At 69.4% G+C, this 55,345-nt stretch carries 58 protein-coding genes (2 of these 58 cut by a window edge); 34 read left to right on the top strand and 24 right to left on the bottom strand.

From position 1 onward, the window contains the following. The 3 genes in view from EV148_RS09305 to EV148_RS09295 are tightly spaced (at most 26 nt apart) and all read right to left on the bottom strand, a layout consistent with a single transcriptional unit that may run on beyond the window. Positions 1 to 423: the 5' portion of a hypothetical protein gene (locus EV148_RS09305; RefSeq protein ID WP_131997012.1), read on the bottom strand. The gene continues 63 nt to the left of window position 1, outside the view; only the first 423 of its 486 coding nucleotides appear in the window; it begins with the start codon at positions 421 to 423; the stop codon falls past the left edge of the window. After that, complete coding sequence (locus tag EV148_RS09300) at positions 420 to 986, bottom strand: HupE/UreJ family protein (RefSeq protein WP_199222750.1); 567 nt, start codon at positions 984 to 986, stop codon at positions 420 to 422. The genes EV148_RS09305 and EV148_RS09300 overlap by 4 nt, the downstream gene beginning before the upstream one ends. A gap of 26 nt (positions 987 to 1,012) precedes the next feature. Then, positions 1,013 to 2,173, bottom strand: a complete 1,161-nt coding sequence (locus EV148_RS09295; RefSeq protein WP_158287408.1) for a DUF4331 family protein — start codon at positions 2,171 to 2,173, stop codon at positions 1,013 to 1,015. A 218-nt stretch (positions 2,174 to 2,391) separates the two neighbouring features. On the opposite strand from EV148_RS09295, the gene EV148_RS09290 reads away from it, so the two are divergent. Then, complete coding sequence (locus EV148_RS09290; RefSeq protein WP_131997002.1) at positions 2,392 to 3,498, top strand: DUF1615 domain-containing protein; 1,107 nt, start codon at positions 2,392 to 2,394, stop codon at positions 3,496 to 3,498. Positions 3,499 to 3,504: 6 nt separating this feature from the next. Here the strand turns inward: EV148_RS09290 and pip are convergent, their stop codons facing one another. From pip to EV148_RS09265, 5 genes are all read right to left on the bottom strand, one after another. Continuing rightward, complete coding sequence (gene pip / locus EV148_RS09285; RefSeq protein ID WP_131996999.1) at positions 3,505 to 4,464, bottom strand: prolyl aminopeptidase; 960 nt, start codon at positions 4,462 to 4,464, stop codon at positions 3,505 to 3,507. A gap of 223 nt (positions 4,465 to 4,687) precedes the next feature. Continuing rightward, on the bottom strand, positions 4,688 to 5,128 hold the full coding sequence (locus EV148_RS09280) for a hypothetical protein (protein WP_131996996.1): 441 nt from the start codon (positions 5,126 to 5,128) through the stop codon (positions 4,688 to 4,690). 69 nt (positions 5,129 to 5,197) lie between these two features. Further along, on the bottom strand, positions 5,198 to 5,431 hold the full coding sequence (locus EV148_RS09275) for a zinc ribbon domain-containing protein (protein WP_131996993.1): 234 nt from the start codon (positions 5,429 to 5,431) through the stop codon (positions 5,198 to 5,200). 294 nt (positions 5,432 to 5,725) lie between these two features. Then, positions 5,726 to 6,478, bottom strand: a complete 753-nt coding sequence (locus EV148_RS09270; protein ID WP_131996990.1) for a sulfotransferase-like domain-containing protein — start codon at positions 6,476 to 6,478, stop codon at positions 5,726 to 5,728. Continuing rightward, entirely contained in the window at positions 6,475 to 7,401 is a 927-nt protein-coding gene (locus EV148_RS09265; protein WP_131996987.1) for an aminotransferase class IV, read from the bottom strand. The genes EV148_RS09270 and EV148_RS09265 overlap by 4 nt, the downstream gene beginning before the upstream one ends. Positions 7,402 to 7,480: 79 nt before the next feature. Between EV148_RS09265 and EV148_RS09260 the strand changes: the two genes are divergently transcribed. Continuing rightward, on the top strand, positions 7,481 to 7,948 hold the full coding sequence (locus EV148_RS09260; RefSeq protein WP_131996984.1) for an OsmC family protein: 468 nt from the start codon (positions 7,481 to 7,483) through the stop codon (positions 7,946 to 7,948). Between the two features lie 249 nt (positions 7,949 to 8,197). Here EV148_RS09260 and EV148_RS09255 read toward each other — a convergent pair whose 3' ends face one another. Next, on the bottom strand, positions 8,198 to 8,968 hold the full coding sequence (locus EV148_RS09255; RefSeq protein ID WP_158287407.1) for a TorF family putative porin: 771 nt from the start codon (positions 8,966 to 8,968) through the stop codon (positions 8,198 to 8,200). 261 nt (positions 8,969 to 9,229) lie between these two features. Here EV148_RS09255 and EV148_RS09250 point away from each other — a divergent pair, with 261 nt between their 5' ends. The 4 genes from EV148_RS09250 (at position 9,230) to EV148_RS09235 (ending at position 12,745) form a co-directional block, all read left to right on the top strand. Next, complete coding sequence (locus EV148_RS09250) at positions 9,230 to 10,804, top strand: right-handed parallel beta-helix repeat-containing protein (RefSeq protein ID WP_131996978.1); 1,575 nt, start codon at positions 9,230 to 9,232, stop codon at positions 10,802 to 10,804. A gap of 78 nt (positions 10,805 to 10,882) precedes the next feature. Next, positions 10,883 to 11,080 carry a hypothetical protein gene (locus EV148_RS09245; RefSeq protein WP_131996975.1) on the top strand — a complete coding sequence of 66 codons (198 nt, stop codon included), beginning with the start codon at positions 10,883 to 10,885 and terminating at the stop codon, positions 11,078 to 11,080. Between the two features lie 446 nt (positions 11,081 to 11,526). Further along, positions 11,527 to 11,874 carry a helix-turn-helix domain-containing protein gene (locus tag EV148_RS09240; protein ID WP_158287406.1) on the top strand — a complete coding sequence of 116 codons (348 nt, stop codon included), beginning with the start codon at positions 11,527 to 11,529 and terminating at the stop codon, positions 11,872 to 11,874. Positions 11,875 to 12,241: 367 nt separating this feature from the next. Then, on the top strand, positions 12,242 to 12,745 hold the full coding sequence (locus EV148_RS09235) for a hypothetical protein (RefSeq protein ID WP_131996969.1): 504 nt from the start codon (positions 12,242 to 12,244) through the stop codon (positions 12,743 to 12,745). Positions 12,746 to 12,752: 7 nt separating this feature from the next. Here the strand turns inward: EV148_RS09235 and EV148_RS09230 are convergent, their stop codons facing one another. Beyond that, positions 12,753 to 14,081, bottom strand: coding sequence for an amidohydrolase family protein (locus EV148_RS09230; protein WP_131996966.1), 1,329 nt, complete (start codon positions 14,079 to 14,081; stop codon positions 12,753 to 12,755). A 194-nt stretch (positions 14,082 to 14,275) separates the two neighbouring features. Here EV148_RS09230 and EV148_RS09225 point away from each other — a divergent pair, with 194 nt between their 5' ends. Further along, positions 14,276 to 14,719, top strand: a complete 444-nt coding sequence (locus tag EV148_RS09225) for a nuclear transport factor 2 family protein (RefSeq protein WP_131996963.1) — start codon at positions 14,276 to 14,278, stop codon at positions 14,717 to 14,719. A gap of 26 nt (positions 14,720 to 14,745) precedes the next feature. Here EV148_RS09225 and EV148_RS09220 read toward each other — a convergent pair whose 3' ends face one another. Beyond that, the gene (locus EV148_RS09220; RefSeq protein ID WP_131996960.1) at positions 14,746 to 15,099 is read right to left on the bottom strand and encodes a DUF1428 domain-containing protein; all 354 of its coding nucleotides are present in this window, start codon (positions 15,097 to 15,099) and stop codon (positions 14,746 to 14,748) included. Between the two features lie 214 nt (positions 15,100 to 15,313). Between EV148_RS09220 and EV148_RS09215 the strand changes: the two genes are divergently transcribed. Then, positions 15,314 to 15,703, top strand: a complete 390-nt coding sequence (locus EV148_RS09215; RefSeq protein ID WP_131996957.1) for an MAPEG family protein — start codon at positions 15,314 to 15,316, stop codon at positions 15,701 to 15,703. A gap of 9 nt (positions 15,704 to 15,712) precedes the next feature. On the opposite strand, the gene EV148_RS09210 is transcribed toward EV148_RS09215, so the two are convergent. After that, positions 15,713 to 16,651, bottom strand: coding sequence for a DMT family transporter (locus EV148_RS09210; protein ID WP_241988045.1), 939 nt, complete (start codon positions 16,649 to 16,651; stop codon positions 15,713 to 15,715). Positions 16,652 to 16,740: 89 nt separating this feature from the next. Between EV148_RS09210 and EV148_RS09205 the strand changes: the two genes are divergently transcribed. Both EV148_RS09205 and EV148_RS09200 read left to right on the top strand, forming a co-directional pair. Continuing rightward, the gene (locus EV148_RS09205) at positions 16,741 to 17,535 is read left to right on the top strand and encodes an aminotransferase class IV family protein (protein WP_131996952.1); all 795 of its coding nucleotides are present in this window, start codon (positions 16,741 to 16,743) and stop codon (positions 17,533 to 17,535) included. Between the two features lie 61 nt (positions 17,536 to 17,596). Beyond that, on the top strand, positions 17,597 to 18,604 hold the full coding sequence (locus EV148_RS09200) for a TolB family protein (RefSeq protein WP_131996949.1): 1,008 nt from the start codon (positions 17,597 to 17,599) through the stop codon (positions 18,602 to 18,604). Here EV148_RS09200 and EV148_RS09195 read toward each other — a convergent pair. Continuing rightward, positions 18,578 to 19,423 (bottom strand): DUF72 domain-containing protein, encoded by an 846-nt coding sequence (locus tag EV148_RS09195; protein WP_131996946.1) that lies wholly within the window; start codon positions 19,421 to 19,423, stop codon positions 18,578 to 18,580. The two genes, EV148_RS09200 and EV148_RS09195, sit on opposite strands and share 27 nt — an antisense overlap. 75 nt (positions 19,424 to 19,498) lie before the next feature. Between EV148_RS09195 and EV148_RS09190 the strand changes: the two genes are divergently transcribed. Both EV148_RS09190 and EV148_RS09185 read left to right on the top strand, forming a co-directional pair. After that, entirely contained in the window at positions 19,499 to 20,188 is a 690-nt protein-coding gene (locus tag EV148_RS09190) for a Pr6Pr family membrane protein (RefSeq protein WP_131996943.1), read from the top strand. Further along, positions 20,185 to 21,495, top strand: a complete 1,311-nt coding sequence (locus EV148_RS09185; RefSeq protein WP_131996940.1) for an NAD(P)/FAD-dependent oxidoreductase — start codon at positions 20,185 to 20,187, stop codon at positions 21,493 to 21,495. The genes EV148_RS09190 and EV148_RS09185 overlap by 4 nt, the downstream gene beginning before the upstream one ends. Positions 21,496 to 21,585: 90 nt before the next feature. Here EV148_RS09185 and EV148_RS09180 read toward each other — a convergent pair whose 3' ends face one another. Then, a complete protein-coding gene (locus EV148_RS09180; RefSeq protein WP_131996937.1) occupies positions 21,586 to 22,020 on the bottom strand; it encodes a VOC family protein in 435 nt (144 codons plus the stop codon). A 75-nt stretch (positions 22,021 to 22,095) separates the two neighbouring features. Next, positions 22,096 to 22,911, bottom strand: a complete 816-nt coding sequence (locus EV148_RS09175) for a helix-turn-helix domain-containing protein (RefSeq protein ID WP_199222757.1) — start codon at positions 22,909 to 22,911, stop codon at positions 22,096 to 22,098. 100 nt (positions 22,912 to 23,011) lie between these two features. On the opposite strand from EV148_RS09175, the gene EV148_RS18900 reads away from it, so the two are divergent. Continuing rightward, positions 23,012 to 23,293 (top strand): GNAT family N-acetyltransferase, encoded by a 282-nt coding sequence (locus EV148_RS18900; protein WP_241988044.1) that lies wholly within the window; start codon positions 23,012 to 23,014, stop codon positions 23,291 to 23,293. Here the strand turns inward: EV148_RS18900 and EV148_RS09165 are convergent. Together EV148_RS09165 and EV148_RS09160 are read right to left on the bottom strand one after the other, a co-directional pair. Beyond that, on the bottom strand, positions 23,280 to 26,054 hold the full coding sequence (locus EV148_RS09165) for a serine/threonine-protein kinase (RefSeq protein WP_131996928.1): 2,775 nt from the start codon (positions 26,052 to 26,054) through the stop codon (positions 23,280 to 23,282). The two genes, EV148_RS18900 and EV148_RS09165, sit on opposite strands and share 14 nt — an antisense overlap. Beyond that, positions 26,051 to 26,638, bottom strand: a complete 588-nt coding sequence (locus tag EV148_RS09160) for an ECF-type sigma factor (protein ID WP_131996925.1) — start codon at positions 26,636 to 26,638, stop codon at positions 26,051 to 26,053. The genes EV148_RS09165 and EV148_RS09160 overlap by 4 nt, the downstream gene beginning before the upstream one ends. A gap of 197 nt (positions 26,639 to 26,835) precedes the next feature. On the opposite strand from EV148_RS09160, the gene EV148_RS09155 reads away from it, so the two are divergent. Together EV148_RS09155 and EV148_RS09150 are read left to right on the top strand one after the other, a co-directional pair. Beyond that, positions 26,836 to 28,296: an NHL repeat-containing protein gene (locus EV148_RS09155; RefSeq protein WP_158287405.1), complete on the top strand. Its 1,461-nt coding sequence runs from the start codon at positions 26,836 to 26,838 to the stop codon at positions 28,294 to 28,296. A 316-nt stretch (positions 28,297 to 28,612) separates the two neighbouring features. Next, on the top strand, positions 28,613 to 29,326 hold the full coding sequence (locus EV148_RS09150) for a CsgG/HfaB family protein (protein WP_131996919.1): 714 nt from the start codon (positions 28,613 to 28,615) through the stop codon (positions 29,324 to 29,326). Positions 29,327 to 29,761: 435 nt separating this feature from the next. On the opposite strand, the gene rluB is transcribed toward EV148_RS09150, so the two are convergent. The 3 genes from rluB to EV148_RS09135 all read right to left on the bottom strand — a co-directional run bounded on the left by rluB (position 29,762) and on the right by EV148_RS09135 (position 33,085). Continuing rightward, positions 29,762 to 31,345: a 23S rRNA pseudouridine(2605) synthase RluB gene (gene rluB / locus EV148_RS09145; RefSeq protein ID WP_131996916.1), complete on the bottom strand. Its 1,584-nt coding sequence runs from the start codon at positions 31,343 to 31,345 to the stop codon at positions 29,762 to 29,764. Further along, the gene (gene scpB / locus EV148_RS09140) at positions 31,342 to 32,109 is read right to left on the bottom strand and encodes an SMC-Scp complex subunit ScpB (protein ID WP_131996913.1); all 768 of its coding nucleotides are present in this window, start codon (positions 32,107 to 32,109) and stop codon (positions 31,342 to 31,344) included. The genes rluB and scpB overlap by 4 nt, the downstream gene beginning before the upstream one ends. Positions 32,110 to 32,170: 61 nt before the next feature. Beyond that, positions 32,171 to 33,085 carry a segregation and condensation protein A gene (locus EV148_RS09135; RefSeq protein WP_131996910.1) on the bottom strand — a complete coding sequence of 305 codons (915 nt, stop codon included), beginning with the start codon at positions 33,083 to 33,085 and terminating at the stop codon, positions 32,171 to 32,173. Between the two features lie 352 nt (positions 33,086 to 33,437). Here EV148_RS09135 and EV148_RS09130 point away from each other — a divergent pair, with 352 nt between their 5' ends. From EV148_RS09130 to EV148_RS09105, 6 genes are all read left to right on the top strand, one after another. After that, the gene (locus EV148_RS09130) at positions 33,438 to 33,737 is read left to right on the top strand and encodes a YciI family protein (protein WP_131996907.1); all 300 of its coding nucleotides are present in this window, start codon (positions 33,438 to 33,440) and stop codon (positions 33,735 to 33,737) included. Next, on the top strand, positions 33,734 to 34,003 hold the full coding sequence (locus tag EV148_RS09125; RefSeq protein ID WP_131996904.1) for a BolA family protein: 270 nt from the start codon (positions 33,734 to 33,736) through the stop codon (positions 34,001 to 34,003). Before EV148_RS09130 ends, EV148_RS09125 begins: the two co-directional genes overlap by 4 nt. A gap of 59 nt (positions 34,004 to 34,062) precedes the next feature. Then, a complete protein-coding gene (smc, locus tag EV148_RS09120) occupies positions 34,063 to 37,563 on the top strand; it encodes a chromosome segregation protein SMC (RefSeq protein WP_131996901.1) in 3,501 nt (1,166 codons plus the stop codon). A 34-nt stretch (positions 37,564 to 37,597) separates the two neighbouring features. Continuing rightward, complete coding sequence (gene zipA / locus EV148_RS09115) at positions 37,598 to 38,350, top strand: cell division protein ZipA (protein ID WP_131996898.1); 753 nt, start codon at positions 37,598 to 37,600, stop codon at positions 38,348 to 38,350. 58 nt (positions 38,351 to 38,408) lie between these two features. Beyond that, complete coding sequence (locus tag EV148_RS09110) at positions 38,409 to 38,636, top strand: hypothetical protein (RefSeq protein WP_199222749.1); 228 nt, start codon at positions 38,409 to 38,411, stop codon at positions 38,634 to 38,636. A 149-nt stretch (positions 38,637 to 38,785) separates the two neighbouring features. Next, a complete protein-coding gene (locus EV148_RS09105; RefSeq protein ID WP_199222748.1) occupies positions 38,786 to 39,271 on the top strand; it encodes an ATPase in 486 nt (161 codons plus the stop codon). On the opposite strand, the gene EV148_RS09100 is transcribed toward EV148_RS09105, so the two are convergent. Beyond that, positions 39,259 to 39,891, bottom strand: a complete 633-nt coding sequence (locus tag EV148_RS09100; RefSeq protein WP_131996892.1) for a TetR/AcrR family transcriptional regulator — start codon at positions 39,889 to 39,891, stop codon at positions 39,259 to 39,261. The genes EV148_RS09105 and EV148_RS09100 overlap by 13 nt on opposite strands. A 117-nt stretch (positions 39,892 to 40,008) precedes the next feature. After that, positions 40,009 to 40,266, bottom strand: coding sequence for an acyl-CoA-binding protein (locus EV148_RS09095; RefSeq protein WP_131996889.1), 258 nt, complete (start codon positions 40,264 to 40,266; stop codon positions 40,009 to 40,011). 151 nt (positions 40,267 to 40,417) lie between these two features. Between EV148_RS09095 and EV148_RS09090 the strand changes: the two genes are divergently transcribed. Further along, a complete protein-coding gene (locus EV148_RS09090) occupies positions 40,418 to 42,406 on the top strand; it encodes an SDR family oxidoreductase (protein WP_131996886.1) in 1,989 nt (662 codons plus the stop codon). A gap of 188 nt (positions 42,407 to 42,594) precedes the next feature. Here the strand turns inward: EV148_RS09090 and EV148_RS09085 are convergent, their stop codons facing one another. Together EV148_RS09085 and EV148_RS09080 are read right to left on the bottom strand one after the other, a co-directional pair. Then, positions 42,595 to 43,068, bottom strand: coding sequence for a phasin family protein (locus EV148_RS09085; protein WP_131996883.1), 474 nt, complete (start codon positions 43,066 to 43,068; stop codon positions 42,595 to 42,597). 81 nt (positions 43,069 to 43,149) lie between these two features. Further along, complete coding sequence (locus EV148_RS09080) at positions 43,150 to 43,425, bottom strand: polyhydroxyalkanoic acid system family protein (RefSeq protein ID WP_131996880.1); 276 nt, start codon at positions 43,423 to 43,425, stop codon at positions 43,150 to 43,152. A 119-nt stretch (positions 43,426 to 43,544) separates the two neighbouring features. Between EV148_RS09080 and EV148_RS09075 the strand changes: the two genes are divergently transcribed. The 12 genes from EV148_RS09075 to EV148_RS09020 all read left to right on the top strand — a co-directional run. Next, on the top strand, positions 43,545 to 44,354 hold the full coding sequence (locus EV148_RS09075; protein WP_131996877.1) for an FHA domain-containing protein: 810 nt from the start codon (positions 43,545 to 43,547) through the stop codon (positions 44,352 to 44,354). 87 nt (positions 44,355 to 44,441) lie between these two features. Then, on the top strand, positions 44,442 to 45,524 hold the full coding sequence (gene serC, locus EV148_RS09070; RefSeq protein ID WP_131996874.1) for a 3-phosphoserine/phosphohydroxythreonine transaminase: 1,083 nt from the start codon (positions 44,442 to 44,444) through the stop codon (positions 45,522 to 45,524). A gap of 256 nt (positions 45,525 to 45,780) precedes the next feature. After that, entirely contained in the window at positions 45,781 to 46,947 is a 1,167-nt protein-coding gene (locus EV148_RS09065; RefSeq protein WP_131996871.1) for a phosphoglycerate dehydrogenase, read from the top strand. A 4-nt stretch (positions 46,948 to 46,951) separates the two neighbouring features. After that, positions 46,952 to 48,058 carry a prephenate dehydratase gene (gene pheA / locus EV148_RS09060; RefSeq protein WP_131996868.1) on the top strand — a complete coding sequence of 369 codons (1,107 nt, stop codon included), beginning with the start codon at positions 46,952 to 46,954 and terminating at the stop codon, positions 48,056 to 48,058. Continuing rightward, a complete protein-coding gene (hisC, locus tag EV148_RS09055) occupies positions 48,055 to 49,188 on the top strand; it encodes a histidinol-phosphate transaminase (protein ID WP_131996865.1) in 1,134 nt (377 codons plus the stop codon). Before pheA ends, hisC begins: the two co-directional genes overlap by 4 nt. Continuing rightward, entirely contained in the window at positions 49,185 to 50,489 is a 1,305-nt protein-coding gene (gene aroA / locus EV148_RS09050) for a 3-phosphoshikimate 1-carboxyvinyltransferase (protein ID WP_131996862.1), read from the top strand. Before hisC ends, aroA begins: the two co-directional genes overlap by 4 nt. A 93-nt stretch (positions 50,490 to 50,582) precedes the next feature. Beyond that, positions 50,583 to 51,269, top strand: a complete 687-nt coding sequence (cmk, locus tag EV148_RS09045; protein WP_131996859.1) for a (d)CMP kinase — start codon at positions 50,583 to 50,585, stop codon at positions 51,267 to 51,269. Positions 51,270 to 51,395: 126 nt separating this feature from the next. After that, positions 51,396 to 53,060: a 30S ribosomal protein S1 gene (gene rpsA / locus EV148_RS09040; RefSeq protein ID WP_131996856.1), complete on the top strand. Its 1,665-nt coding sequence runs from the start codon at positions 51,396 to 51,398 to the stop codon at positions 53,058 to 53,060. A gap of 106 nt (positions 53,061 to 53,166) precedes the next feature. Continuing rightward, complete coding sequence (locus EV148_RS09035) at positions 53,167 to 53,469, top strand: integration host factor subunit beta (protein WP_131996853.1); 303 nt, start codon at positions 53,167 to 53,169, stop codon at positions 53,467 to 53,469. Positions 53,470 to 53,536: 67 nt separating this feature from the next. After that, complete coding sequence (locus EV148_RS09030) at positions 53,537 to 53,806, top strand: lipopolysaccharide assembly protein LapA domain-containing protein (protein WP_131996850.1); 270 nt, start codon at positions 53,537 to 53,539, stop codon at positions 53,804 to 53,806. After that, positions 53,803 to 54,978, top strand: a complete 1,176-nt coding sequence (lapB, locus tag EV148_RS09025; RefSeq protein WP_131996847.1) for a lipopolysaccharide assembly protein LapB — start codon at positions 53,803 to 53,805, stop codon at positions 54,976 to 54,978. Before EV148_RS09030 ends, lapB begins: the two co-directional genes overlap by 4 nt. Before the next feature lie 17 nt (positions 54,979 to 54,995). Further along, positions 54,996 to 55,345: the beginning of an MraY family glycosyltransferase gene (locus EV148_RS09020; RefSeq protein ID WP_158287404.1), read on the top strand. Its footprint extends 727 nt past the window's final position; the window shows 350 of its 1,077 coding nt (coding positions 1-350); it begins with the start codon at positions 54,996 to 54,998; the stop codon falls past the right edge of the window.

Genomic DNA, 55,345 nt, shown 5'->3' with positions numbered 1-55,345 from the left:
CAGCACGACCGCGATGAGCCAGCTCGCGACGACCTGCACGGCGACGCGGGCACCATGACGCAGGCACCACGCGGCGAGCAGGAGCACCGCGAGTGCAGGGGGCAGCACGCGCAGTTCGGGCCGCACCCCCGCCGCAGCGGCGAGCGCACCGGCACAGGCCCCGCTCGCGCCGGCGAGGGCGAGGGCGAGGGCGAGATGGCGCGGCGCACGCACCCAGTGGATCGCTGCCGCACACGCGGCGATGGCGATCCAGCACGCGACCGCGGCGCGTTCGGACGCGGCCGCCGGAGGCAGCGTCGCGACGATGCTGCAGAGCGCAGCGAACACGATGAAGGCGATCGCGCGCGTGCGGGAGGGTGCTTGGGCGATGGCGATGCCGGTCGCGATACCGAGCAGGGTGAGTGGCAGGACGATGGTACTCATGCGGATACTCCATGGAGGAAGAACACGCCCGCGAGGGCGATCGCGGCACCCGCTGCGCGCGTGAGCGGAACGCGTCGTACGCGGGTGGCGAGGACCGCGAACGCGATGCCGCCGACGTGCAGCAGTCCGGTCGCGAGCACGAAGCCGGCGCTGTAGCCGACGGGATCGGCCGCCGACGGCAATTCGCGACCGTGCGCGTAGCCGTGGAACAGCGCGAACACCGCGACGATCGCGACTGCGAGCCACGCCGGGGCTCGCCACGCGCCGGCGACGCACAGGCCGAGCACGAACACGGAAACGGCGATGCCGAGTTCCACCGGCGGCAGCGGAATCGCGCGCATGCCGAGCACGGCGCCGACGACCATGAGCAGCGGAAACACGATCGGCAATGCGACGACGAGTCGCGCACCGAGGAAGGCGCCCCAGAGTCCGACCGCGACCATCGCGAGCAAGTGATCGGGGCCGCCGACCGGGTGAAGCACGCCGGCGACGAAGCCGCCCGGCAATCCCGTCCCGCTGTGTGCCGCGGCGGTCGGCGCGAACGACATTCCCGTCGCGATCATGGCGGCCGATGGTGCGCGCGCGCGCCTCATCGCGAATACCCGCTGCCGTCCGGCGCGGCAAGGAATGGAAAGACGCTGGTCGAATGCTCGCGCTCGTCGCGATCGACGCCGTCGTCGATACCTCTCGTCGTGCCGTTCGCGAGCAGTGACCGATATGCGTCGATCGCGTCGTAAAGCGGCGTGCGTCCGCCGCAATCTCGCGCCGATGCCGTGCGACCGCCGAGTACCGCGAGTTCGACCGCGAACGGCTGCGCGCAGGTCGTCGAGGTGGCGTCGACCCACAGTCGATCGTCTACGAGCAGGCGCGCGAGCCGGCGATAGCGATGCGCGCCCGCGGCCGCGTCGGCGAGGAATGCATTGCCACACCGGCCGTCGAAAGCGTCGTACAGCGCGAGGTTCTTCTCGATCTCGGCGACGAAGCGGCCGGCGGTCGACGGCGATGCGGCGTTGTACGCCTCCTTGAGGCGATCGGCGACGTCGTCGCTCGCGCTCGTGCCGAGCAGTGCATTGCCGGTGAGCGGGCGCCCGGCGCGATCGATGCGGTGGTCGCCGTCCGACGTGCTGGCCCAGATCGCGAGCATGTGACCGCCCCTGGCGACCGTCGCGAGATCGATCGAGACGACGAGCGAAGCAGGCGTCCACCCGGCGAGCAAGTTCTTCGCCGGCCCGCCCTCGGTATGGCGCCATTGCTCGCCGATCGCCCGCACCATCGCCGTGTCGAACGCGGGGCAGCCTGCCACATCCCTCGCTGCACCGCGGCCGACCGCGGCGATGGCTGCCTGGTAGGCGGCGCGCGTGCCCTTCACGTTGTTGAAGAACGGGTCGTCACGCAGGCCGGCGAACACGCGAAAGCGTGCACGACGGTCCTCGAGGCCATCCGGCATCGTGTTGCCGCCCCGCGCCCAGTCGCCGTGTCCGGCGCGACATTCCATTTCTTCCGGCGTCGCGAGCCGGCAGGCGATCGTCGTCGTCGCCGTCGTCCGCCCGAAACGCGGCCCGCTGTCGACATGGAACGCATAGGTGAGGCGATCGGAAAAGGCGTGCCCGACGATGGTCATCACGAGCTCGAGACGGAGTCCATCGGGTGAGATCCATGCGTAGAGATCACCGATGTCCGCGCGCGGATCGGCGATCACCGTCGGCGTGTCGAGATGGTCGGAAGCGTGCGCCGGCAGAGGGGCTGCCACGATGGCGGCGAACAGCAGGGCGCATGCAGGACGTAGCGGAAGCATCGTGCGGACCTCGTTGCGGGGGAGGTGCGCACTAGACACCGCGATACGGCGATGCCGCTGTCGGAATCTTTAGTGAAGCGCCGGACGATGGGCCGGGACTGCGCGCGGCGATGCGGTCGCATCGGCATCCGCCACGACGTAAGCTGGTGCCGATGCAGGCAGGAGACAACCGGATGGATCGCGTCACGATGGTGCGGCACGTTGCCGTGTTCGCGCTGCTCGCCGTGCTCGCCGGTTGCGCGACGCCGCGCCCGCAGCTGCCGCAACGCCGTCCCGCGGACGTGCGCGCCACGATCGCGAGGCTGATGCCGACAAATGTCGCCGACCGCGACGGATGGGCGGGGGACATCGAGGCTGCGCTGCGCACGCAGGACCTCGAAGCGGGCACGGAGAACCTCTGCGCCGTGCTCGCCGTCATCGAGCAGGAGTCGACCTACCGCGTCGATCCGCCCGTGCCGGGATTGCCGAAGATCGCGCGCGCCGAGATCGACCGGCGCGCGGCTGCACTCCACGTGCCGGACTTCCTCGTCGACGCGGCGCTGCGCATCCGGTCCCCGGACGGGCGCAGTTACCGCGACCGCCTCGCGGCCGTGCGCACCGAGCAGGACATGAGTGCGATGTTCGACGACTTCATCGGCATGGTGCCGCTCGGACAGCGCCTGTTCGGGCGCCTCAACCCGGTGCGCACGGCGGGACCGATGCAGGTGGGCATCGCGTTCGCCGAGGCGCATGCGAAGCGCTATCCGTATCCGCGCGCCGGATCGATCCGCCACGAGGTGTTCAGCCGGCGCGGCGGCATCTGGTTCGGCACCGCGCACCTGCTCGGTTATCCCGCGTCGTATCCGAAAGCCATCTATCGCTTCGCCGACTTCAACGCGGGCTGGTACGCGAGCCGTAACGCGGCCTTCCAGAACGCCGTCAGCGTGGCGTCCGGCTTGCCGCTCGCGCTCGATGGCGACGTGCTGCAGCCGGCTGCGCCGTTCGACGCTCCAGGCCAGACCGAGCGTGCGCTGCGCACGCTCTCGCGACGGCTCGGCCTCGACGAGCGCGACATTCGCCGCGCGCTCGAACGCGGCGGCAGCGACGCATTCGAGCGCCTGCCGTTGTACGCGCGCGTGTTCGACCTCGCCGAACGCAAATCGCGCAAGCCACTGCCGCGCGCGCTCGTGCCGGGCATCGCGCTGCACAGCGCGAAGATCACCCGCAAGCTCACCACTGCGTGGTTCGCCGATCGCGTCGACGGACGCTACCAGGCTTGCCTGCGGCGCGACGGGCGCTGACCGCGATCAGCCGCGCCCGAAGCGGTCGGCGAACGCGTCGGTCGCGCCGACGAGCACGTCGACGATCGCCGGATCGGCTGCGCTGTGGCCGGCGAGCACGACGTGCAAGGCGGCTTCCGGCCATGACGCGGCGAGGTCGATCGCGCTCTTCACCGGACAGATGATGTCGTAACGCCCGTGCACGATGGTCGCCGGGATGTGGCGGATGCGACCGACGTCGCGCAGCAACTGGTCGGGTCCGAGGAACACGCCATGCCGGAAGTAGTGCGCCTCGGCACGGGCGACGCTGATCGCGGCCGCCGGCTCCTCGAACATGCCGCTTTCGAGCGGGTCGTGCACGAGCGTCGTGCTGCCGCCTTCCCACCAGCCCCAGGCGAGCGCGGCGGCGAGGCGGACGTCCGGATCGGGGCTGTCGAGGCGGCGCCAGTAGGCCTCGACGAGATTGCCGCGTTCGTCTTCCGGGATGTGTTCGACGTAGCGCTGCCAGCGCTCGGGGAAGATCCAGCGCGCGCCGCCGTCGAGTTCGTTGAACCAGCGCAGCTCGGCCGGCCGGCCGAGGAAGATGCCGCGCAGGACGAGGCCGAGCACGCGCTCCGGATGCGCCTGCGCATAGGCGAGCGCGAGCGTCGAACCCCACGATCCGCCGAATACGACCCAACGCTCGACGCCGCAGTGGACGCGGATCTTCTCGATGTCGGCGACGAGGTCTTGCGTCGTGTTGTCGCGCAGCTCCGCGTGCGGCGTCGACTTGCCCGCGCCGCGCTGGTCGAACAGCACGATGCGGTATCGCGCGGGATCGAAGAAACGGCGATGGTAGGTCGACAGGCCGGCGCCGGGCCCGCCGTGCAGGAACACGACCGGCAGGCCGTGCGGATTCCCGCATTCCTCGATGTGCAGGGTGTGCAGGTCATCGACGGCGAGGCGGCTGGTGCGATAGGGCTCGATGTCCGGATACAGCTCGCGCATGCGCGACTCCATGGGGTGTCGGCGCGAGCATAGCGGGCGGGAACGGGACGCGGGAGGGGAGTGCGGAGGGGCGTGCGCGCGTGCGCAATACCCGGGCAGGCTTCCATGCCCAGAAGCGGGGCGCCTGATCCTGGCGCGAGGTGTTTCCCGGGCAGATGCAGGGTGCGCGTCGCGCGTAGCCGCGCGCGATGGAGGCTTTGCGCGTCCTCGTGTAGGAAAATTCCTACGCCTTCGGCTTCGCACCACCCGGTGGCCGTTCCGTTCCATCGCCGCCCAGCGCGGGCCGCGCGGCACGGCGCGCGCGGGTGAGCTGGCGTTCCGCCCAGCGCTTGAGCACGCGGGCGCGGCGCGCACCGGCCTGCGGATCACGCACGACGACTTCGACGCGGGCGAGCAGGGCGTCGACGTTCTCGCGTGGATCCTCGTGCGGCTCGCGGCCACCCGACCAGACGTCGATCCAACGATCGGACCATTCGCCCATGCGCAGCACCGCGCGGAAGAAGCGCGGCTCGCCACTGCGAAGCAGGGCAAGGTCGGCGACCGCGGCGGCCACCGCGAGCGGGATGAGCACGATGTCGCGTGCCGCGTTCAACAGCAGCTTGATCGCCAGCATGACGACGGCGCGCACGAGCGCGCCGGCGGTGCGTTTGTGTTGCGGCTCCATGCGCCGAGCGTAGAGCAGTTCCTCGCGCGCGGGAACCGTCCCCGGGCGCCTCCGATGCGGCGATGTCGCTCAGAGCGGATCGAGCGGCAGGTTCGGAAACTTGCGCGCGAGCATCTGGCGGGTACTGGCGAGCGCATGCGATTCGGCACGCGCGTAGGTGAACAGCTGCCCGCAGGTGAGGCATTCGACGTGGTCGTCGCCGCGCGGCAGCAACGGCGTGTCGAGGTTGTAGGTATTGCAATGCGGGCACTGCAGCAGCATGCCGCTTCCGCCGGCGATGTCGAGGATGTCGATCTTCGTCATGGGACGTACTCCACGGCACCCCTTCCGACGGTCATCGTGGCTGCACTACGCTGAATGCCAGGTGTGCAGGGGGCCCCTCAAACGGAAACGGCGGGCCAGACTTGCGCCGGGCCCGCCGTTCCTTCGCCTTCATCCATGGCGATCGTCACTGCGAATTGTCCAGGTGCGGCGCTCACGCGCGGCGCAAACGTGGGATTGACTCAGGGGAGGGAGTGTCACCAATCGTTGCGAGGCGAAGTCTTGCACCGCATGGCTGAACGCGGCGCAACAAACGGAAATTGAATCCCGGCGCGCTCAACTGCGCGTGGCGAGCCGATGCGCGGACAGGCGTTCGTAGTACGGACGGCACTGGTCGGCCAGGCGCTGCTGGAACGCGCCGAGCGCTGGGCTGCGCTCCTCGTAGGCCGTGAAACCGGTCGACTGCTCGACCGCGTGGTACCACCAGGGCGCCCAGACGCCGTCGCTCGCGCGCGGCCCGCTCGGCCACTGGAGCATGCGCTGGCTGAAGGCGATGCCGATTCTCGAGCAGAGCTCGGTGAGGATCCCGCGCGGGTCCTTGAGCACGTCGCTCGCGTCCACCACGGGCGGCACCGCACCGGTGCGCTCGCAGACGTGGTCGAACAGCCGCGCCTGCTGCTCGAAGCCGAGCTCCCATGCCGCCGCATCCGGGCGATTGCGCGTGAACGAAGCGACCACGGCCTCGGGTGCGCGGATCAGGAAGCAATGGGTCAATGCATCCAGCCAGTCCAGCGGCATGTCCGGCAGGATGTGCTGGGTCATGTGCTTCTGGTACCAGATCGGCGCGCCGTCCGGGACCGGGCCGGCGAGCATCGCGGCGACCTGCGCGCGGTCCGTGCTCTGCGCCGCCAGCACCCGCTCGCGCCCCGGATGGTCGACGCCGGTGGCGGCGAGATAGCACGCATAGAACGGCTCGTCGATCACGACGGTGTCCTCCCGGTTCTCCCATGCGCGCATCATCGCGGTGGAGATGTTGCGCGGCCCCGACCACATCGCGATGCGCAGCGGACGATCCGGTGTCGCGCTCATACCCGTGGCCCCTTGCGGCTTTCCGCGCGTACCAGCGCGACGTATTCGCGTTGCAGGCGTTCGACCATCGGGCCGCGCGTGCCTGCACCGAGCGTGCGTCCGTCGATCTCGTGCACCGGCACGACCCCGGCGAACGTACCGGTGACGAATGCCTCCTCGGCGCCGTACACGTCGGTGAGGCTGAAATCCTTCTCGAACACCGGGATGCCGTGCTCGCGGCACAGGCGGATCACGTTCGAGCGCGTGATGCCGGCGAGGCAGTACTTCCCGCTCGAGGTCCACACCTCGCCCTTGCGCACGATGAAGAAATGGGTCGAGTTGCAGGTCGCGACGAAGCCGTGCGGATCGAGCATGAGTGCTTCGTCGCAGCCCGCCTTCTGGGCCTGGATGCAGGCGAGGATGCAGTTGATCTTGGAATGGCTGTTGAGCTTGGGGTCCTGCACGTCGGGCGCGCCGCGCCGCACGTGCACCGTGAACAGGCGGATGCCGCGCTCGAGCGTCGCCGGCAGCGGCTGCTTGTACTCCGGCACGATCACGATCGTGGCGCCCGAAACGATGAACCGAGGGTCCTGGTGCGGGGTGGCCTTGATCCCGCGCGTGACCATGAGGCGGATGTGGACGTGGTCGCGCATGCCATTCGCGCGCAAGGTGTCGACGATGCGCTGCACCAGGTCTTCGCGGCCGAGGCCGATGTCGAGGTCGAGCGCACGCGCGCCTTCGTAGAGACGGTCCATGTGCAGGTCGATGAACGGCAGGCCGCCGTCGTGCAGGCGCAGTCCTTCCCAGACGCCGTCGCCGAGCACGAAACCGCTGTCGAACACCGAGACGACCGCGCGCGCGCGCGGGACGAGCTCGCCGTTGACGTTGACCTGCACCGATTCGTTGCGCGGATCGGGTTGGTAGTCGTGCGTGCCCTTGGCCATGGCGTCTCCGATGCGGGCGGCCCCGGCGGGCCGCATCCGTTGACGGTAGCATGGCCACCCGCATCGACAGGAGACGTCCGTGGCCACGACGGGTTCGACAGGCGCGCCGGTCGCGCTCGGGGAAGGCGACGCCTACGCGGTGTCGGACAACAGCGGTTTCCGTACGCCACTCGACATCGCCGGGCATCCCGCGATCGCCGACGAGCCGGTCGCACGCGGTGGCACCGACGCGGGACCATCGCCCTACGGGATGCTGTCGGCCGCACTCGCCGCGTGCACGGCGATGACCTTGCACGCCTACGCGAAGCTCAAGGGGTTGCCGGTCACGGCGATCCGCGTGCTCGTGCGGCACGAAAAAGTGCACGAGATCGACTGCGAGCGTTGCGAAACCGATGCCGGCGCGAAGGTCGACCGGCTCGAACGCACGTTGTGGATCGACGGCACGCTCGACGACGGGGCACGCGCACGGCTGCTGCAGATCGCGGAACGGTGTCCCGTGCATCGGACACTGCAGGGCAGCGTGCGCATCGTGACCCGGGTGGGCTGAAGCGGAAGAAGTCCGCAGTCCCGGTCCGAAGGGTCCATCCCCTGGGCTTCGGGATCCGGGTGCTGCGGCGGCCCGAACATCCGGCGTCCGCTGCCGTTCGCTGGCGGCGGCCGGCCGGGTGGCTCTCCTTCGGGTGACATCGAGCCTAGACGAATGGCCGCATGTGTACAGCTGGAAAACCGCGCAGATGGGCGCGGAAATTCCCTCGCGCCGGGATGCCGCGCGGCCGGCGGGGCCGGCATGGCAGGCCTAGGGGAAGTCCTTCTCCAGAACGACCGACACGTGGCGGCCGCGGACGTCGTACCCATCGAGCGTATAGGCTGCCGGGTCGGCCGTCGTCCACGACCAGGCGAGCGTGAGGCTCGTCGCGTGCGCGAACGAGCGTGCCACGGAAAGCTTGTAGTCGGCGTAGGAGAACAGCCGTCCGTTGCTGGCGCCGGTGAGCGGATCGGTGCCCTGCGAATGACGCCGGCCGACGTGGGCGGCGAGGTTCCAGCGCGGCGCGACGGCCCAGTTGGCGTTGGTGTCGAGGTACCATGAGCCACGCGAATCAGGCGTGCCGAACGAATCGGTGAGGTCGTAGTTGAGGCGGGCATTGAGGCCGTGCCAGCCGATGAACGCGAAGACTTCGGTCGTGTCCGGCTTGCGTGCGCCGGTGACGTAGTGCCCCGGGAACTGCAGTTGCAGGATGCCCGCGCGCACCTCGCCCGCGCCGCCGAAGAGCCAGCGATAGCCGAGCACGCCATCGACTTCGTAGTGCACGCGGTTGCCCGGCGTGATCCTGTCGATCCAGCCGATGCGCACCGCGCTCACGTTGCCGTAGACCCCCTCGCCGGGGTTCACGTCGAGCTCTGCCTGCACGGACGGCTCGCCCACGCTCTGCGACAGGCCGCGGCCGATGTAGTTGTTCATGAGCTGCACGTAGCCGTAGACCATCGGCGGCGCCTCGTCAGCCCTGGCCGGCAGGCACGCGGCGGCGATGGCGAACGGGAACAGCGCGTGCGGCAGCTTCGACGTCATGCGGGCCTCGGCAACGGATGACGGCGCATCGTGCAGGGCGGCGACCGTCGGGACGATCCGAGTCTTGCGTCCGCATGCGGCATGGGACAGGACCATTTGCGCAGGCCCGCACCGGAGCCATTGCGCGTGGCGGAGCGCGCGGTTGGCAGCGATCCGCTCCGGGGCTTCGCGAGCGCCTCGCGTCGAGCCACCAGTGACGATCCCGTCACGTCGCGGAGGTGCAGGGCGGCCTACCATCGCGCCGCCCGGAGGGAGCTGCGCATGGTCGCCTGTTTCGTCACGTTCCGACGTTGGTTCCTTTCACTCGCCGGCGCGGCAGGCGTTGTGCCCGCGAGCGTGCTCGCGCAGGCCGCGTTCGACTGCGTCGCGCCGTCGGCTCCTGCCTTGGCCTCGCCCGTGGTGCTCGGCGACGGCAGCGCGGGCAGCGTGACGACGGCGCAGTTGCAGCAGGCGCTCGATGCCGGTGGGGCGATCCGCCTCGACATCGGCGCGTCGACGCTCGTCGTCTCGGCGACCTTGCGCGTCACGCGCGCGACCACGCTCGAGCTCGGCGGCGCGACGTTGTCGGGTGGCCACACGCGGCGGGTCATCGAGGTGCAGAACCCGGGCAACCAGGCCTACACGTTCACGCTGCTGCACGGAACGATTGCCGGCGGCAGCACGCCGAGCGGCAGTGGCGCCGGCGTCTACAAGGCGACCGGCGGTCCGTGGCAGGCCGTGGCCTTGCGCTTCTTCGACGTGCATTTCACCGACAACCATGCGATCACGAGCGCCCAGGACGACGGCGGGGGAGCGCTCTACGTCGTCGGCGCCGACGAACTGGTACTCGTGCGCAGCGTGCTCGATGCCAACAGCGGTTCGAACGGCGGCGCGCTGTATTCACTCGGCTCCAAGCGCGTGAACCTCTACGACAGCCTCTTCACGGCCAACCATGCGACCGGCAGCGGCGGAAATCCGGGCAATGGCGGCAACGGCGGCGCAATCGGCGTCGACGGCGACGCGCGCTTCCTGAACCTGTGCCGCGTCCGCCTGTCCGACAACGAGGCCAACGCATTCGGCGGCGGGCTGTTCACGGTCACCTACAGCGGCGCGTCGCACACGCGCCTGCAGGACTCCACGCTGCAAGGCAATACCAGCAGCGCGGCGGACAAGCTCGCCGGCGGCGCCTACATCCAGGGCAGCCCGATCGTGATCAGCGGCAGCACCTTCCGCGACAACGACGCCAACGGCTACGCCGGTCTCGCGTTGTTCGGCTACGGCGGCGTGCTGGAAGGCAGCATCAGCAACTCGACCTTCGTCGGCAACATCGCGCGCGGCGGGCTCGGCGGCGCGATGGCGATCCAGGCAGCGACGGCACTCACCTTGCAGAACGTCACGATCGCGCACAACGCGGCACCGTGCGCGGTCTGTTTCGCGGCCGGCATCGCCAATGACAGCGGTGCACCCTTGACCCTGCGCAACGTGCTGTTCGAGGACAACGTCGGTGGCAATGCGTACAACCCCTGGGCGATGCTGCACCCGGCCGCTGCCGGTGCCGGGAACCTGCAATGGCCCCAGGCGCGCCCCGCGGCGGGGCAGGTCGAAGCGGCCGTCGCCCCGGGCACCGCGTTCGCCGCCGCCAACCTCGTCGATCCGGCCTGGAACGGTGGTCCGACCGAGACGATGGCATTGCCGCCCGGCAGCCCCGCGATCGACACCGGGTCCGTGGTCGGTGCGCCGGCGGTCGACCAGCGCGGCGCGCCGCGCAACGGCGCCGTCGACATCGGCGCCTACGAGCGCCAGCCCGACCTGATCTTCCGCAGCGGATTCGAGGCTGGCTCGCCCGCCGCTACCTGAACGCTGCGGCGCGCCGCTTCAGGCGGCACTTAGGTGCCCTCGCTTACGGTCTTCCCGCATCTACTGCGAGGAGGACGCATGAACAGTCAGTTGCCGATCGAAGGCCAGAAGATCCAGGTCAAGCTGCGTGACGGCGAGTGGCAGGACGCGGTGTACCGCAACGACGACTTCATCGACGTCTACGGCTTGCCCCTCTCCTTCAACAAGATCCTGGCCTGGCGCCCGGCTTCCTCGAATGCGAATGCGCACGGGAAGCCGAGCGCGAGCCTCCACTGAGGCCGCCACCCGCGACGCGACAGGGATGGTTGCGTCGCCCGCGCGGGCAAACAGGCCGGTTGCGCGAACGGCACTCGCCCGCCTCACAGTTGGGCCCGCCACACGCGGCGCTTCCGCTGAACCCCGACGCGTGATGATCCCGCGTCGGCCTGCGATTGTTTTCCCCTGAACCGCCACGATATCGCCTGCACGCCGCCCTCGGCGCTGCTCAAGGGGCTTCGTTCTTCGTTCCCGACCCGGCGTGGGCGTCGGGCCTGCGCATGCTTGCGTGCGGGCACCTGCGGCGCTGCGTGGAAGTCGCTGACGAAAACGATGGCAACCTGCGCATCGGTGTCCTAGAGTTCCGCATCTCGCTGTATATAGTTCCTCTTCGAATACATCGGTGCTGCATGAAAATTTCAAGAACGGCTTCGGACGACCGGGTCAAGCTTGCGGGCCGTATTCGCGTGGCGCGGCGGGATGCGAAGCTGACACAGACCGCACTCGCCGAACGCGTCGGCGTCACGCCGAGCGCGGCTGCGCAATGGGAACATCCGAACGGCACCAGCCCCGGCACGCCGCGCCTGCAGGAGATCGCCGCGGCGACCGGCGTGAGTTTCGAGTGGCTCGCCACCGGCCGCGGCGAGCGCAAACAGCGCCGGCCGCACCCGGATTCGATTCCCGCCCTCAAGCTCGACGTATACGCGCAGGACTGGACCGAGGAAGTGCTGCTCGAGCGCTTCCGGCTGCTGTCTCCGCGCGCGAAGCAGATGCTCGTCAACCTGCTCGAAGAAGTGCGTCCGGGTCGCCGTTAGCATTCGTGCGCGTGCGAAGGCCGCCGGTGCGAGGCCGGCCGCCGCGAATGCAATGACGACGACTCCGCTCGCCAACGCCTGCTGCTGTTAGCGCGGCTAACCCCGCAGCCGTCTTGAACCGCGTCTGGCCGGATTGCTAGCGTTCGTACCGCACGCAGTTCCGGCGTTGGGGAGGAAACCTGCACGCGCGGTTCGCGGCGGACGCGCGTCCGTTCGTGCGAATGCGCTGCATCGACGGCAGGAAGGCGACCGTCGACGTGCAGGAGGGCCGGCGACATCCGACCCGCCCGGCACCGGGCCGGGTGTCGCCGCGACCCGCGACCGCGAACCGCAGCGCGTACCCGATGTCCGCTACGGAGCGTCGACCATGGCAGGCAAGGCGGATGCAGGCGAGGCACACGACGTACACGCGGCTTTCGACTGGAGCGCGCCGTGGCGGCATGATCCCGGCTTGATCGAAGAGCTTCGCCGCGCCAATCGTGGACTGATGATGAGCTATTCGGTCGCGCTCCACGCGGGGCGGCGGGGATCATTCGAAGCGGCCGCGCTCGCCATCTCGCGTTGCGTGCGCCAGCTCCACGAGGTGCAACGCACCGAAGCCTTGCGCCTCTACCCGACGATCGCGCGCCGCCTGGCCGACGACGTCGAAGGCGCGGCGACGGTCACGTCATTGCGGCGCGAAGCGAATGCGCTCGCGCGCCATTTCATGCGCCTGGTCGAAGGCCTGTTCTCGCGTGGCCGGCCCGGCATGCCGCCCGCCGCGCTCGTCGACGAGGCACGCGCGGTCCTGCAGCGCTATCTCGATGAGAAGGAATCGCGCCTGTACCGTTTCTACGCGCTGACCGCACCCGCGGACAGCGACGCCGCGTGACGCGCGATCAGCGCGGGGTGCCTGCCGCCGCATAGTCGGCGGCAACGTCGTCGAGCATGCGCCTGAGGTTCACCGCATCGTGCCATCGGCCGTCGATCATCACGCCGAGCGGACGGCGCAGCGTCGCGAGGTCGTCGAGTGGATTGCCTTCCGTCAGCACCAGGTCCGCGCGACGGCCTGCTTCGACCGTGCCCGACTCGATCGCTGCGGGTGCAGCGCGATGCAGCAGCCTGCCCGGCGTGCAGGTCGCGGTGGCGAGCGCTTCGTAGCGCGACAAGCCGGCCTGTTCGAGCGCCGCGAGATCGTCGTGGAGCGACCAGCCGGGCACGAGGCCGGGGATCGTCGGCGCATCCGTGCCGGCGACCAGCGGGACGCCCGCATCGCTCATGGCCTTGGTGAAGCGACGCAGGAACGCGAGGTTGCCATCGAGGTTGCCGCGGCGCTCGTCGTAACCCGCATGGCGCCACGCAAGGCGGCGATCGGGCGAGAGGTAACGCACCTCGGGTTCGTGCAGGAACCGCTCGACCACGGCAGGCTTGCCCCACTGGCGGGCGATCGTCGCGTACGTGTTGATGTCGGCGGTCACGAATGCCTTGTTGCGCAGGATCGCGTCGATCGCGCCCGGAATGCGGGCAGTGTCCGGAACCGGGTCGGCGCTGCCCGCGCCGGGCTGCAGCAGGTAGGTGTAAAGGAACTCCTCGGCATGGGCGATCATCAGCTGGCCCGCGTCGAGCTGGCGTTCGACGCCGACCGCGGTGACGCCATGTCCGACGACCGGCAGGCCGCGGCGCCGGCCCTCGTCGACGAGCGCGCGGAACGCGGCCGGCGAGAGGTTGTTGTAGACCTTGATGAACTCGTAGCCATTGGTTTTGGCGAGGCGCACGATCTCGCGCGCCTCGCTCGCATTCGTCACCGTGAAATGGCCATAGCGCGGCGAACCGTCGACGAGGAACGCCGCATGGATGTGCGGCCCGGGCTTGTCGCCGCGCTCGATCGCCGGACGCACCTGGGCGAGGAACTCGTTCGAGGCCTCGCCCATGTTCAGCACCGTCGTCACGCCGTTGGCGAGGTAGAGCGCCATGTCGCGCGCACTGTCCGAATGCGTGTGCATGTCGGCGAGTCCGGGCGAAAGCCAGGCCGTGCCATGGCCATCGATGATCGCGGCGCCGGCGGGCGGCTCGACGTCCGCACCGACGGCGACGATGCGGTTGCCGGCCACCACCACGGTCTGGTTCCGCAACACGTGCTCGCGGTCCATCGGCACGACGTTGACGTGCACGAACGCGACGCCGGGCGGGGCAGGCGATGCCGGCGGCGCAGCGAGCGCGTGCGACATCGAAACTGCGAAGAGCAAAGCGGACAGGCGGCGCAGGCGATCGTTCAAGGCGGGTCCATGGAGTCGTGGAGTCAACGGTGCGTTCGATGCGCGAAGCGCAGGCAGGGTTTAGCGCAATCGAGCACTTCGCGTCACGCGCGAACGCCTTCACGGGCCTACACTGGGGCCCCCGCCCCTGCAACGAGGCCCCGGTGATGCGGATCCGCTCCCTTTTCACCTGCATGCTCGCGCTCGCCGCGACCGCTGCCGCGGCCGCACGCGACGACGCGGCCGACACGCGCGAACTGCTGCGCGTGGAAGCCGAACTCTGCCAGGCTTTCGAGCGCGGCGACGCCGCGATCGCGCGCAGGGACCTCGACGCGACCTTCACGCTCACCGACTCGCACGGCGGCGTGACGGGCTACGACCGGAACGTGGCCGACATCGCGCGGCGCGAACCCCGCTACGAGGTGTTCAGCAACCACGAGCAGAAAGTGCGCCTCTACGGCGACGCGGCCATCATCACCGGCGTCACGACCGTCAAGGGCACGTCCGGCAAGGACGCGTTCGCGGCGGACTTCCAGTACACCGACACCTGGGTGCGACGCGACGGCCGCTGGAAGCTCGCGGCCAGCCATGCGAGCCGCCTGCAGCAGTGAACCGTCGCGCCCGCGTGCGATCGGCGTCAGAGCTCGACCATCGGCCTGAAGCCGCCCCAGAACATGCGCGCGCCGTCGAACGGCAGGTCCTTCGGATCCATCTTCAACCGCGGGTCGGACATCACCTTCTTGTTGACGCGATCACGGTCGCGTCGCGACGCGTACGTGATCCACGAAAACACGACGACTTCGTCCGCCTCGAGCTTGACCGCTTGCGGGAACGAAGTGACCTTGCCGGGCTGCACGTCGTCGGCGACGCATTCGACGTAGCGCAGCGCGCCATGCTCGAGCCAGACCTTTCCAGCCTTGCGCGCGAGGCGCCGGTAGGCCGCGAGCTTGCCCTTCGGCACGGGAACGACGAAACCATCGACGTAGGACATGGCGTTGCCTCCGGGAAACGCGGCTACGGTCGCCGCATCCATGACGACGAAGCGGGGGGCCGCGGATCGACAAGGCACGCCCGCGCGCGATGGCAGGACAGCCACCCCTTGCGCGGGCGCCGCGGTCTCGCGTGCTAGATTGCCGCGGCAGCGGCGTGCCGCCGCAGCCGTGCACCCACGCACGGAGTCCGTCCACTCCCCGGAGACAACGTCGATGTCGATCGAATTGAAGATCCTCGCCTGGTCCATCGTGCTCGGTCTCGTGCACATCCTCGTCGCAGCCACGCTGTCGACCGCGCAGCGGGGGCTGCTCTGGAACGCGGGGCCGCGCGACGGCGAGCCGGCGCCGCTCACCGGAATGGCTGGTCGCTTCGATCGCGCCTCGCGCAACTTCCTCGAGACGTTCGTGTTCTTCGCCGCGGCCGTGCTCGCGCTCGCGCTCATGCACAAGGGCGACGACCATACCGCGCTCGGTGCGCAGATCTGGTTCTGGGCGCGCGTCGCCTACCTGCCGGCGTATGCGATCGGCGTTCCGTTCCTGCGCACCGCGATATGGACCGTATCGATGGTTGGCCTGGTCATGCTGCTGACGGCGATGTTCTGACGCCGCGCCTCAGTCGGCGCGGTGGACCTCGGATGTGCCGAGCACTTCCGGGTGCGCGATCCGCTGCGGGCGCTGAAGCAGCGGATGCACGAACACCGCGCCGAGGATGATCGCCGCGCCGCAGTAGAACGTCGGCGTAAGCTCGTGCTGCTCGCCGAGCAGGAGTGCGGCGAGCACGATCGCATAGACGGGCTCGAGGTTGGTCACGAGCTGGGCGGCGAACGCGCTCATGTGGCGCAGCGCCACCAGGGCGAGCGTGAACGGCAGCAGGGTGCAGGCGAGCGCGAGCACGAGCAGCAGGCCGGCATCGCGCGGCCCCGGCAGCGTGAACGGATCGCCGGCGAGCGCCGGGAACAGGTACGGCAGCGTGGGCGCAAGAATGGTGAGCGCGGCGACGCCGGCGCCGAGCTCGAGCCCGGTCACTGCGAGCGGGTCGGCATGCTCGACGAGCCGCTTGTTGAGCGAGCCGAACAAGGCCACGAACAGGGCCGAGAGCGCGCCGATCGCTATGCCGGATCGCATCGCGGCCGGCACGCCGCCGACCACGAGCGCGACGCCGGGCAGAACCGCCACGCCGAGCAGCAATTCACGCAGCGAGAACCTGCGTCCGGCGAGCTTCGGCTCGACCATCGCGGTGAACGGCGTCGCGAGTGCGATGCAGGTGGCGCCCACCGAGGCATTGGCGAGCTTGATCGAGCCGTAGAACGTGAGCCAGTGCAATGCGACGAGCACGCCGACGCCGGCGTACGCGGCGAGCAGCCGGGGCGTGAGCATGCGCAGCCCGTGCCATGCGCGCGGCAGCAGGGCCAGCGCGGCGACCACGATGAGCATGCGCCACCAGACGAGCCCGAGCGCGCCGAGCGTGATGAGCTTGCCGAGGATCGCGGTGAACCCCCAGAGCAGTACGCAGAAATGGATCTGCAACTGCGCCTTCGTGGCGGGAGACAGGGTGGTCACGTCTTGGGAGAATGCGGAGGGGAGTCGCATCTTAGGGGCTGCCGCGGCAGCGTCAACACAATTCATTCGGGCGGAGCTGCATGCGCACGGAACTCAACGGACACGCGGTCGACGTCGAAGGCTTGCGCGCGCTCGCGCTGGTCAACTACGGTCATTTCACCTCGATGCAGGTATGCGACGGCGGCGTGCGCGGCCTCGAGCTGCATCTTGCGCGCCTGCGGGCAGCGACGCCCGAGTTGTTCGGCAGGGAACTCGACGTCGACGCGACACGCGCCTGGATGCGCCGGGTGGTCGACGGCGAACGCGGCACGCGGTCGCTGCGCGTGACCGTGTTTTCGCGTTCACTCGATCGCGACCGCCTGCTCGAACCGGCGGCGCCCGACGTGCTCGTCGCGTGCGCGCCGGCTCGCACGCTCGCGCCGACGCCGTTGCGCGTGCGCAGCGTGCGCTACCAGCGCGAGGCGCCGCACATCAAGCACATCGGCACGTTCGGCCTGTACCACCAGAAGCGGCTCGCCCAGGCGGCCGGCTACGACGACGCGCTGTTCGTCGACGCGCGCGATGCCGTGGCGGAAGGATCGATCTGGAACGTCGGCTTCTTCGACGGCGAGCGCATCGTCTGGCCGGACGCGCCCGCGCTGTGCGGTGTTTCGATGCAATTGCTGCACGACGGGTTGCGCCGGCTCGGCGTTCCGAGCACGGCGCGCAGCGTGTCGCTCGCCGACATCGGCCGGTTCCGCAGCGCGTTCTTCACCAATACCTCGTGCGCGTTCATGCCGATCGCCCGCATCGACGACACGCCGTTCGTGGTCGATCCCGCCCTGCAGGCATTGCTCGACGCGGCGATGGCCGAACATCCGTGGCAGCCGATCTGAGGGAACGGTCGTCGCCCGTGGCGGTCCAGAACGACTTCACGGCAATGGCGAGGATCCTGCGATGCGATGGATGATGGTCGCTGCAACCGGATTGACGATGACGTTCGCGGTGCATGCACGCGACATCGGGCCCGACGCTGGCGTGTCGCAGCTCGCGGCACCCGGGATTTTCGCGCCGGGCACGATCTCCGGCCCCGCGCATGATTCGGCGCCCGCGTTCGCGCCCGATGGCGCGACCGTCTACTTCACGCGCAGCAACGCCGCGCAGTCGACGATCTTCGTGTCGCACCGCCGTGGCGGGCACTGGTCCGAACCCGAAGTCGCGCTGTTCTCGGGCGAATGGAACGACATGGAGCCGGCGTTCGCGCCGGACGGCACGTGGCTGGTGTTCGTCTCGAACCGGCCGGCCGTAGCGGGCGGCGCGCCGATCGAGGCGACCTACAACGGCGGTACGCAGAAGGGCGGCAATCTCTGGCGCGTCGAGCGCAAGGGCGGCGGCTGGAGCGTGCCGGTGCGATTGCCCGATGCGGTCAATCCCAATCCGTCGACGTTCGCGCCGAGCGTCGCCGCCGATGGCAGCCTCTGGTTCATGACCACCGACGCGGGCAGCGGCAAGTTCCGCCTCTATCGCTCCGCGTTCCGCAACGGGCTCTACGAGGCGGCGAAACCGCTGCCTTTCAGCGACGGCAGCGTGACCGACGTCGACCCGGCGGTCGCGCCGGACGAATCGTTCGTCGTGTTCGGCTCGGGGCGCCGGCCCAAGGTCGGCATCGACCTCTTCATCGCGTTCCGCGATGGCGACGGCTGGCGCGAACCCGTCTGGCTCGGCGACCGGATCAACAGCCGCGGTTCCGACGCCGAACCACGCCTCGGTCCGGACCACGCGACGTTGTACTTCAGCAGCGAACGCGTCGTTCCGGTCGCGTTCCCGCGTTCGCGCGCGCAGTCCGAGGTCGACACCGCGCGCATGCTCGCCTGGGACGACGGCAACTACAACATCTGGACGGTGTCGCTGCAGCCCTGGCTGGCGTCGGCCAGGCCCTCAGCGCTGGTGCACGCCCAGCCGTGACAGCAGCGCCATCGCCGCGGCGGGATTGCGCTCCTTGGCTGCGCTGATGAAGTAGATGAATACGCCGCGCGCGCCGCCGGCCGGGCCCGGCTCGTCGATGCGCGGCAGGTCGGCGGGCTCCGCGCCGGCAGCCCAGGCGCGCGCGCGCGCGGCCCAGGCTTCCAGCGCGCCGGCCGTATAGCCGTCCGTGTTCGCGCTTTCGCTGCGCATCAGGCGCGCGTAGACGAAGTCGCCGGTCACGTCGGCGAACGACGGGTATTTCGGCGAGTCGGTGAACACGGTCGCCACGCGGTGCGCGCGTGCGAGCGCGAGGTATCCGGCGCATCGGAACGACGCATGGCGCACCTCGAGTACGTGGTGCAACGGGCGGCCGTCGAGTTCGCGCGGCAGCCGGTCGAGGAATGCGGCGAGGTCGTCGGGATCGAATGCCTTCGCCGGCGTCAACTGCCAATTGATCGGGCCGAGGCGGTCACCGAGTTCCGCCAGGCCACCATGCACGAATGCATCGACCGACTTGCCGGCATCGGCGAGCACGCGGCGATCGGTGCAGAAGCGCGGCGCCTTGAGCGAGAACACGAAACCTTCGGGCGTCTCGCTGCGCCACTTCGCGTAGGTGGCCGGCTTCTGCGCGCCGTAGTAGGTGCCGTTGATCTCGATCGACGTGACGTGCCGGCTCGCATACTCGAGCTCGCGCCGCTGCACGAGGCCGGCCGGATAGAAGTTGTCACGCCACGGCGCGTAGGTCCAGCCGCCGATGCCGACGCGGATGGCGGCGTGCGCAGTCGCGCGTTCGAACAGGTCGGAGGACGTGGCGTTCATTGCATGATGATCGGCTTGCATGGACGCTATGATGGCAGCGCAGCCCAGCCGGTGCCACGCCAGCGAGGTGACCCGATGCCATCCGCACGACGCAGGTTCGCGCTCGCCATCGCGATCGTCGCAGGCTCAGCGCTGCTGTTGCAGTACGTCCTGCTGATCGCCGCGACCTGGAAGGACATCGGGCCGCTGTTCGGCACGCTGCGCTACTTCAGCTTCTTCACGATCCTCGGCAACCTCGCCGTCGCGCTCGCGACGGCAGCGGCATGGCATGGCGGCGACGCGTCGTGGCAACGCTTCTTCCGCCGCGCGCCCGTGCAGGGCGCCGCCGCGCTGTGCATCGCGATCGTCTGCGTGATCTACCACGTCCTGCTCGCGTCGACCTGGTCGCCACGGGGCCTGCAGCGCGTCGCCGATCTCGCCTTGCATTATGTCGTGCCTGCGCTCTACCTCTTCTGGTGGGTCGCATGCGTCCCGCATGGCCGGCTGCGATGGAGCGATCCACTGCGCGTGCTCGCGTTCCCGGCCGCGTTCCTCGGCTGGACCCTGGTCCGCGGTGCGTGGCTGCATGAATACCCGTACCCGTTCATCGACGTCGGCACGCTCGGCTTCGCCGTCGCACTGCGCAACGCGGCGGCGATCGCATTGCTGTTCGTCGCGGCGGGGCTGCTGCTCGTCGCCGTCGATCGCTGCCTGCCGCGCACGCTGCGGGGACGCCGTGCGTTCTGGCACGATGACGCCGTGCGTCACGATGCCGCAAAGCGATGACAGACCGGGCATTACCTCACGTACTCGTCATCGGCGGCGGCTTCGGCGGCTTGTGGTGCACGCGCGCGCTGGCCGCGGCGCCCGTGCGCGTGACGCTGGTCGACCGCACGAACCACCACCTGTTCCAGCCGCTGCTCTACCAGGTCGCGATGGCCGGCCTGTCGTCGCCCGACATCGCCGCACCGCTGCGCCACATCCTGCGCCGGCAGCGCAACGTGACCGTGCGCATGGACGTGGCACGCGAGATCGACGTCGCGCGGCGCCGCGTCCGGCTCGACGGCGGCACGCTCGAATACGACTACCTCGTGCTCGCCAGCGGCGCGCGGCACGCGTATTTCGGCCACGACGAATGGGCACGGCATGCGCCGGGCCTGAAGACCCTCGACGACGCACTGCACATCCGCCGCCACATGCTCGAGGCCTTCGAAGCCGCCGAGCGCGCCGCCGATCCGCGCGAGCAGGCCGAATGGCTCGATTTCGTCATCATCGGCGGCGGGCCGACCGGAGTGGAACTGGCCGGCACGCTCGCCGAGATCGCGCGCCATGCGCTGCCACGCGAGTTCCGCCACAGCGATCCGCGGCGTTCGAAGATCCACCTCGTCGAAGCAGGACCACGCGTGCTCGCCTCGATGCCGGACGTGCTTTCGGAGCGCGCGCGCCGGCAACTCGAGCGGCTCGGCGTGAGCGTGCACCTCGGCAAGGCGGTGACCGCGATCGATGCGCGCGGCGTGGACCTCGGCGAAGAACGCATCGATGCGCGCACGGTGATCTGGGCCGCCGGCGTCGCGGCGTCGCCGCTCGGCGCGCAACTGGGCGCCGAATGCGACCGCGCCGGCCGCGTGCGCGTCGCGCCGGACCTGTCGCTGCCCGCCCATCCGGACGCGTTCGTCGTGGGCGACCTCGCCGCCGTCACGCAGGACGGCAAGCCCGTGCCGGGCGTCGCGCCCGCGGCGAAGCAGATGGGCGCGCACGCTGCGGCGATGATCCGCGCGCGCCTGGCCGGCCGCCCGTCGCGCCCGTTCCGCTACCGCGACTACGGCAACCTCGCCACGATCGGGCGCATGGCGGCCGTCGTCGACCTCGGCCGCATACGCTTCTCCGGCGCGCCGGCCTGGTTCTTCTGGCTGTGGGCGCACGTGTTCTTCCTGATCGGCTTCCGCAACCGCCTCGTCGTGATGGCGGAATGGATCTGGTCGTATTTCACCTACCAGCGCCACGCCCGCATCATCATCGGCTGCCGCGACGAAACCGTGGGATGCCCCTCGTCGGGCGAAGTGGATGGCCGCAGAACCAATCGACAAGCGTGAAACACGAAGCACCCGGGGCACGCGAAGAAGGCGATTTTCCAGTCTCCTTCACCTTCCGTCTCCAGTCTCCCGGGGGCTCTTCGCGCGCCTTCAATTCCCGGCTTTCCACGGGTCGTAGCTGCCGAACCACCAGAGGTGGCCTTCGGGGTCGCGGCAGGAGTAGCCGGAGCCGCCGTAATCCTTGTGCTCGAGTTCGTCGACGATGACCGCGCCGGCGGCCTTGGCGTGCGCGTAGTGCGCTTCGCAGTCGGCGACGATCACGCACGGGCACTGCGTTTCGCGCCCGCCGATCTCGTCGGGCTGGGCGATGTGCCCGCCCCAGGCGCTGCGGTTCGCGACCGAACCGAGCATGATCATGCCGTTGCCGAACACGAGCTGGGCGTGATGGACCACGTCGCCCTCGGCATGCACGGCGTGCTTCTCGAAACCGAATGCGCGGCAGAGCCATTCGATCGCGGCGTGCGCGTCGCGGTAGCGCAGGCTCGGGATGATCGTCGACGTCGTGTTCGCGGCAAGCGTGTTCATCGGTGGCGTCCCTCATGTGGCGAGGCGGGCAGGGTAGCGATCGCGTTCGCGCGCGTCTTGTAGATTTCGGATGCGTCAGCCGATCGCCACGTGGTTCACGTAGGAGCCACGGCGCGCGACGTAGGCGGTCGGCGTCATGCCCGAGAATGCGCGGAACTCGCGCGCGAGATGGGGTTGGTCGTGGAAGCCGCAGTCGGCGGCGACGCGCGCCCAGTCGACCACGCCATGTCGCTGCACGCCGTCGACGACACGGCGGAAGCGCTGCAGCCGCACGTATTGCTTGGTGCCGACGCCGACCTGCTGCTGGAACAAGGCAGCCAGTCGTCGCGTCGAGATGCCGCAATCCGCCGCGAGACGGTCGACGAGCGGCAGGCTCGGCGCGCGCCCGATGACGGCGAGCGCCTGGCATACCGCGGGATGCAGCGTGGCGCCGGTGCATCGACGCAGCAACCAGCGGCCGAGGACGGCGAGGCGCCCCTGCGCGTCGTCTTCGTGCAGCAGGCGCTCGCGCAGCAGCCCCGCGGCGGAGCCGAGGAGGTCGTCGAGGCCCAGATGGCGGTTGCCAAGCACGCCCATGTCTTCGCGCAGCAGCGCGCGCGCACCGCCCGGGGCGAAGGCGACGCCCATCACGGCGACCTGCTCGTGCGTGTCGATGACGAAACTGCGCGTGAACTGGCCGCTGTACGCCACTCCGGCGAGCCGCTCGCAGCGTTGCACGCCGTCGTCGGCGTAAACGCGCGTTTCGTCCTCTAGCAGGTTGACGATCAGCGACGACCCCGGCTGCGGCAGGATGCGTTCGAAGCGCAACTCACCCGGCTCCACGCGCCAGTCCCACAGGCGCTGGACCGACGGGTGGAGGGGCGGCGGCGGGACGAGGGTGACGAAGGCCAAGCGGGTTCTCCGCGGTGCGCCGTGGAGCGTACACCGCGCGCGGCGACGCGAAAACACGTATCTTGGCGCTTCCGCGCATCGCGCGCATCGCCGCGAGGATCTGCCAGTGTACATCGCGCACAACGCGGCGCAAAGCCGCTTCGAGGTCGTCGTCGACGGTGTCCAGTGCGTGCTGGAATATGCGCTGCGCGACGGCGTGATGACGATCACCCATACCGGGGTGCCGTCGCAGGTGGGTGGCCGCGGCATCGCGGCAGCGCTCATGACCGAGGCGTTCGATACCGCGCGGCGCGAAGGCTGGCGCGTGGTCCCCGCATGCTCGTACGCGGCGGTGTGGATCCAGCGCCACCCCGAGTACGCCGACCTGCTCAGCCCGAGGTAGCGAGCGTCGTGCCGAGCTTGCGGCCGAGTTCGGCCTGCAGGCGACGCGTCGGGGAGCCTTCCACGAAGCGCGTGGGGAGCAGCGGCCCGACCGCATCGTAAAGCGCGCGCGCTTCCTCGCGGTTGCCACGCGCGACGAGCACGTCGGCGAGTTGCAGTTGCGCGTCGATCGTCGAGTTCGCGTGCGCACCGGCACTCGCGGAGAGGATCTCGACCGCGCGGCGCAGTTGCGACTCGGCTTCGCCGAGCCGCCCGCGATCGCGCAGCACGAGCCCACGCAGCCGGGCGATCGCGCCTTGCCGCGCGTGCGTGGGCGGATACAACTCGGCGAATGCGGCCGAGGACTGGTCCAGGTAGGCCATCGCCTCGTCGTAGCGATGGCTGCGGCGCATCCAGTCGCCGAGATGGGCGAGGCGGCGCGCGCGTTCGACGCGCAGGTCCAGCGAGTCCGCATTGCCTTCCACCGGCATGTCGAGCATGACGCGCGCGGCATCGAGCTTGCCGTTGAGCATGAGGCTGCGGCCGAGGTTCTGGCGGTAGATCGGCAGGCGGGGATCTTCGGCGTCCACCGACTGCTTGAGCGCGTTGTCGAGCACCTCGCGGAACATCGCCAGCGAGGTCGGATAGTCGCCCGCCTGCTCGAGCAGGCTGGCGAGGTTGTTGAGCCCGATCGTGTACGACGGCGTGCGCTCGTGGTGGTTGGCGCGCATCAGGTCGACGTTCTGCTGCAGCAATGCGGTCGCCTCCACGATGCGGCCCTGCAGCTGGATCGCCTGCGCGAGGTTGTTGCGCGCGGTCACCGCCCAGGCGCTGCCCGGATCGAGGGTGCGCAGGCGCGTCTCCAGCATCTCGCGCAGCAGCCGCTCACCGTCGGCGTAGCGGCCCTGCTGCTCGTACACCTCGGTGAGGAAGCCCTTGGCCTGGATCACCTCGTCGGCGTCGTCGGGCAGGCGCTTGCGCATCGTCTCGATGCTGCGCCGCGCGTCGCGTTCGGCGTCGTCCAGGCGGCCGTTGCGCATCTCCGCCTCGGCGAGCGCGTAGAGGCACTGGGCATAGCGGACGCTGTCGGCGCCTTCGGCCGCGGCGGCGTAATCGAGCGCGCGCTGCGCGCTCGCGATGCCCGCGGTCGCATCGCCGTTGCGGGCTTGCGAAAGCCCCAGCGTGGAAAGGATGTCGGCGGCGAGCTTGCGGTCCTCCGGCGCGACCGTGCCGAGCGCCGCGAGCGCTTCGCGCAGCACGGGCCCGGCCGCCGCGGGCCGTTCGGCGAGGTTCATCGCGAAGCCCTGCTCGGACAGGTAGGTCGCGCGCTGGCGCGGCGTGCCGTGCGTGCGCTCGAGCTCGGCGGCGCGCCCCAGGCTGTCGGCGGCGTCGTCCGGCAGGCCGAGCTCGAGGTAGATCTTGCCGAGCGCGCCGAGCAGGCGCGCGCGCTGCTGCGGCGCATCGGCGAGGCGCGTGTCGATCTCGCGCCGGCCACGATCGACGAGGTCGCGCGGCGCGATCGGGCGCGTGCCGGCCTCCTCGGGCGAGGCGGAGCGGAACAGCGCGACGAGGTAGTCGACCACGCTGTTCGCGGTCGCCGACTGCTGCTGCGCGAGCGCTTCGGCGCGCAGCGCGCGATCGCGCTCGTTGGCGAGGCGCCAGGTGAACCATCCGGCGAGCGCGATCGCGACGACGCAGGCCGCGCTGGCGAACCGGTGCCGGCCGACGAACTTGGCGAGGCGGTAGTGCAGTCGATCCGGAGCCGCATGCACGGGCCGCCCGCGCAGGAAGCGCGTGATGTCGTCGGCGAGCGCCGAGGCCGACACGTAGCGACGTTCCGGCTCGACGTGCGTCGCCTTGGCGACGATGAGATCCAGTTCCGGCGGCAGGCGGCGCCTCGCGATGCGGCTCGGCGGCGGCAGGCGACCGCCGTCGTCGCGCGTCGGCACGCTGTCGCTGATCGTCTCGTAGAGCAGCAGCCCGAGCCCGTGCACGTCGGTCGCCGTGCTCACCGGCTGGCCCTTGCGCTGCTCGGGGCTCGCATAGGCGGGCGTGAACCACGGCAGGCCGGTCTGCTGCGCGGTGCCGCCGGTCTCGCCGAGGAGCTTGGCGATGCCGAAGTCGAGCAGCACCGGTTCGCCGTCGCCGCGCACGAGCACGTTGGCCGGCTTGAGGTCGCGATGGATGACCAGGCGCTGGTGCGCGTACTGCACCGCACTGCAGATCTTCAGCAGGAGCTGCAGGCGATCGCGCAGGGGCAGGTCACGCGAGCGGCAGAACTCGTGCAGCGGCACGCCGTCGACGTACTCCATCACGAGGTAGGGCTGGCCGTCGGCGGTGGTGCCGCCGTCGAGCAGGCGCGCGATGTGCGGATGGCTGAGGTCGGCGAGAATCTGCCGCTCGCGGCGCATGCGCTCGGTCGATTCGCGCGTGGGCAAGCCGCGCAGCAGCTTGATCGCGACGCGCTGGTCGAAGTGCTGGTCGACGCGCTCGGCGAGGAACACGGTTCCCATGCCGCCACTGCCGATTTCACCGATCAGGCGGTACGGTCCGAGCTGGCGACCGCTCGTGGGGGTGGTCGTCCCCACGCGCGCGGCGGCCTCGCGCAGCTGGCGCGTGATGCCGTCCTCGCCACCATCCTCGGCGGCGACGAGCGCGAGCGCCTCGGCGCGCAGGTCGGGATCGGGCTCCACTTCGGCCAGCCATGCTTCGCGCGACGCGGGCGGCCGCTCGAGCAGGCCTTCGAACAGCACCTGCAGGCGTTCCCAGCGCGCGTCGCTCATGCGGCGAGCTTCTGCTTGAGCCAGGCGCGGGCGAAGCGCAGTTCGCGGTCGACCGTGGGCACCGACACGCCGATCACCTCGGCGATCTCCTCGCGCTTGAGGCCGAGCAGGTAGTTGAGTTCGACCACCTCGCACTTGCGCGCGTCCAGCTCGCGCAGCGCGGCGAGCGCCTCCTCGAGCGCGAACGCTTCGCCCTCGTCGTGCTGGCCGGGTGCGTCGTCGGCGGCGGACAGCGTGACGTGGATCTCGCCACCACCGCGCCGCTCGGCGCCGCGCGAACGCGCGGCATCGACGAGGATGCGCCGCATCGCGACGCTGACCACGCCGTAGAAGTGGCGGCGATCCTGCCAGGCGACGTCCGCGTTCATGAGGCGCAGGAACAGTTCATGCGCGAGTTCGGTCGGTTGCAGGGTCATGCGCCCGCCGAACTGGCGCAGGTGCTTGCCGGCGATCGCGCGCACCTGCGCATAGACGAGTTCGGTGAGGCGTTCGGCGGCGGACGCGTCGCCGCCGTTCCACGCGTGCAGCAGGCGCGTGACAGCCTGCTGATCCTGCCCGTCGTTCGCTGCGTAGGGTTCGTTCATGCGTCTTTCCGCACGTCGCCTGCGGCCGATGATAGGAAATCTTCCGCCCTCCCGTACTGATCCGGTGAACGCCGCCGCGGTCCGGCGAAACGCCGGCCGGCAACGGCCACTGAATCCGAAACGGGAGATGAAAGATGAAGTGTACTCGCAACCGGTTCCAGAACGATCCGTCCTTGCACCGACGCCACCCTGGTGGCATGGGTGCCGTACGACACGCACGGCTCGGCGCGTTTTCGCGTCGCCTCGGCGCGACCCTGCTCGCATTCGCATGCGGCACCGGCGCCGCGTTCGCTGCCCATCCTGGTGATATCGACACCGGCTTCGGCCTCGGCGGCTACGTCACCAACGACTTCTTCGGCACCGACGAGCAAATCCATGCTGTCGCACCGATGCGTGATGGCCGCTTCGTCGTGACCGGCAAGGTGACCGGCTCCAACGTGACGGGCAATGGCGGCAGCGAGAACGTCGCGGTCGCGCGCTACCTGCCGAACGGCGCGTTGGACGACAGCTTCGGCAGCGGCGGCCTGTTCCAGCTCGACGTGGATTCCGCGCCGGACGAAGGGCGCGCGGTGCGCGTGCTGTCCGACGGCAGCGTGCTCGTCGCCGGCACGCTGTCGACCGCCGCGCACGCGGACTACGGCTTGATCAAGCTGCGGCCGGATGGCTCGCTCGACACGACGTTCGGCGAAGCCGACGCCGGCAGCGCGCGCAAGGGTTACGTGCGCCTCGACATCGGCGGCCCGCAGGTGCACGACGAGGCCTACGCGATGGCGGTGCAGCGAAACGGCAAGATCGTCCTCGCCGGCATCACGCGCGTGTTCCACGACGGGTTCTGGTACGGCCAGGTCGCGGTCGCGCGCTTCACCGCCGACGGCGTGCCGGACACGACGTTCGCGGGCGGGCAGGGCCATATCGTCCTTGCGCCGTTCTTCGGCGCGGCCGGCGACACGCTGACCACGATCGCGCTCGACCAGGCCGGCAACCTGCCTGCCGACAATCGCATCGTCGTCGGTGGCTACACGTTCGGCCGCAACACCGCATTCCTCGCCCGCCTCACCGCCGATGGCGCGGTCGACACGACGTTCAACACGACCGGTCGCGTCACGTTGCAGGCGGCGACCAGCGGCGGCGTGTCCACGGGCCTGTCGATGCTCTCGGCGGCACGCCTGACCCGGGACGGTCGTATCGTCGTCGTCGGCGAAGGCAGCGATCGCGGCATGGCGGTCATGCGCTTCAACGCGAACGGTTCGCTCGACACGACGTTCGGCCAGAACGGCCGCTCGCTGATCAAGTTCAGCGGCATCTCCGACGAGGACATCCCGATGGCACTCGCACTGCAGGGCAACGGCAGGATCGTTGCCGCGGGCTCGGCGACGAACCGCGCGACCGGCGCGGCACACCAGGACTTCCTCGTCGGCCGCTGGAACGCCGACGGCAGCGTCGATACCACGTTCGGCGAGCAGGGACTCAAGGTGGCCCAGGTCTCGACGGTCGAGGATGGCGCGTATGCGGTCGCGGTCGAGGTTTCCGGCAACATCCTCGCCGGCGGCTACACCTCGCAGCCGAACGTCGCGCCGCGCGACTTCGCCCTGCTGCGCCTGCTCGGCGATCCGGACCGGATCTTCGCCAACGGCTTCGACGCCCCACCGGGCTTCTGAGTCGCCGGCCGCCGCGCCAGGCGCGGCAGCGTCGCGGTTTTCCCCGGCCATCCCGCCTGCGCGTTCTCCCCGCCGCGCAGTCCCCGGGATGGCCTTTTCCGCGCGCGGCGCATCGCCTGCGTCACGCCTGGCGCGTGAACCAGTTCCGCCCCGGACCGCCGAACATGTCCGAGGTGGCGACGAAAACCGTTTGCTAGAATGTCTCCAATCGTTACGGCGACGCGGGTAGCCGGCAGTCGAGGCCGGCGGCCCATGCCTGTCTCTGGGCGGCCTGCTGAACGGGGGCATCGGGGTTCCATCCATGGGAGTGAGAGAGATGAGCAAGTCGTTTTGTGCGGTCCTGTTTTCGCTGGCCGGCGTCGTCGCCAGCGGCGCCGCGTTCGCGGCCAACAAGCCGGCGATCGGCGTCGCCGAGTTCAAGAACGAGTCGGGCGCGGGCTGGTGGCGCGGCGGCGTGGGCTGGGAGTTGTCGGGCATGCTGTCGAACGAGCTGTCGAGCACCGGCGACTTCCGCGTCGTCGAACGCTCCAAGCTCGAGAAGGTGCTCGAGGAACAGAACCTCGCCGCCTCCGGCCGCGTGCGGTCCGGCACGGGCGCCAAGATGGGTCAGGTCACCGGTGCGGACTACCTCGTGTTCGGCACCGTCACCGCGTATGAAGAGAATACCGCGAGCACGGGTGGCGGCCTGAGCTTCAAGGGCATTTCGCTCGGCGGCAAGAAGTCCGAGGCGTACATCCGCATCGACGTGCGCGTGGTCAATGCGACCACTGGTGAAGTCGATTTCTCGCGTGCGATCGAAGGCCGCAGCTCCGGCGGCGGCGTCGCGGTCGGCGTGTATCGCGGCGGCTTCGGCGGCAACCTCGGCCACGAGCAGAACACGCCGGCGGGCAAGGCGATCGGCGCCGCGCTGGTGGAAATCAGCGACTACCTCGATTGCGTGATGGTCAAGCGCGGCAGCTGCGAGTCGGAGTTCAACGCCAAGGAACAGAAGCGCCGCGACAGCAACCGCAAGTCGCTCAAGCTCGACTGACGGATTGCCTTGCGGAATGGAAAAAGGCGGGCTTCGGCCCGCCTTTTTCTTTGGAATCCGGCACCGCTCCATTGCCTTGGACATCAGGGGCAAGGGCACGATGGATTCCCGCTTTCACGGGGATGACGTTGTCGGGCAAGAGACGGCCCGCTCGCGGCGAGGCAAGCGACGGCATACGGAAACGAACACGCGCGCAGGCGCCACGCATGAGCAGGCGGGCGGCACGCAGCAAACAGATGTCATTCCCCGCAAAAGCGGGGAATCATCGTGCTTTTGGTGCCAAGCGCTGCGCTCGCTCCTTCGGAGCCGCCCTTCGGACGTTCTGCGCGCTTCGCGCTTGTCCCGCTTTCGCGGCGGGGACGACGCCATTTGACGGCGCGCCGCCAAGGCGAGCGCAAGCACCCACACGGGCCTTGTGTCAGACAGCCCCGCGCCTCAGCGCGAGCGCGGACCACCACGGCCGCGGCCGCCGCGGCCGCGATTGCCGCCGGGGGCGCGGTTGCCCGCGTCATGCACCGAGTTGCCCGGCGAGCCACCGCCGCGGCGCGGACCGTGCTGCGGGCGCGAGTCGGGATGACCGTAGGGAAGGTCGTGGACGGAGTTGCCCGGTGAACCGCTGCGCTGCGGGCGTGGGCCACGTCCCGGGTTCTGCGGTGCCGCACGGTTGCCGTGGCGATCGTCACGCCCCTGCGGATGGAACTGGCCGGAATGGTACGGCTGCTCCATGCCGGGGCGCGCACCACGGCGCTTGCGTCCGGGCTGCGCTTCCGGGAACCAGCTGCGCAGCACCGCCGGGCTGAGGCCGGGCTCGGCTGCCCATGGCGTCGAGCGCGAGGCATCGTGGCCTTGCGGCTGGCCTTGGCCGCGGCGTCCCTGGCCCTGGCCTTGGCGCTGTCCCTGACGCTGGCCTTGGCCCTGACGTGGTCCCTGGCCCGGGCGCTGCCCCTGTCGCTGTCCGCGCGCGGGACGCTGCCCCTGCGCCTGTGGATCCTGCGCACCCGGACGCGCCTTGCGACCGGCACCACGCGCCTTGCGTGGTTTCGCCGCGGCGCCACGCCAGCCGTCATCGCGGATGCGATCGAACGCGGCGAACTCGCGTGCCTCGTCGGAACGCGCGCCCGTCCACGCCTGCTGCGCCTTCGGCATCGGCCGGAACTCGGTCGGGGCAGCACGGCGCTGGCCGATGACCGGCGCCAGCGTGAGCCGCGGTTCCGGTGTGCCGACGCCGCAGCGCTCGCGCAGCGCCGCGACCTGTGCGGCGTCCAGTTCGGTCGACTGGCCACGCAGCAGGCCGCGCGGCAGTTCGATGTTGCCGTAGCGGATGCGCTTGAGGCGGCTGACCATGAGGCCCTGCGACTCCCACATCCGGCGCACTTCGCGGTTGCGGCCTTCGCGCAGCACGACGCGGAACCAGGAGTGGCTCGCGCCGCGGCTGATCACGCCGATCTCGTCGAAATGGGCGGGGCCGTCCTCGAGTTCGATGCCGGTGCGCAGGCGCTCGAGCACTTCGTCGGGGACTTCGCCATGCACGCGGCAGATGTATTCGCGCTCGATCTCCGAGCGCGGATGCATGAGCGTATTGGCGAGGTCGCCGTCGGTGGTCAGCAGCAGCAGGCCGGTCGTGTTGATGTCGAGCCGGCCGACCGCGATCCAGCGCGCGCCCTTGAGCTGCGGCAACTGCTCGAACACGGTCGGGCGCCCCTCGGGATCGTCGCGCGTGGCGACCACGCCGTCGGGCTTGTTGTACAGCAGCACCTGCGCGTGCTCGGCGTTGTCGGCGACGACGACGAAGCGCTTGCCGTCCATTTCGACGCGATCGCCGCTGCGCACGCTCTGGCCGAGCGTCGCGACGCCGCCGTTGAGCAGCACCTCGCCGGCTTCGATGCGCGCTTCGAGCATGCGGCGCGAACCCAGTCCGGCATTGGCGAGCACCTTGTGCAGGCGCTCCTCGACGGCGGGGGCGTCGACGGATTCGGCCGGGCGTTTGAGCTTGAGGATGGAGCGGGCGGGGGTGGTCATGCGATGGATTCCGGGGTGTCTTCGTGTGCGTCGCCGTTGGTCGGCGCTTCGCGTTCGTCGGTGGGGGCGGGGTCGCTCGCGCGCTCGGCGTCGGCGACTTCGGTGGTGGATGCATCGTCCGCGGGCGGTTCGGCCGCGTCTTCTCCGGCGGCAACCGCGTCGTCCGCGACGTCGAGCGTGACCTGCGCGGCGATGACCGTGCCCGGCTCGTCGAGCGCCAGTTGCGGGTCGAGGTCCTCGATGTCGCGGATCTCGCCGAGCGGCGGCAACTCGTCGAGCGACTTCAGGTTGAAGTAGTCGAGGAACTGCTTGGTCGTGCCGAACAGCGCGGGCTTGCCGGGCAGGTCGCGGTAGCCGACCACGCGCACCCACTCGCGTTCCTCGAGCGTGCGGATGATGTTGGTCGACACGGCGACGCCGCGGATCTGCTCGATTTCCGCGCGCGTGATCGGCTGGCGGTAGGCGATCAGCGAGAGCGTTTCGAGCAATGCGCGCGAATAGCGCGTCTGGCGCTCGGTCCACAGGCGGCAGACGTACGCGTGCACCTCCGTGCGCACCTGGTAGCGGAATCCGGAGGCGACCTCGACGAGTTCGATGCCGCGTCCTTCGGCGTCGGCCTTGAGCTCTTCGACCGCCTTGGCCAGGTCCTCGTGCGTAGGCATCTCGAATTCGTCGAACAGGCCCGACAGTTGCGGCAGCGACAACGGCTGCGCGGAGGCGAGCAGGGCGGCCTCGATGATGCGTTTGATCAGCTGCGGTTCCATCAGTGGGGATTCGTTTGCCTGTCGGATGCGGTCGCCTTCGACCGCCGGGGTCGGCGTGGCCTCAGGATGCGAGGGTCGCCGGTTCGTCGCCGTCCGCCTGTGCCACGTCCGCGGCACCCGCCGTGTCGCCGGCGGTCGCGAGCGATTTCACGTAGATCGGCGCGAGCGAGGCTTCCTGCACGATCTCGATGAGCTGCTCCTTGGCGAGTTCGAGCATCGCGAGGAACGTCACGACCACGCCGCGGCGGCCCTCGGTCGCGTCGAACAACTGCTCGAAGCGGTGGAACTCGCCGTCGCCGAGCGCGTTCAGCACGTCGCTCATGCGGCTGCGCACGTTGAGCGCCTCGCGCTGGATCGCATGGTGGCCGTACAGCTCGGCCCGCTTCATGACGTCCTTGAGCGCGAGCAGCAGTTCGCGCAACTCGACCGGAGGCGGCAGCCGGATCACGTTGCGATCGTCGACGACGACGTGCGCCGGCACGAAGTCGCGGTCCTGCCGCGGCAGCGCGTCGATGTCCTCGGCCGCCTTCTTGAATCGTTCGTACTCCTGCAGGCGCCGCACGAGTTCGGCGCGCGGGTCTTCCTCGACGCCTTCCTCGGCCGGCGGCCGCGGCAGCAGCAGGCGCGATTTGATCTCGGCGAGGATCGCGGCCATGACGAGGTACTCGGCCGCGAGTTCGAGCTTCATCTCGCGCATCATCTCGATGTAGTCGACGTACTGGCGCGTGATCTCGGCGATCGGTATGTCGAGGATGTCGAGGTTCTGCCGGCGGATCAGGTAGAGCAGCAGGTCGAGCGGGCCCTCGAACGCCTCGAGGATCACCTCCAGCGCATCCGGCGGGATGTACAGGTCCTGCGGGATTTCGAGCACGGGCTGGCCACGCACCACCGCCAGCGGGATCTCCTGCTGCTGCGGCACCTGCGGGAACGTGCTGGCCGGCGGATCTGTGCTGGGCTGTTCGGCGGTCTGGTTCATGCTCGATCGATGATCCCGATTCCACGCCTTCCGGCGCCTCACGGCGCGGCGGGTCGTGCAACGATCACGGCGTGCGGCCATGCGTCCGCGGGCGAAAACCGCCGTCGGCACGCAAGCCTGCAACGAGGACGCCCGGGTCCCGGGGGATCCGGAGGTCGGCCATCCTAAAAAGGTCGGGAGGTGGGGCTGGAAAAACGCTCCGCGTCGGCGCGCGCGGGACTCCGCCCTCTCGATTCGCCCCTAGACTACGGGGAAACGCGCCGATGCGCAAATGCCGCGATGGCCGCACGCCGGCATCGAGTCACGCGACGCTTCGGCTACCATACGCTTTTGTGCGCAGGATGCTTCGTCCATGTGGTATGCGATCGTCGGCAACGACGTGCCCGACTCCCTCGAGCGCCGGCTTTCGGTGCGTCCGGCCCATCTGGAGCGCCTGAACCGGCTGCGCGAAGAAGGGCGGCTGCTGCTGGCCGGACCGTTCCCTGCGATCGATGCCGAGGACCCCGGCCCTGCCGGCTTCAGCGGCAGCCTGATCATCGCCGAATTCGCCGACCTCGCCGCCGCGCGGGCGTGGGCGGACGCCGACCCCTACGTCGCGGCCGGCGTCTACGCCGAGGTCAGCGTGCGCCCGTTCCGCAAGGTGGCGCCTTGAGCACGCGCGTCGAGCAGATCCGCGAGCGCCTCGCCGCCGCGTTCGCGCCGTTCGAGCTCGCGGTCGAGGACGAGAGCCACCGCCACGCCGGGCACGCCGGCGCACGCGACGGCCGCGGGCATTTCCGCGTGCGCGTGGTCAGCGCGGCGTTCCGCGGCCAGGCGCCGCTCGCGCGCCATCGCGCGGTCTACGCCGCGCTCGGCGAACTCATGCAGACCGACATCCACGCGCTCGCGATCGACGCGCGCGCGCCGGACGAAGCCTGAGCGGCCACATGCATGTCCGCGGGCGGGGAGCCCGTCAAGGATCCAGAGGTGAACGCTAGATGCGTCTGACTACGATCAAACTGGCCGGATTCAAGTCGTTCGTCGACCCGACGACATTGCACCTGCCGACCAACATGACCGGCGTCGTCGGCCCGAACGGCTGCGGCAAGTCCAACATCATCGACGCGATCCGCTGGGTCATGGGCGAGAGCGCGGCGAGCCGTCTGCGCGGCGACGCCCTCACGGACGTGATCTTCTCCGGATCGAACGGCCGCAAGCCGGTCGGCAGCGCGATGGTCGAGCTGCTGTTCGACAATTCCGACGGACTCATCGTCGGCGAGTACGCGAACTACAACGAGATCTCGGTCAAGCGCGTGGTCAGCCGCGACGGCCAGTCGCAGTATTTCCTCAATGGCGTGCGCTGTCGCCGGCGCGACATCACCGACCTGTTCCTCGGCACCGGCCTCGGACCGCGCAGCTATTCGATCATCGAGCAGGGCATGATCAGCGAGATCGTCGAGGCCGATCCCGAGCAGTTGCGCAACCACCTCGAGGAAGCCGCCGGCATCTCCAAGTACAAGGAGCGCCGCAAGGAAACCGAGAGCCGCATCAAGGCCACGCGCGAGAACCTCGACCGCGTGCGCGACGTGCGCGACGAGGTCGACAAGCAGCTCGAACACCTCAAGCGGCAGGCGAAGACCGCCGAGCGCTGGCAGCAGCTCAAGGAAGAGCAGAAGAAGAAGGAAGCCGAGGTCAAGGCGCTCTCGCTGCGCGCGGCGCAGGCCGAGGTCGAGGGCCAGTCGGCCGCGCTGCGCAAGGCCGAACTCGCGATCGAGCAGCAGCTCGCAGAGCAGCGCCACACCGAGGCTGCGCTCGAGACGGGCCGCGAGAAACACGCGGTCGCGGTCGAGCACATGAACGCGGTGCAGGCCGAGGTGTACAAGGTCGGCGCGGAGATCGCGCGCGTCGAGCAGCAGATCCAGCACAGCAAGCAGCTCGCCGAACAGCTCGAACGCGCGCGCCACGAAACGGAGCGCGCCCACGCCGAACTCGCCGAGCACATCGAGACCGACCGCCGGCGCTTCGAGGAGCTCGGCGCACTGCTCGCCGACGCCGCGCCGCAGCTGGAAACCCTGCGCGACGCCGACGAAGCGGCCGCCGAAGCATTGCGCACGAGCGAGTTGCAGCTGTCCGAATGGCAGGCGCAATGGGACCAGCACACGCTGGCGACGTCGCAGGCCGGGCAGGCGGCCGAAGTCGAGCGCACGCGCCTGGACTACCTCGACAAGCAGTGCCTCGCCGCCGACCAGCGGCGCGCCGCGCTCGAAGCCGAGCGCGCGGCGGCGAACGTGGACGAACTCGGCCAGGCGCTCGAAGCACTCGACACCGAGCACGCGGTGCTGCGCGAGCACGTCGAGACGCTCACCGCGACGCTCGACGAGCGGCGCCACGCCGCCGAAGCCGCGCTCGAACTCGAGCGCACGACGCAGGCGATGCTGAGCGGCAAGCGCGGCGAACTCGAGAAGCTGCGCGGCCGCCTCGGCTCGCTGGAAGCGCTGCAGCACGCCGCGCTCGGCGAGGGCGGCGCGGCGAAGAACTGGCTCGACGCCCTCGGCCTCGGCCAGGCGCGCCGCCTCGGCGAAGTGCTGCAGGTCGATGCGGGCTGGGAGCGCGCGGTGGAAACCGTGCTCGACGGCTGGCTCGAAGCGGTGCTCGTCGACGACCCGGCCGCACTCGCCGACGAACTCGGCGCGCTGCGCGACGCCGACGTGGCGCTCCTCGCCGCGCGCGAAGACGGTGTCGCGGCGGCGGCCGGGACGCTCGCTGCGCACGTGCGCGGCCCGGCGGCCGCGCGCGCATTGCTCGCACGCGTGCGCACCGCCGCCTCGCTCGCCGAAGCGCGCCTGCAGGCGCCGACGCTCGCCGCGGGCGAGTCGATCGTGACGGCCGACGGCGAATGGTTCGGCCACGGCACGATGCGCGTGCAACGCGGCGCCGGTGCCCAGGTCGGCGTGCTCGCGCGCGAGCGCGAAATCCGCGAACTCGGCGAGCGCATCGCCGCGCTCGAGGCCGAGATCGACGCGCACGGCGATGCCCTCGAGCGCGGCAAGCTCGAGCGCATCGACGCCGAGCGTGCGCGCGAGGACGCGCAGCGCGAGCTGTACACCGCGCATCGCCGCCTCGCCGAAGTCGGCGGCCAGTTGCAGAGCCAGCGCGGCCGCATCGACAGCGCGCGCGAACGCCTCGACCGCGTCGCGCGCGAGCTCGAGGAGGTCGTCGCCAAGCTCGACGCCGATCGCGAGCAGGCGCGCGAGGCGCGCGGTCGCCTGGAGACCGCGATCGCGCACATGGGCGAGCTCGAACAGCGCCGCCAGGCCCTCGACGGCGAACGCCGCAAGCTGCTCGAAGCGCGCGAGGAAGCGCGCATGAACGCGCGCGAGGCGCGCGATGCTGCTCACCAGGCGGCACTGTCGACCGAATCGCGACGCACGGCCGCGGCCGCGCTGGAGCAGTCGCTGCAACGCATGCATGGCCAGCTCGCCCAGCTCGAGGCGCGCCGCGGCGAGATCGCGATGCAGCTCGCGTCGAGCAACGACCCGCTCGCCGGGCTCGAGGAGGAGCGCCAGACCTACCTCAACCAGCGCCTGCTGGTCGACCGGCAGATGGTCGAGGCGCGGCAGGCGCAGCAGGAACAGGAAGCCGAACTGCGTCGCCTCGAGCAGGAACGCCATCGCTTCGAGGCCGGCCTCGCCGAACAGCGCGAGGAAGTGGCGCAACTGCGCCTGCGCGAGCAGGAACACCGCCTTCGCGCGCAGGCGCTCGCGGGCGCGATCGCCGAAGCAGGCTTCGACTACGAGGCGCTCATCGCGACCCTGCCGGGCGAGGCCGACGCGGCCCAGTGGCAGGCCGAACTCGGCGAGCTCGAACAGAAGATCCGCCGCCTCGAACCGGTCAATCTGGCCGCGATCCAGGAATACGAGGAGCAGTCGCAGCGCAAGACCTACCTCGATGCGCAGCTCACCGACCTCGGCACCGCGCTCGAAACGCTCGAAGGGGCGATCCGCAAGATCGACAAGGAGACGCGTGCGCGCTTCAAGGAGACGTTCGACCGCGTCAACACCGGCGTGCAGGAACTCTTCCCGCGCCTGTTCGGCGGCGGTCACGCCTACCTCGAACTCACCGGCGAGGACCTGCTGTCGACGGGTGTCTCGATCATGGCGCGTCCGCCGGGCAAGCGCGTGAGTTCGATCTCGCTGCTTTCGGGCGGCGAGAAGGCGCTGACCGCGGTCTCGCTCGTGTTCGCGATCTTCCGCCTGAATCCGGCGCCGTTCTGCCTGCTCGACGAGGTCGATGCCCCGCTCGACGAAGCGAACGTCGGCCGCTTCTCGTCGCTGGTCGCGGAGATGAGTGAACAGGTGCAGTTCATCTTCGTCACCCACAACAAGGCGACGATGGAAGCGGCGAAGCAGCTGTGCGGCGTGACGATGCGTGAACCGGGCGTGTCGCGCCTCGTGCAGGTCGATCTCGCCGAAGCGGCTAAACTCGCGGGCGCGGCCTGAGCGGGCCGTCCGGTTCCACGCGGAGGCGAGCAAGATGGAATGGAACGCGAGCGTCGGCATCCCGCTGATCATCATCGGCGCGATCGTGTTGCTGCTGATCTACCTGTTCGGCAGGCCGAAGAAGCCGGAGCAGGGCGAGCGGCGGTCGCAACGGCGCCCGGGGTTCGACGCCGAACGCGTCGAGCCGACGTTCGGCGACGTCGATGCGACGCCGGCCCAGGGCGAGCTCGACGTTTCGCTCGCCGGCGAGCTCGAGCGGCTGGGCGCCGCCGTCGGCGGGCGTGACGGGGACGCGCGCCCGGCGCCGTCGCGGCCGAGCATCGGCGCGCGCCCGGATCGTCCGATCGAGCGCATCGTCACCCTGTTCGTCGCCTCGCGCACCCACGAGCCACTGGCAGGTCCCGACATCGTCGTCGCCGCCGAGAAGGCGGGGCTCGAATTCGGGGACATGGGCATCTTCCACCGCCTCGTGCTCGGCAAGAAGGCCGATGGCCCGGTGTTCAGCATGGCCAACATGGTCAAGCCCGGACACTTCGACATGGCGCGCCTCGACGAAGTGAGCACTCCGGGCGTCACCCTGTTCATGACCCTGCCGGGCCCGTTGCCCGCGCTGGACGCGTGGGAGATGCTGCTGCCGACCGCGCAGCGCCTCGCCGAACTGCTCGACGCGCAGGTGCTCGACGAAGGCCGCAACGCACTCGGCCGGCAGCGCATCGCGCACATCCGCGACGAACTGCGTGCGTGGGATCGCCAGCAGGAGCGCCAGCAGATCCGCCCCGGCCGCTAGGCGATCTGCAACGTCCGATGAAATTCGATAGAGTTGCGGTGCAAAAGGAGGATCGATCGTGAAAGTCGTCGTCAAGCTCCTCAGGCCCCGAGGCAAAGGCGCATCGGCCAAGGTCAAGCGCGTCAGAGGGCCGGAAGGTCAGCTGGTCACGGTGCGCGCGCTCGATTCGGGGCGCAGCACTTTCGGCGCGGACCTGCGCAACGTCTTTGCGACGAACGTGAGCAAGGCGCGCCGGGAAAACAAGGCCGTCGTCGGCACTACGGATCGTGCGCCCGCAAAACGCTGACTCGCCGCTGTTCCTGATCATCGCCGGCCCGAACGGCTCCGGCAAAAGCAGCATCTACTCCGGCAAGCATCGAGCACGTCGGTCGATCGGTCTGGATCATCAATCCGGACCTGCTGGCGGCGCGGATTCGAGACGTCGAGCATCACCCCTTGCCTGATGCAAACCTTGCGGCGGTGATACGTATCGAAGCATGGCTTGAAGCATCGATCGAAGCGCATCAGTCCGTCGGTGTCGAGACGGTGCTGTCCACGCCCAAATATCGCCGACTCGTGAGCCTTGCGAAGGAAAAAGGCTTTGAGGTAGGGCTGATTTACGTCGTGCTCGACACACCGCAACGGAATGTCGAGCGCGTAAGGCTTCGTGTGGCCAAAGGGGGTCACGCCGTGCCTGAAGACAAGATCATCGAGCGCTACGGCCGTTCGCTCGAACAATTGTCATGGTTCCTCGATGCGGCTGACCGGGCGTGGATCTACGACAACTCGGGTGCGGAGCCCAAGTTGATCGGCGAGAAAGAGGATGGCGTGGTCATCATCGACCCACATGCAATACCGAGTGTTCTCGAGATTCTCGCACCGCCTGACCATCTCCCCAATCGTCAACCGGCGATGCCGACCGAGCGCATTCAGCGCACGTAGGTCGCCGCGAGCGTGTTGAGGTGATAGCGCTCCGCGTCGCGCAGGAACGGCGCGATCAGCATCATCACGCGGTGGATGCCGCGGCTGAGGTCGGCGACGTCGACGACGGGTTTGCCGCCGCGCACGGCATCGAAACTCATCCAGAACGTCGCGACCAGCAGGACGTTCTCGGCCAGCGCGTGGATCTCGTCCGCGCTCGCGCGCATCACGCCCGCGCGCACGAGGCCGCGCAGCAGGTCCGTCGCGCTCGCGCCGGCGCGGTTCATGATGCGCGCGAAGCGCAGCTTGAGCTTGCGATTGCGGGCGAGGATGTCGACGAGGTCGCGATAGAGGAAGCGGTAGTCCCATAGCGACTCGAACACGAGATGCAGCTGCAGCCAGATGTCCTCGAGGTCCGGTGCGCGGTCGCCGGGCAGTGCGAGCGCGTCACCGATGCGCGCCTCGTAGCGCGCGAACAGGTGCTCGACGATGTCGTCCTTGCTGCGGAAGTGGTAGTAGAGGTTGCCCGGGCTGATGCCGAGTTCGTCCGCGATGTGGTTCGTCGTGACGTTCGGCTCGCCCTGCGCGTTGAACATCGCGAGGCTGGTTTCGAGGATGCGCTCGCGCGTCTGGCGTGCCATGCGTGTGCTGCGCCGGGATCGGCGGGTGAGGTTCGGCGGATCCTTGGGAGCCGTTCACGCCGCGATCACGCGTCGTTCGCGCCCACGGGCGTCGCGGCTGGAGCCGCTTCCGGTGACTCAGCCACCGAGCTTCTTCACGAGGTCGATGTACTTCTGCTGCGCTTCTTCCGGCTTGGTGCCCTTGAGCTTGGCCCAGGCTTCGTACTTCGCCGTGCCGACGAAATCGAAGAAGCCCGGCTTCGGACCGGAGACGTCGCCGTCCGACCCCTGCTTGTACAGCGCATACAGTTTCAGCAACGTGTCGTTATCGGGCCGCTCGGACAGTTTCTTGACGTCTTCGGCGGCTTTTTCGAAGCGTGCTTTGAGGTCTGCCATGGCTGTTCCGGTCGCTGGGCGTCGGTCGGAACACGAGCTTACATCAGCGCCCCCGCGCGCGGTCAATCGCATGCCGCGGCCGCGTAGCCACCGGCGAGCGCGCGCGGCTATGCTTGAGCGACGAATCGGATCCGGACGGGGAGTGGTGGCGATGACCTATTTCGTGACGGGTGCAACGGGATTCATCGGGCGACACCTGCTCGAACGCCTGCTCGAGCGCCAGGGCACGATCCATTGCCTCGTGCGCAAGGAATCACTCGCGAAGTTCAAGGCGCTGCGCGAGGAACTCGGTGCCGACGAAAAGCGCCTCGTCGCGGTCGTGGGCGATCTCTCCAAGCCGAAACTCGGCGTCGCGCCGGCGACGCAGAAGGAGCTCGCCGGCAAGGTCAAGCACTTCTTCCATCTCGCCGCGCTGTACGACCTCGTCGCCGACGAGCGGAGCCAGGTCGTCGCCAACGTCGAGGGGACGCGCCACGCGCTTGAGCTCGCCGAAGCGATCAGGGCCGGCTGCTTCCACCACGTGAGCTCGATCGCCGCAGCGGGCCTCTACCCGGGCGTGTTCCGCGAGGACATGTTCGACGAGGCCGAGGAGCTCGACCATCCCTACTTCCGCACCAAGCACGATTCCGAGGCCCTCGTGCGCAAGCACTACGCGCGGCCTTACCGCGTCTACCGCCCCGGCATCGTGATCGGCGATTCGCGCACCGGCGTGATCGACAAGATCGACGGCCCGTACTACTTCTTCCGGCTCATCAAGAAGATGCGCGAGACGCTGCCGCCGTGGATGCCGACGATCGGCCTCGAGGGCGGGCGCATCAACCTCGTGCCGGTCGACTGGGTCACCGCGGCGATGGACCACATCGCGCACAAGACCGGCCTCGACGGCCATACGTTCCACCTGACCGACCCGGCGCCGCGGCGCATCGGCGAAGTGCTGAATCTCTTCGCGCGCGCGGGCCACGCGCCGCAGATGACGATGCGCCTCGACGCGCGCATGTTCGGCTTCATCCCGGGCAGCCTGCGCGCGGCGATCGGCAGCCTGCCGCCGGTACGCCGCGTCGTGAACGTGCTGCTGCGCGACCTCGGAATTCCCGCCTCGGTGATGAAGTTCATCAACTATCCGACGCGCTTCGACTGCCGCGAAACCGAGCGTGCACTGAAAGGCTCGAGGATCAGGCTGCCCAAACTCGACGACTACGCCTGGCGCCTGTGGGACTACTGGGAGCGCCACCTCGATCCCGACCTTTTCGTCGACCATTCGCTCGGCGGCAAGGTCAAGGGACGCGTCGTCGTCGTCACCGGCGGCTCGTCCGGCATCGGCAAGGCGGCCGCGCTCAAGATCGCCGCGGCCGGAGCCAGGCTCGTCATCTGCGCGCGCGGCGCCGACGAACTCGCCGAGACGAAGAAGGAAATCGAAGCCGCGGGCGGGACCTGCCACACCTACCAGGTCGACCTCGCCGACATGGCCTCGTGCGACGCATTCGTCGCGCAGGTGCTGGCCGACCACGGTGCGGTCGACATCCTCGTCAACAATGCGGGCCGCTCCATCCGCCGCGCGATCAGCGCGAGCTACGACCGCTTCCACGACTTCGAGCGCACGATGCAGCTCAACTACTTCGGCGCGCTGCGCCTGATCATGGGCTTCCTGCCCGGCATGGCCGAACGCCACCGCGGCCACATCATCAACATCTCCTCGATCGGCGTGCTGACCAATTCGCCGCGCTTCTCGGCCTACGTCGCGTCGAAGGCCGCGCTCGATGCGTTCTCGCGCTGCGCGCAGGCGGAGTACTCCGACAACGGCGTGAGTTTCACGACCATCAACATGCCGCTGGTCAAGACGCCGATGATCGCGCCGACCAAGATGTACGAGTCGGTGCCGACGCTGTCGCCCGACGAGGCGGCCGACATCGTCGTCGAAGCGATCGTCGAGCGCCCCGTGCGCATCGCTACGCGCCTCGGCACGTTCGCCCAGGTGTTCTACGCACTCGCGCCGCGGGTCTACGAGATCGTCATGAACACCGCGTTCCGCCTGTTCCCGGATTCCCAGGCTTCGAAGGGCATGAAGGGACGCTCGGAAGCGGAGCAACCGACCAGCGAGCAGATCGCGTTCGCGGCGCTGATGCGAGGCGTGCACTGGTAGTCGCGCAGGGCTCCCTTCGCACGGCGCGACGCTGTCGGGCCCCGGCTTTCGCCGGGATGACGGCTGTTCGCGCTGCGTACCCGGGGATGGTGCAGTACGGGTGCACGCCTCGGCGTGTCGACGATCCCAACGAAAAAGGCGGGCCGGAGCCCGCCTTTTCGCGAATCAACGTGCAGCGCTGCGCAGCTTCACTTCGCGACGCGCCTGGCCGCAGGACGCTTCGCAGCGACGGGCTTGCCGCCGAGCTTGCGCACTTCGCGCGAGAGCTCGTCGACGCGCGCCACGACGCGGTCGAGGTCGGCGCGACCGGGGATGCCGAGGCGGCCCAGTGCCTTGGAGACGCGGTCCTCGAACACCCGCTCGAGCTTGTCCCAGGTTTCCTGGCTGCGCTCGCGCACCTGGCCCAGCGTGGTTTCGACGTTGCCGCGCGCCTCGTTCATCTTGGCTTCGGTGAACTTGCGCGTGCGCGCGTCGAGCGCGGTGCCTTCCTTGACCAGCGCTTCGAACAGCTTGCTGCCTTCCTCCTGCGCCTTGGCGAACGCGCCGAGGCCGGCGAGCCAGATCTGCTGGGCGGAATCCATCACGGTCTTGCCGACGCCGCGCGGGTCCTTCGCGGCAGCGGGAGCCGCCTTGCTGCGGGATTTCAGTTTGGGCTTGGCCATCGTCGCGTCTCCTCCTGGTGCGGCATGTGCCGCGAGTGGCGCGATCTTTTCCGCTCGGCCTAGAGCAGACACACTAGGACGTCAGGCCAGCTGTTCGTCGAGTTTTCGTTCGATCTCGCGCTCGATCATCGGCTTCAGCGCGCTCATCAGGAATCCGAGTTCGACGCGCACGTGCAGGTCGCCCTTGCCGACCGCGATGTGGCCCTTCACGCCGCTGCGATCGAACACGAGCGTGTCGCCGTCCCAGTGATGCGCGATGCCGTGTTCCTTGGCGATCGATTTGGCGACGCGTTCGACGGCAGTCTTCGCGGCCTTGAGCGGCTTCTTGTGCGAACGCCTGATGTCGATGACAGCCATGCTTGCCTCGTGGTCCGGGTGGGGCGGGCGCACATGATGCCCGATGCGCCGCGCAATGGGGACCGGGGCCGCGCGCAAACCTTGTGCTAGAGTGCCGAATAGGCCAGCGAATCAATGCGATGCGACTCAGTTTTGCCAGCGGCGAGCGTGCCGACTTCAGCATGGACAGCGGTGTCGTCAACCTCGGCAGCGCAGGGGGCAACGGGGTCGTGCTCGCGGGCAAGGACGTCGCGCCCTGGCATGCCCGCCTCAACGTCGACGCGCGCGGCATCGTGCTCGAGGTGATGGACCCGGCGGCGCGCACGCACGTCAACGGGCGGCCGGTGCGCGAGAAGGCGTTGCTCCGCTGCGGCGACACGATCTGCCTCGGCAGTACCGTGCTCGTGTTGCGCGCCGATCCGGGCGCGATCGCCGCGGTCACGTTGCCGCCTGCGCGCACGGTCGCCGCGGCGCCGGTGCAGCCTGCACGGGTCGTGCTGCGCGGCGTCTCCGGCCGGCATTTCGGCAAGGCCATCGCGGTCAACCAATGCCTCGTCGTCGGCACCGGGGCCGGCTGCGACCTCGTGCTCGACGACGCACGCCTCGCCCCGCGCCACGCGGCCGTCGAGCTCGATGGCGATCACCTCTGGCTGCGCAACCTCGATGCCGTGGACGGCACCCTCGTCAACGGCGTGCGCGTGCACGATGCGGCGATCCACGCAGGTGACCAGCTGACTTTCGACCGCAGCCACTTCGTCGTGGAGGCACCCGGGCTGCCTGCGCGCGGCGAGGCCAGTGCACCTGCGGGCGAGGCGGAAGCGGCCGGGATGGACGGCACGCCCGCCGCGGAAGCGGACGCGCCATCCGGCCACGGCGGCGTATGGTGGCTCATCGGCGCTGCGGCGCTGATCGCGCTCGTCCTGCTGCTGCTCATCCATCGCGGCATCTGATCGACGCACCGCGCGCGCGGAGGGGCTTGCTGCGGCGCCGCATAATGCGGTAGGAATGCTCTCCCGCTTCGGGCCCAGGAGAGCTACGTGAGTCGCGGATACAACTTCAGCGCCGGCCCGGCCGCGCTGCCGGAAGACGTGTTGCGCCAGGCCCAGGCCGAACTGCTCGAGTGGGGCAGCGCGCGTGCGTCCGTCATGGAGATCAGCCACCGCGGCAAGGACTTCATCGCGCTCGCCGAACAGGCCGAACAGGACCTGCGCGATCTGCTCGCCGTGCCTGCGAACTACAAGGTGCTGTTCCTGCAGGGCGGTGCGACGCAGCATTTCGCGCAGATCCCGATGAACTTCGCTCGCCGTGACCAGGCCGTCGACTACGTGCTCACCGGCGACTGGAGCGAGAAGGCGGCCAAGGAAGCCAAGCCGCTCGCCCGGGTGCGAATTGCCGCGAGTGCGGCCGACAGCAATTACGCCCGCATCCCCGCGCGCGCGGCATGGGATCTCGATCCGACCGCCGCGTACGTGCACGTGACGCCGAACGAGACGATCCGCGGCGTCGAATTCCACGAGGTGCCCGACACCGGCGCGGTGCCGCTGTTCGGCGACGTCTCCTCGACGATCCTGTCGCGGCCGCTCGACGTGTCGAAATACGCGCTGCTCTACGCCGGTGCGCAGAAGAACATCGGGCCGTCCGGCCTCGTCGTCATGATCGTGCGCGACGACTTGCTCGAGCGCTGCCCGAGGGACCTGCCGAAGATTTTCAACTATGCCGAGCACGCGGCGCAGGGCTCGATGCTCAATACGCCCAATACCTGGGGCTGGTATCTCGCCGGCCTCGTGTTCAAGTGGGTGAAGGCGCAAGGCGGCGTCGTCGCGATGGCCGAACACAACCGTGCCAAGGCCCAGTTGCTCTACGGCTACATCGACGGCTCCGGTTACTACCGCAATCCGGTCGAGAAGTCCGCGCGCTCGTGGATGAACGTGCCTTTCACGCTGCCGCGCGAAGACCTCGACGCGAAGTTCCTCGAGGAGTCCGAAGCTGCCGGCCTGCTCGCACTCAAGGGCCACCGCGCCGTCGGCGGCATGCGCGCGTCGATCTACAACGCGATGCCACTCGAAGGCGTGCAGGCGCTCGTCGACTTCATGAAGGACTTCGCCGCGCGCAACGGCTGACGTCGACGGCCAGGCCCAACCAAGCCCGAGCCCGAAACACGAAGGAGCACGAAGGAAAGGAAGAACGAGGAAGGCTTCAGGGCTTGTAGCACGGAGCCCACGGAGCACATGGAGGAAACAACAAGACGACGAGAGCTTTTTGAATGAAAGCTTTTTCGTGTGCTCCGTGTTTCAAGCTTTCGCCCTTCCGGCGCGCGCTCTCGTGATTCGGCTCCCCGCTTCCTCCCCGCACATCCGCACAGAGGCCCGATCGAACGTGTTCAAGATCCAGACGCTCAATAACATCTCGCGCAATGGCCTCGACCGGCTGCCGGCGAACCTGTACAGCGTCGCCAACGAGGTGGCCGCACCGGACGCGGTACTCGTGCGGTCGGCGGACATGCACAAGGCGCCGATCGCGGCGAGCGTGAAGGCGATCGCGCGCGCGGGGGCGGGCACCAACAACATCCCGGTCGCCGAGATGTCGGCACGCGGCGTGCCGGTGTTCAATGCACCGGGCGCGAACGCCAATGCGGTCAAGGAACTCGTCGTCGCCGGCATGCTGCTCGCGGCGCGCAACATCGCCGACGCGCTCGGGTTCGTGCGCGGCCTCGACGCTTCCGGCGACCTGCACCACAAGGTCGAGGCGGAGAAGAAGCGCTTCGTCGGCACCGAGCTCGCCGGCAAGACGCTCGGCGTGGTCGGCCTCGGCGCGATCGGCGTCAAGGTCGCCAACGCGGCATACGCGCTCGGCATGCGCGTGATCGGCTTCGACCCGCACATGACGGTCGACGGCGCGTGGCAGCTGTCGGCCGAAGTCGCCAAGGCCGGCTCGCTCGCCGAGCTCTTCGCGGCGTCGGATTACCTCACGTTCCACGTGCCGCTCAACGACAAAACGCGCGGCGCGTTCGGCACCCAGGCGCTCGAACTCGTGCGCCCCGGCGTCGTGCTGCTCAACTTCGCGCGCGAAGGCATCGTCGACGCCGCCGCGCTGCGCAAGGGACTCGCGGACGGGCGCATCGGCCGCTACGTGTCGGATTTCCCGGAGGCCGACCTGCTCGGCGACGCACGCGTGATCTCGCTGCCGCATCTCGGCGCCTCGACCGGCGAAGCGGAGGAGAACTGCGCACTGATGGTCGTCGACCAGCTGCGCGACTTCCTCGAGCACGGTAACGTGCGCAACTCGGTGAACTTCCCGGAGACGCGGATGGCGCGTACCGGCAGCGCGCGCATCTGCATCGCCAACAGCAACCGACCGAACATGATCGGCCAGTTGTCGCACGTGCTCGGCGAAGCCGGCGTCAACATCGCGCAGATGCACAACGCCTCGCGCGGCGAACTCGCTTACAGCCTCATCGACGTCGATTCCCCGGTGCCCGATTCGCTGGTCGCCGCGATCGCCGCGATCGACGGCATCCTCTCCGTGCGCGTGATAGGGAATTGACGCCATGAGCAACGATGCCGCGACGCCGGCGACGCCCAACCTGGCCGAGGTGCGCGCGCGCATCGACGGCATCGACCGGCAGATCCAGGCGCTGATTGCCGAACGGGCTAATTTCGCCCATCAGGTCGGCAAGGCCAAGGGCAAGCTCGCCGCAGCGGTCGACTACTACCGGCCTGAGCGCGAAGCGCAGGTGCTGCGCATGGTCGTCGATCGCAACGAGGGGCCGCTCAGCGACGAGGTGCTCGTGCACCTGTTCCGCGAGATCATGTCGGCCTGCCTCGCGCAGCAGGAACCGCTCAAGGTCGGCTACCTCGGCCCCGAAGGCACTTTCAGCCAGCAGGCGGTGCAGAAGCATTTCGGCCGCTCGGCGCACGGCCTGCCGATGGCGAGCATCGAGGAAGTGTTCCAGGAAGTCGAAGCCGGCAACGCCGACTTCGGTGTCGTGCCGGTCGAGAATTCGGGGCAGGGCACGATCCAGGTGACCCTCGACATGTTCCTCACCTCGAACCTCAAGATCTGCGGCGAAGTCGAGCTGCGCGTGCACCAGTTCCTGCTGTCGCGCTCGGGTCGCATCGAGGACATCGAACGCATCTACGCCCACCCGCAGTCGTTCGCGCAGACCGCCGGCTGGCTGCGCTCGAACCTGCCGAAGGTGGAGAAGATCCCCGTGTCGAGCAATGCCGAAGGCGCGCGCCGCGCGCGCAATGCCGACGACGCCGCGGCGATCGGCGGCGAATCGGCCGGCCACGTCTACGGCCTCAAGAAGGTCATCATGAAGTCGATCGAGGACCACGCGGACAACACCACGCGCTTCCTCGTGCTCGGCCGGCAGGTGTTCCCGAGTTCGGGCCACGACCGCACCTCCGTGCTCGTCTTCATCAAGGACCAGCCCGGCGCGCTGTTCAACGTGCTGAGTCCGTTCGCGCGGCACGGCATCAGCATGAACCGCATCGAATCGCGGCCGTCGCACCAGGCGAAATGGGAATACGGCTTCTTCATCGACCTCGCCGGCCACGTCGAGGACGAGGCGATGAAGGCGGCGCTGGCCGAACTCGAAGGACACGCCGCGCAGGTCAAGGTGCTCGGCTCCTACCCGGTGGCGGTGCCGTGAGCGCCGCGCCGCGCGAGGATGCCGTGCCGTTCGACGCGGGCACGCTCGCCAACCCGGCGACGGCGGCACTGCGCGCGTACGACCCGGGCCACGACCTGCCGGCCTTGCGCCGTCGCTTCGGCGCCGCGATCGCCGAGCTCGGCTCGAACGAGAATCCGCTCGGCCCGAGCCCGCGCGCGCTCGAGGCGATGCGCGCCGCGCTCGCCGACAGCTGGCGCTACCCCGATCCACGCGGCGCGGCGCTGAAGACCGCGCTCGCGCAGAGGCTCGACGTCGGCGACGACCGCATCGCGCTCGGCAACGGCTCGCACGAACTGCTCATGCTGCTCGCGCAATGCTTCGCCGATCCGGCGCATTCGATCGTGTTCTCCCAATACGGCTTCGCCGTGTTCCCGATCGCGACCGCGGCCGCCGGCGCGCAGCCGGTCCGCGTGCCTGCGCTGCCGCGCGGGCATGCGTCGGCGCCGTTCGGCCATGATCTCGACGCGCTCGCCGCGGCGGTGCGCGGCGACACGCGCATCGTCTACCTCGCCAATCCGAACAATCCGACCGGCACCTGGTTCGAGGACGAAGCGCTCGCGCGCTTCCTCGCGCGCGTGCCGCGCGACGTGCTCGTGGTCGTCGACGAGGCCTACCACGAATACGTCGATGCCCCCGGCCTCGGCAGCGCGCTGCGCTTCGCCGATCGCCACCCGAACCTCGTCGTCACGCGCACGTTCTCCAAGGCGTACGCCCTCGCGGGGTTGCGCGTCGGCTACCTCGTCGCGCACGCGAGCGTCGTCGCCGTGCTCGAGCGCCTGCGCGAATCGTTCAACGTCAACCATGTCGCACTCGCAGGCGCCGAAGCCGCGCTCGCCGATCGCGACCATCTCGCGTCGGTGCGCGCTTTCAATGGCGACGAACGTGCCTGGCTGCGCGAAGCGCTGGCCGCGCGCGGCTACGCCGTATTGCCGTCGCAGACGAATTTTCTCCTGGTCGACCTCGCGCGCGATGCCTCGGGCTTCGAACGCCATCTGTTCGAACGCGGCGTGATCGTGCGCCCGATGGATGGCTATGGCCTCGGCCGGACCGTGCGCATCAGCATCGGCAGTCGCGCCGAGAACCAACGCCTGCTGGACGCGTTGCCGTGAGCATCGACTGGACCAGCTCGCATGCGCCGGCGCTCGCGGGCGAGATCGCCGTGCCCGGCGACAAGTCGATCTCGCATCGCGCGATCATGCTCGCCGCGCTCGCCGAAGGCTGTTCGCGGATCGACGGCTTCCTCGAAGGCGAGGACACGCGCGCGACCGCACGCATCTTCGCCGACCTCGGCGTGCGCATCGAGACGCCGAATGCGTCCCGGCGCATCGTGCACGGCGTCGGCCTGCACGGGTTGCGTGGCGCGGCACGACCCCTCGACTGCGGCAACTCGGGCACCTGCATGCGCCTGCTCTGTGGCGTGCTCGCGGGGCAGGCGTTCGATTCGACCCTGGTGGGCGACGAATCGCTGTCGCGGCGGCCGATGCGTCGCGTGACCGAACCGCTCGCCGCGATGGGCGCGCGCATCGACTCCGGCGAGGGCGGCGTGCCGCCGCTGCGCATCGCCGGTGGCCATCGGCTGCGCGGCATCGACTACATCACGCCGGTCGCGAGCGCACAGGTGAAGTCGGCGGTGCTGCTCGCCGGGCTCCAGGCCGACGGCGAAACCGAAGTCCGCGAAGCGCACCCGACGCGCGACTACACCGAGCGCATGCTCGCCGCGTTCGGCTGGCCGATCGCGTTCGAGCCGGGCAGGGCGCGCCTCGCCGGCGGCCATCGCCTGCGCGCGACGGACGTGGTGGTGCCCGCGGACTTCTCCTCGGCCGCGTTCTTCCTCGTCGCCGCGAGCATCGTGCCCGGTTCGCGCCTGCTGCTGCGCGCAGTCGGGCTCAATCCGCGCCGCACCGGCCTGCTGCAGGCCCTGCGCCTCATGGGCGCGGACATCCGTGAACATGCGCCGCGAGAGCTCGGCGGCGAGCCGGTCGCCGACCTCGAAGTGCGTCATGCGCGCCTGCGCGGCATCGACGTGCCGGTCGAGCTCGTGCCGGACATGATCGACGAGTTCCCGGCGCTGTTCGTCGCCGCGGCGGTCGCGGACGGCATCACGCGGGTGCGCGGCGCGGCGGAGCTGAGGGTCAAGGAATCCGACCGCATCGCCGTCATGGCCGCGGGTCTGCGCCGCCTCGGCATCCCGGTCGAGGAGACACCGGACGGCGCGTCGATCACGGGCGGGCGCCTCGCCGGCGGCGAGGTCGACAGCGCCGGGGACCACCGCATCGCGATGAGCTTCGCGGTCGCGGGTGCGGTCGCGGCAGGACCGGTGCGGATCGGAGACTGCGCCAATGTCGCGACCTCGTTCCCCGGCTTCGTCGACCTGGCGCGCGCCATCGGGATGGCCGTCGCGGAGGGCTGACGCGTCCAGCCCCGACCCGCGGCGTGCGACGGGGATCACGATTCGGGGTGGTCTCGACATAGAATTGCCCCCTTTCGCCGAGCCGAGCGTCCGATGACCAAGCCCGACAAGCCCGTCCCCGTGCTCACGATCGACGGCCCGTCCGGCTCCGGCAAAGGCACGATCAGCCGCGCGGTCGCCGACGCGCTCGGCTGGCACCTGCTCGATTCAGGCGCGATCTACCGCGCGGTCGGCTACGCGGCCGGCATGGCGGGCATCGACCTGTCCGATGCGCAAGCCGTAACCCGTTGTGCGGAAACGACAAAGATCGTGTTTCGCGACCCGCGGGACGGCGGCGAGACGCGTGTCATCGTCAACGGCCACGACGCCACCGACGAGCTGCGCACCGAAACCTGCGGCGCGGCCGCCTCGGCGATCGCCGCGATCCCGGCGGTCCGGGCCGCGCTGTTCGACAAGCAGCGCTCGTTCCGCAAGGCGCCCGGCCTCGTCGCCGACGGACGCGACATGGGCACGGTGGTCTTCGCCGACGCAGAGCACAAGATCTTTCTCACCGCGAGTGCCGAGGAGCGCGCACGCAGGCGCTATAAGCAGTTGAAGGAAAAGGGGTTGACTGTTACACTCTCGTCCCTTTTGCGCGAGATCGAAGCCCGCGACGAACGCGACGCGACCCGCAAGGTGGCGCCGCTGAAGCCGGCGGCAGGGGCAGTGGTCATCGACAGCACGGCGATTCCGATCGATCAGGTGATCGCGCGCGTGCTCGCGGTGGTGCGTCCCGGCTGAGTCGATCGCGCAAGGGGAAGGACGCCGGCGAGTGCCGGCGAACGCAACGGTGCGGCGTCCAACGCACCTTTCGAAGGTGGGTTGCCGACCCGGTCAGGGCGGCGGCCTGTTCCCACTGGAATCAACATGACTGAAAGTTTCGCTGAACTGTTCGAGCAGAGCCAATCGCTCGCCAAGCTGCGCTCCGGCGCTATCGTCACCGGCACCGTGGTCGAGATCCGTTCCGACGTCGTCGTCGTGAACGCCGGCCTCAAGTCCGAGGGCATCATCCCGATCGAACAGTTCAAGAACGAGCGGGGCGAGCTCGAAATCAACGTCGGCGACGACGTCAAGGTCGCGCTCGACGCGATCGAGAACGGCTTCGGCGAGACGATGCTCTCGCGCGAGAAGGCCAAGCGTTCGCTGGTGTGGGACGAGCTCGAGGAAGCGCAGACCGCCAATGCCGCCATCACCGGCCGCATCTCCGGCAAGGTCAAGGGCGGCTTCACCGTCGACATCAAGGACGTCCGCGCGTTCCTGCCGGGCTCGCTGGTCGACGTGCGCCCGGTGCGCGACCCGTCGTACCTCGAGGGCAAGGAACTCGAGTTCAAGATCATCAAGCTCGACCGCAAGCGCAACAACGTGGTCGTGTCGCGCCGCGCCGTCGTCGAGAGCGAGTTCAGCGCCGAGCGCGAGCAGCTGCTCGACAAGCTGACCGAAGGCGCCGTCGTCAAGGGCGTGGTGAAGAACCTCACCGACTACGGTGCGTTCGTCGACCTCGGTGGCATCGACGGCCTGCTGCACATCACCGACATGGCGTGGAAGCGCGTGCGCCACCCGAGTGAAGTCGTCAACGTCGGCGACGAGCTCGAAGTGCGCGTGCTCAAGTTCGACCGCGAGCGCAACCGCGTCTCGCTCGGCCTCAAGCAGCTCGGCGAGGATCCGTGGGTCGCGATCTCGCGCCGCTATCCGACCGGCACGCGCCTGTTCGGCAAGGTCTCCAACGTCACCGACTACGGCTGCTTCGTCGAGCTGGAGCCGGGCGTGGAAGGCCTCGTGCACGTGTCCGAGATGGACTGGACCAACAAGAACGTCAACCCGGCCAAGGTGGTCCAGGTCGGCGACGAAGTCGAGGTCATGGTGCTCGACGTCGACGAGGAGCGTCGCCGCATCTCGCTCGGCATGAAGCAGACCAAGGCCAACCCGTGGGAAGCGTTCGCCGCGATCCACAAGAAGAACGACAAGGTCACCGGCACGATCAAGTCGATCACCGACTTCGGCATCTTCGTCGGCCTCGACGGCGGCATCGACGGCCTCGTGCACCTGTCCGACATCTCGTGGCAGACCACCGGCGAAGACCTCGTGCGCAACTTCAAGAAGGGCGACGAGATCGAGGCGGTCGTGCTCGCCGTCGATCCGGAGCGCGAACGCATCTCGCTCGGCATCAAGCAGCTCGAGCAGGATCCGTTCGGCCAGTTCATGGCGGCGCATCCGCGCGGCAGCATCCTCACCGGCACCGTGCGCGAAGTCGACGCCAAGGGCGCGACGATCGACCTCGGCGAAGGCATCGAGGGTTACCTGCGCGCGAACGACATCGCCAAGGAACGCGTCGACGACGCCACGCAGTACCTCAAGGTCGGCGACAAGGTCGAAGCGAAGTTCGTGGGCATGGACCGCAAGGGCCGCAGCCTGCAGCTGTCGATCCGCGCGAAGGACGAGGACGAGCTCGCCAGCACGCTGGAGGAATACCAGAGTGCGACCGGCGGCACGACCAAGCTCGGCGCGCTGCTCAAGGAACAGCTGAACCGTTGATGCTACACGCGGCGTGCGGGTCCTCCGCACGCCGCCCGCTGCATGCGCGCACCGGCGACGGTGCGCGTTTTTTTGGACCGGCAATCTCCATTTTTCGAAAACCGCGATGACCAAGTCCGAGCTGATCGAGGCCCTTGCACAGCGTCAGAAGCATCTCGCCGCCAACGACGTCGAACTCGCCGTCAAGAGCGTGCTGGAGCAGATGAGCCATTCGCTGTCGACCGGCGAACGCATCGAAATCCGCGGCTTCGGCAGCTTCTCGCTGCACTACCGCCCGCCGCGCATGGGCCGCAATCCCAAGACCGGCGACTCGGTCGCTCTGCCCGGCAAGCACGTGCCGCACTTCAAGCCCGGCAAGGAACTGCGCGAACGCGTGAACGGCACCGGCGACGCGCCGGGCGCCTCCTGACGCCGCCGGCGCACGGAGGCGGCGCCGGACCCGCTATCATCCGCGAGCCCGAACACCGCGATCCTCCATGCGCCTGATCCTGATCGTCCTGCTCCTGTCCGTCGTCGTGGCTGGTGCGCTGTTCGGCGCGCTCAATGGCACGCCGGTGGCGATCGACTTCTACTTCGTCCACGGCGAAGCGCCGCTCGGCGGCGCGCTGCTCGGCGCGCTCGTGCTCGGCTGGCTGCTGGGCGGCCTCGTCGCCTGGCTCGGCCACCTGCCGCGGCTCGGCCGGCAGCAGCGCGCGATCCGCGACCTGCATGCGCGCCAGCGCGCGGAAGGGCGCGACGAAGCATGAACAACGTGGTCGCACTGCTGTTCCTGCTGCTTCCGGTCGCGGCGTTCTCCGGCTGGGTGCTCGGTCGCCGGCGCAGCGAACGCACCTCTGGCGCGCGCGTGAGCGAGCTGTCCACGAGCTACTTCCGCGGCCTCAACTACCTGCTCAACGAACAGCAGGACAAGGCGATCGAGGTGTTCCTCAAGCTCGCCGAGATCAATCGCGACACGGTCGAGACTCATCTCGCGCTCGGCAACCTGTTCCGCCGCCGCGGCGAGGTCGACCGCGCGATCCGCGTGCACCAGAACCTCATCGCACGGCCGAACCTCAGCCAGGAGGAGAAGACCGTCGCGCTGCTCGAACTCGGCGAGGACTACATGCGCGCGGGATTGCTCGACCGCGCCGAAACACTGTTCGCCGACCTCGTCGCGATGGACGCGCTGGCGCCGTCGGCGCTGCGCCATCTCATCGCGATCTACCAGCACGAGCGCGACTGGGACAAGGCGATCGAGCACGCGCAGCGCCTCGAGCGCGCCACCGGCGAGCCACAGAGCGCGATGATCGCGCAGTTCCACTGCGAGCTCGCCGACCAGGCGCGCGCGCAGGGCGCGCGCGACGACGCCCGTCGCCACGTCGACGACGCGTTCGCGGTCGAGCCCGAATGCGTGCGCGCGAGCATGATCCTCGGCCACATCGAGGCGGCCAGCGGCGACCTCGACGCGGCGATCCGCGCGTTCGAGCGCGTCGCCGACCTCGACATCGACTACGTGCCGGAAATCCTCTCGCCGCTGCTCGACAGCTACGCGCGCGCGCAGCGCATGCAGCGTGCGGAGGAATTCCTGCTCGACATCACCGAGCGCTACCAGGGCGTCTCGCCCGTGCTCGCGCTGGCCAAGCTGTACGCGACCACCCGCGGCGAGGACGCCGCGGTCGACTTCCTCAACCGCATGCTGCGCCAGCGCCCGTCGGTGCGCGCGCTGATGGCGCTGATCGACGTCAACCTGCACACGGCGAGCGGCGAGGCGCGCGAGAACTTCCTCACCCTGCGCGACCTCACGCGCCAGCTCGTCGAAGGCAAGGCGATGTACCGCTGCAACCGCTGCGGCTTCGGCGCCAAGGCGCACCACTGGCAATGCCCGAGCTGCAAGAGCTGGGGTTCGGTGCGCCCGATCCACGGCGTCGTCGGCGAGTAGGGCGGGCGACATCGCGCATGGCCTTCGCCTACGAGGCATGCCTGGCCGGTATCGCGATCGTGGTCGCTACCGCCGCGCTCGCGTCGATCGTCACCGCGCTCGCGATACGCTACGCGCACCACCGGCGCCTGTTCGACCTGCCGGGCCAGCGTCGCGCGCACCGCGTGCCGACGCCGCGCGGCGGCGGCATCGCGATCGTCGTCGCGATGGTCGCCGGCGGCTGCGTGTGCATGGCCGGGGAGGGCACGACGTGGCTCGTCCTGTTGCTGCCGCCGGTGCTCGGCGTTGCCGGCGTCGGTTGGCTCGACGACCACGGCGGGCTGTCGGCGCTCAAGCGCTTCGTGGTGCACGTGCTCGCGGCCGCCTG

The organism is Dokdonella fugitiva (genome assembly GCF_004342425.1).
Classification (GTDB): Bacteria; Pseudomonadota; Gammaproteobacteria; order Xanthomonadales; family Rhodanobacteraceae; genus Dokdonella_A; species Dokdonella_A fugitiva.
The sequence above is the reverse complement of the archived record's forward strand: the minus strand, read 5'-3'. Positions and strand labels throughout refer to the sequence as shown.

Bases quoted from the DNA above. Each gene is read 5' to 3' on its own strand.
- EV148_RS09300 (WP_199222750.1), bottom strand. From the start codon at position 986: ATGATCGCGACGGGAATGTCGTTCGCGCCGACCGCCGCGGCACACAGC.
- EV148_RS09290 (WP_131997002.1), top strand. From the start codon at position 2,392: ATGGATCGCGTCACGATGGTGCGGCACGTTGCCGTGTTCGCGCTGCTC.
- pip (WP_131996999.1), bottom strand. From the start codon at position 4,464: ATGCGCGAGCTGTATCCGGACATCGAGCCCTATCGCACCAGCCGCCTC.
- EV148_RS09280 (WP_131996996.1), bottom strand. From the start codon at position 5,128: ATGGAGCCGCAACACAAACGCACCGCCGGCGCGCTCGTGCGCGCCGTC.
- EV148_RS09275 (WP_131996993.1), bottom strand. From the start codon at position 5,431: ATGACGAAGATCGACATCCTCGACATCGCCGGCGGAAGCGGCATGCTG.
- EV148_RS09270 (WP_131996990.1), bottom strand. From the start codon at position 6,478: ATGAGCGCGACACCGGATCGTCCGCTGCGCATCGCGATGTGGTCGGGG.
- EV148_RS09265 (WP_131996987.1), bottom strand. From the start codon at position 7,401: ATGGCCAAGGGCACGCACGACTACCAACCCGATCCGCGCAACGAATCG.
- EV148_RS09255 (WP_158287407.1), bottom strand. From the start codon at position 8,968: ATGACGTCGAAGCTGCCGCACGCGCTGTTCCCGTTCGCCATCGCCGCC.
- EV148_RS09250 (WP_131996978.1), top strand. From the start codon at position 9,230: ATGGTCGCCTGTTTCGTCACGTTCCGACGTTGGTTCCTTTCACTCGCC.
- EV148_RS09245 (WP_131996975.1), top strand. From the start codon at position 10,883: ATGAACAGTCAGTTGCCGATCGAAGGCCAGAAGATCCAGGTCAAGCTG.
- EV148_RS09235 (WP_131996969.1), top strand. From the start codon at position 12,242: ATGGCAGGCAAGGCGGATGCAGGCGAGGCACACGACGTACACGCGGCT.
- EV148_RS09230 (WP_131996966.1), bottom strand. From the start codon at position 14,081: ATGTCGCACGCGCTCGCTGCGCCGCCGGCATCGCCTGCCCCGCCCGGC.
- EV148_RS09225 (WP_131996963.1), top strand. From the start codon at position 14,276: ATGCGGATCCGCTCCCTTTTCACCTGCATGCTCGCGCTCGCCGCGACC.
- EV148_RS09220 (WP_131996960.1), bottom strand. From the start codon at position 15,099: ATGTCCTACGTCGATGGTTTCGTCGTTCCCGTGCCGAAGGGCAAGCTC.
- EV148_RS09215 (WP_131996957.1), top strand. From the start codon at position 15,314: ATGTCGATCGAATTGAAGATCCTCGCCTGGTCCATCGTGCTCGGTCTC.
- EV148_RS09205 (WP_131996952.1), top strand. From the start codon at position 16,741: ATGCGCACGGAACTCAACGGACACGCGGTCGACGTCGAAGGCTTGCGC.
- EV148_RS09200 (WP_131996949.1), top strand. From the start codon at position 17,597: ATGCGATGGATGATGGTCGCTGCAACCGGATTGACGATGACGTTCGCG.
- EV148_RS09195 (WP_131996946.1), bottom strand. From the start codon at position 19,423: ATGAACGCCACGTCCTCCGACCTGTTCGAACGCGCGACTGCGCACGCC.
- EV148_RS09190 (WP_131996943.1), top strand. From the start codon at position 19,499: ATGCCATCCGCACGACGCAGGTTCGCGCTCGCCATCGCGATCGTCGCA.
- EV148_RS09185 (WP_131996940.1), top strand. From the start codon at position 20,185: ATGACAGACCGGGCATTACCTCACGTACTCGTCATCGGCGGCGGCTTC.
- EV148_RS09180 (WP_131996937.1), bottom strand. From the start codon at position 22,020: ATGAACACGCTTGCCGCGAACACGACGTCGACGATCATCCCGAGCCTG.
- EV148_RS09165 (WP_131996928.1), bottom strand. From the start codon at position 26,054: ATGAGCGACGCGCGCTGGGAACGCCTGCAGGTGCTGTTCGAAGGCCTG.
- EV148_RS09160 (WP_131996925.1), bottom strand. From the start codon at position 26,638: ATGAACGAACCCTACGCAGCGAACGACGGGCAGGATCAGCAGGCTGTC.
- EV148_RS09155 (WP_158287405.1), top strand. From the start codon at position 26,836: ATGGGTGCCGTACGACACGCACGGCTCGGCGCGTTTTCGCGTCGCCTC.
- EV148_RS09150 (WP_131996919.1), top strand. From the start codon at position 28,613: ATGAGCAAGTCGTTTTGTGCGGTCCTGTTTTCGCTGGCCGGCGTCGTC.
- rluB (WP_131996916.1), bottom strand. From the start codon at position 31,345: ATGACCACCCCCGCCCGCTCCATCCTCAAGCTCAAACGCCCGGCCGAA.
- scpB (WP_131996913.1), bottom strand. From the start codon at position 32,109: ATGGAACCGCAGCTGATCAAACGCATCATCGAGGCCGCCCTGCTCGCC.
- EV148_RS09135 (WP_131996910.1), bottom strand. From the start codon at position 33,085: ATGAACCAGACCGCCGAACAGCCCAGCACAGATCCGCCGGCCAGCACG.
- EV148_RS09130 (WP_131996907.1), top strand. From the start codon at position 33,438: ATGTGGTATGCGATCGTCGGCAACGACGTGCCCGACTCCCTCGAGCGC.
- smc (WP_131996901.1), top strand. From the start codon at position 34,063: ATGCGTCTGACTACGATCAAACTGGCCGGATTCAAGTCGTTCGTCGAC.
- zipA (WP_131996898.1), top strand. From the start codon at position 37,598: ATGGAATGGAACGCGAGCGTCGGCATCCCGCTGATCATCATCGGCGCG.
- EV148_RS09100 (WP_131996892.1), bottom strand. From the start codon at position 39,891: ATGGCACGCCAGACGCGCGAGCGCATCCTCGAAACCAGCCTCGCGATG.
- EV148_RS09095 (WP_131996889.1), bottom strand. From the start codon at position 40,266: ATGGCAGACCTCAAAGCACGCTTCGAAAAAGCCGCCGAAGACGTCAAG.
- EV148_RS09090 (WP_131996886.1), top strand. From the start codon at position 40,418: ATGACCTATTTCGTGACGGGTGCAACGGGATTCATCGGGCGACACCTG.
- EV148_RS09085 (WP_131996883.1), bottom strand. From the start codon at position 43,068: ATGGCCAAGCCCAAACTGAAATCCCGCAGCAAGGCGGCTCCCGCTGCC.
- EV148_RS09080 (WP_131996880.1), bottom strand. From the start codon at position 43,425: ATGGCTGTCATCGACATCAGGCGTTCGCACAAGAAGCCGCTCAAGGCC.
- EV148_RS09075 (WP_131996877.1), top strand. From the start codon at position 43,545: ATGCGACTCAGTTTTGCCAGCGGCGAGCGTGCCGACTTCAGCATGGAC.
- pheA (WP_131996868.1), top strand. From the start codon at position 46,952: ATGAGCAACGATGCCGCGACGCCGGCGACGCCCAACCTGGCCGAGGTG.
- cmk (WP_131996859.1), top strand. From the start codon at position 50,583: ATGACCAAGCCCGACAAGCCCGTCCCCGTGCTCACGATCGACGGCCCG.
- rpsA (WP_131996856.1), top strand. From the start codon at position 51,396: ATGACTGAAAGTTTCGCTGAACTGTTCGAGCAGAGCCAATCGCTCGCC.
- EV148_RS09035 (WP_131996853.1), top strand. From the start codon at position 53,167: ATGACCAAGTCCGAGCTGATCGAGGCCCTTGCACAGCGTCAGAAGCAT.
- EV148_RS09030 (WP_131996850.1), top strand. From the start codon at position 53,537: ATGCGCCTGATCCTGATCGTCCTGCTCCTGTCCGTCGTCGTGGCTGGT.
- lapB (WP_131996847.1), top strand. From the start codon at position 53,803: ATGAACAACGTGGTCGCACTGCTGTTCCTGCTGCTTCCGGTCGCGGCG.